This is a genomic window from Curtobacterium sp. VKM Ac-2922 (genome assembly GCF_022815645.1).
GTDB lineage: Bacteria > Actinomycetota > Actinomycetes > Actinomycetales > Microbacteriaceae > Curtobacterium.
In genome coordinates, this window is sequence record NZ_JALGRO010000007.1 from 56,587 (window position 1) to 112,271 (window position 55,685).

The window sequence follows — 55,685 nt, forward strand, 5'->3', positions numbered from 1 at the left end:
GGACAGCTGGTCGCTCTGCTTGTTGCCGAGCAGCGGCGACGACTTGGCGAGCGCGGCCTTGAGCGCGTCCTCGGCTCCGGGGATCCCGGCGCTCGAGTACCACGACGCCTGGGCTGCAGTGCGACCGGGGAAGGCGCGACCCTGCTCGGCGAGCGACGTCAGGACCTTCTCGCTGGTCATCGTCTCGACGGCCTTGTACGCCTGCTCCGGGTACTTGCACTGCTTCGACACCCCGAAGCCGGACCCGGCGGCGAACGTCGAGGGACCGGAGGTGCCCGCGGGGAGCGTCGTGACGCCGAGGTCGAACTTCACCTTGGCCTTCTGGCTGATGAGCGACCACGGACCGTCGGTGTACATCGCGACCTTGCCGGCGGCGAAGTCGTTGCCGGGCGTCGAGGTGTCCGACGACGCCTGCGTGGCGTAGCCCTTCTTGACCAGGCTGCCCATCCAGTCCAGGCCGTCCGCGAACTTGGTGTTCGTGGCGTCGATCTTGCCGCCGGAGGTGATCACCCGACCACCGTTGTAGCCGTAGATCATCGACTCGAGGTTCAGGTCGCCGACGGTCGAACCGAACTCGGTGATGCCCTTCGCCTTGAGCGCCGCACCGGCCTTCTCGAAGTCGTCGACGGTCCAGCCGGGCGCGGGGTCGGCGACGCCGGCCTGCTTGAACAGGTCCTTGTTGTAGAACATCATGATGGGGCCGGTGTCGTACGGCAGACCGTAGAGCTTGCCGTCGACCTTCATGCCGTCGATCGCCGTGCTGTCGAAGGCGGACAGTTCGGTGCCCTCCTTCTTCGCCAGGTCATCGAGCGGCAGCAGCGACTCCGTGTAGTTGGCGGCACGCAGCGACTGCATGCTGACGATGCACTGCGCGCTGCCGCCGCTGAGCTGCGCGCTGAGCTTGGTGAAGTAGTTCTCGAACGGTGCGCCCTGGATCGTCAGGCTGATGCCGTCCTCGCTCTTCACGGTGTCGGCGACCTTCTGCCAGGCGGCCTTGTCCTCTTTCCCGGCGATCCACATCGACCAGGTCAGGGCGTCCTTCGACTGGCTGCCGCCGGCACTGCTGCCGGAGGAACAGCCCGTGAGCACGAGTGCTGCGGCAGCGGCTGCCGCCAGCCCCGCCATGAAACGTCGTTGCATCGGTGTCTCCACTTCGTCGTGGTGCTGGGTGAGTCGGGTGTCGTGGTGCTGGGTGGTGTGGTGCTGTGTGCCTGGTGCTGCGTGCGTCCGGGCGCCGGTCAGGCGACGCGGATGGTGTCGCGGACCGGGTCGGTGGCCGAGGCCGCCGCCCAGACCGGTCCGTCGGGGTAGGTGTAGGTGTCGAGGGAGTCGGCGAGCATCTCGGTGCCCGCGCCGGGGGCGGTCGGGGCCCAGTAGCGGCCCCCGTGCACGTCGACCGGGGTCACGAAGTGCTCGTGCAGGTGGTCGACGAACTCGATGTAGCGACCCTCGAGCTCGCCGGTCAGCGCGACCGCGTCGAACATCGACAGGTGCTGCACCGCCTCGCACAGCCCGACACCACCCGCGTGCGGGCAGACCCGGACGCCGTGCTTGGCCGCCAGCAGCAGGATCGCGATGTTCTCGTTCACGCCCGCGACCCGGGTGGCATCGATCTGCAGCACCCGCATGGCCTCGGCCTGGATGAGCTGCTTCGCGATCACCCGGTTCGCCATGTGCTCGCCCGTCGCGACCGGGATCGGGGCGATCCGGCGGGCGATCTCCGCATGACCCAGGACGTCGTCCGGGCTGGTCGGCTCTTCCACCCACGCGATGTCGAACTCCCGCAACCGGTCGATCCACGCCACGGCGGCGTCGACGTCCCAGCGCTGGTTCGCGTCGATCGCGATCTTGACGTCCGGGCCGACGACCCGGCGGGCGATGCCCAGACGTCGGACGTCCTCGTCGACGTCGCCGCCGACCTTGAGCTTGATCTGGGTGAAGCCCTCGTCCACGGCCTCGCGGCACAGACGGGCGAGCTTGTCGTCGTCGTAGCCGAGCCAGCCGGGCGTGGTCGTGTACGCCGGGTACCCCTGCTGCTCGAGCCGGGCACGGCGTTCGGCCCGCAAGGGCTCGGCACGGCGGAACAGCTCGAGTGCGTCGTCGGGGGTGATCGCGTCGGTGAGGTACCGGAAGTCGACGAGTTCGACGAGCTCCTCGGGGCTCAGGTCCGCCAGCAGTGCCCACAGCGGCTGCCCGGCACGCTTGGCCCGCAGGTCCCACAGGGCGTTCACGACGGCGCCGATCGCCATGTGCATCACGCCCTTCTCCGGGCCCAACCACCGCAGCTGCGAGTCGTGCACCATGCTCCGCCACGTGCCACCCATGTCCGCCAGCAACGCCTCGGCATCCCGGCCGACGACGTGCCCGCGCAGGGCTGCGATCGCCGCTTCCTGCACCTCGTTGCCGCGGCCGATCGTGAAGACGAAGGCGGATCCGGAGTGGCCGTCGAGGGCGTCGGTGGTGACTTCGACGTACGCGGCGGAGTAGTCGGGATCGGGGTTCATCGCGTCGGACCCGTCGTGTTCCCGCGAGGTGGGGAACCGGATGTCGCGGACCCGCAGTCCGGTGATGCGGCTCATCGTCTACTCCTGCCCGTCCGGTCGCCGTCGACCGAACGAGGACATCAAAACATCGGATGTCTGGCGCGTCAAGCACTTCTTTCATGACGAAAGCGCGGATTCCCGGAGTCATCGGTCCGATGACTGGCACGTGGCAGGTCGAAACGCTCGCGATCGGCCAGTCCGCGCGCCGGAGGCCGGTCCGCGCGTGGTCGGTCACATCGCGCGACGAGGGTCGATTCGCGCTGGTCAGGCGGAAGTCCCGACCGACCATGCGCGAATCGACCCACCGGGCGCGAGGTGGCGGGTCGGAACGCGCGTGGTCGCCGGACGGGAGGCTCGGTGCCGGACCGGTGCCGAGCCTCCCGTCCGGTGCCGGTGCCGGTCCCGGTGCCGCCCGCGCAGGGTGCCGCCGCCGAGTCTCGGCCATGCGGACATCCTGCGGCGTCCGGACGGCGCAATCTGTCCGCAGGGCGGAGACTCGGCGCAGCGGCGCCGCCGGCCGCACCACGGCGCGGCCGGGCCGCCGCGCGGCCGCGCAGCGGCCCGGCTCAGGACGCGGCGAGCGCGCCCATCTCGCGGACGACCGCGCGCACCCGCGACGCGAACGCGTCGGGCGCGTCGACTGCGTCGGCGTCCGAGCGGTGCGCGGTCTCGATGACCGCGGCCATGACCAGCGTGACCGCCGTGCTGGCGGTGGCGGCGTCGGTACGCTCGCACGCCACCCGGTGCACCGCGACCCGGGCGTCCGCCATCCACTGCAGCATGGTCGGGACCATCTCGGGCCGCTCCCGCACCAGCGCCTTCATGCCGAGGCGGTCGGTGGGCAGTTCGAGCGTGCTGGCGACCAGGTCGCACAGGTCGGCGACGAGCGGGCCATCGGCGCCGGTGAAGGCGGCGCGGGCCCGGTCGGGGACGGCGGCGGACGGCAGCCCGAGTGCGGCGTTGCCCTTGGCCGGAAAGTAGTTGAAGAACGTGCGCGGCGAGACACCCGCGTCGTCGCAGATCTCCTCGACCGTGACGCCGGCGAGCCCACGCTCGGTGACCAGCCGCATGGCCGACTCGTGGATGGCCTGGCGGGTGCGCTGCTTCTTGCGCTCGCGCAGCCCGCAGGACTCGGCGTCGGGCTCGGTGACGGTGACAGGGACGGTGCTCACGGTGTGCTCCTGGTGCGGGTCGGGGCCTCCCGCGTGGTGCGGGAGGCCCCGAGGTGCCTAGTCCGCCCGGCCGGCGCGCTGGACGGGGATCGAACCGGTGGACGGCGCGGTGGGCGAGCCCATCGTGTTGGCCGCGGCGACCGCCTGGGCCTCGAGGTCGTCCGCCGTGCCGTCGGCGTCCGCCTGCTCCTGCAGGGCCGAGCTCTTGCGGAGCGGCGGCGCCTTGAAGAACCAGCTGAGGACGAAGGCCAGCAGGATCACGCCGAGACCGACCCAGTACACCGTGACGGCCGAGGTGTTGAACCCGGTCATGAACGGCCGGGTCAGTGCCGGTGCCGCGCCGTTCAGGAACGACGTGTCACTGGTGTCGGCGCTCGAGCCGGACGACGAGCCCGTGCCCTTGTCGAGCTGCTTGACGAGCGTCGGGACGACCTGGTCGACGTAGTACTGCCGGTCGGAGGCGTTCGACCAGTCGACCACGAGCGTGCCGTTCGACACCGTCGCGTGCGCCTTGTCCGCGGCTGCGGAGAGCGCGGTGGCCTCGGCGGCCGGCGTGGCGTCGGCGACCTGCTGGTCGATGACCGTCTGGGCTGCCGCGGCGGGGACGGTGCCCGCGGCGACCTGCGCCTGCACCGCTGCGGTGACCTGCTGCGTGACGGCCTGGTCGGCTGCCTGCTTGGCCGCTGCCGTGCCGGTTGCCAGACCCGATGCGACGTTCTGCTTGATCGGCGTGACGATCGGGTTCCAGATCTGGTCCATGACGCCCTGGTTCGCCTTCGCCGTGGCGACGGTCGGGTTGAGCGCCGCGTCGAGGCCGGCGGTCAGGTTCCCCTTGTCGGCGGTGGCGCTGACGATGTTCGCCGGCATCACCGAGAACAGGATCGACAGCAGCACGGCCGTGCCGAGCGTGCCACCGATCTGGCGGAAGAACGTGGCCGACGACGTGGCCACACCCATGTCACGCGGCTGGACCGAGTTCTGCGACGCGAGCGTGATGCTCTGCATGAGCTGGCCGAGGCCGAGCCCGATGAAGAACATGCCGATCATCAGGAACCAGAGCGGCTTGTCGATCGTCATGAACGTCAGGAACACGTACCCGACGGCCGTGAACGCGGTGCCGATGACCGGGAAGATCCGGTACCGGCCCGTACGGGCGACGATCTGCCCGGACGCGATCGAGGCGATCATGAGCCCACCGATCATCGGCAGGGTCGCGAAGCCCGACTGGGTCGGGGTCAGCCCGGTCACGATCTGCAGGTACAGCGGGATGGTCAGCATGGCGCCGAACATCGCGAAGCCGACCAGGAAGCCCAGCACCGTCGCCATCGAGAACACACCCGAGCGGAACAGCTTGAGCGGGATGATCGCGTCGTCCTTCATCAGGGTCTCGACGACCAGGAAGGTGACGAGTCCCAGGGCGCCGATGACGTAGCAGGCGATCGCGCCGGCGGAGCCCCAGCCCCACGTGCGGCCCTGCTCGGCGACGAGCAGCAGCGGCACCAGCGTGGCGATGACGGCGGTCGCGCCCCACCAGTCGATGCGCGGCTTGGCCTTGGCGTCGCCGAACTTGGGCAGGTGCAGGAACGCGATGACCATGAGCAGCGCGCCCACGCCGATCGGGACGTTCACCAGGAAGACCCAGCGCCAGCCGGTGATCCACAGGATCTGGTCCGCACCGGCGAACAGGCCACCGATGAGCGGACCGATGACGCTCGAGATGCCGAACACGGCCAGGAAGTAGCCCTGGTACTTCGCGCGCTCACGAGGAGCCAGGATGTCGCCCATGATGGCCAGCGGCAGCGACATCAGCGCGCCGGCACCGATGCCCTGGAAAGCACGGAAGGCCGCGAGCATGATCATCGAGGTCGACAGGGTCGACAGCAGCGAGCCGAGGATGAACACCGCGATGCCGAAGATGTACAGCGGGCGGCGGCCGAAGACGTCGGAGAGCTTGCCGTAGATCGGCGTCGTGATGGTGCTGGCGATGAGGTACGCGGTCGTCACCCAGGCCTGCTGGTCGAGGCCGTGCAGGTCGTCGCCGATGGTGCGGATGGCCGTACCGACGATCGTCTGGTCGAGGGACGACAGGAACATGCCGGCCATCAGGCCGTAGATGACGAGCAGGATCTGGCGGTGCGACATGATCGGCTTGCCCGGCGCGGCGGCCGGTGCCTGGGGTCGCCCGCCGGACACCTGGACCGGTGCAGTGGCTGTTGACATGGAGAGTCCTTCGGAGCGGTTCGTGTGGAGTGCGGTCCGCTTCGTTGCAGACGCTGCAACTTTACACCACGAGCAGTGTTGCGGGCAACGCAATCTTGCCGTCAGCGCACGTTCGTGAGTGCCCCTTCAGGAAGGTACGGTCGGAGCATGGGGCGGACGACGTGGGCCGAGGTACCGGAGCAGCTGCGCGCGCAGGTCGAGGGGGTGCTCGGAGGCCGGGTGGTCACCGCCGACTCGCAGGCCGGCGGGTACTCCCCCGGTGGCGCCGACCGGGTCGTGACCGACACCGGCACGCGGGCGTTCGTCAAGACGCTCTCACGGTCACGGAACGCGGACGGGTTCGCCCTGCACGGACAGGAGGCCCGGGTCATGTCCGCGCTGCCGTCCGGTGTGCAGGCACCCCGGCTCCGGGCCGCGCTCACCGCCGACGTCGGCGCTGACCGGTGGATCGCGGTGGTCCTCGAGGACGTCGAGGGCCGTCACCCGGGGCGCGCGCTCGACGGCGCCGAGGTCACCGCCGTGCTCGACGCGCTGCACACGCTCCCGCTCGCCACGGGCGCCCTCGCCGAGCTGCCGCGCGCCGCATCCGACCTGGCGTCGGACTTCGCGAGCTGGGACCGGATGCTCGCCGAGGGGCTGCCGGACGTGGTCCCCGCCGAGGTGGCAGCACACGCACCACGGATGGCGGTCGCGGCTCGTGCGGGGGCGGCGGCCGTCGACGGCGAGCACCTCGTCCACCTCGACTGCCGCGCCGACAACCTGATCATCGACCGGGACGGCGTGGTGTGGATCGTCGACTGGCCCTGGGCCGGGATCGGCGCGCACTGGCTCGACCCGCTGACCTACCTGCTCGACGCGCTGGTCCGCGGCGAGGACGTCGACGTCGAACACCACCTGGCGTCGCACCCGGTGTTCGCCGGGGTGTCGCCCGTGTCCGTCGACGCGGTGCTGGCCGGACTCGCGGGCACGTTCTTCGAGAAGGCGTCCCGCCCCGCTCCACCGAACATGCCGACGCTGCGGGCGTTCCAGCACTCCGAGGCACTCGCTGCCGCGGCGTGGCTGCTGCGCCGCTGGGACGACTGAGCAGCGGCAGCCCCGAGCCGCGGTCAGTCGCGGGGAGCGAGTTCGCGCCGGAGCGACCGGAGCACCCGCATCAGCACGTCCCGCTTCGTCTGGCTCGCCTCGGACGCCCGGGTCAGGGCTGCGCGCGGCCGGAGGACGAGGTGTCCGCGGTCCGTTTCGATCCAGATGCCGTACTCCTGCCGCTGGCCGCGCACCCACGTCGTGGCCATGTCGATGGTGCGCACCCGGTCCCACGGGACCTCGACGACCGGGGCGTCGCGCCCGCGCGCCCAACCATGCAGCCCCGCGTGGTCCACGGTCCAGATCGTCGGACGCGGCGCGGGGAGATCGTCCGGTCCCCGGACCGAGCGCGTCACGACGGGCAGGAAGAACGACGGTTCGGAACGGGACCGGATCCGTGCGAGCACCGTGCGGTCGTGGCGCCCCGCCAACCACGTCGCGATCGCAGCCCAGGGACCGGACACGACGAGCGCGAGCGGCACCAGGAGCACGATGAACCCCCGACGCGCCTGATCGATCTGCCGCACGGCATCGGGGTGCAGCGCCTCGGCGACCAGCAAGAGCACACCGGCGATCGTCGTCAGGACGATCGCGACGACGACGGGCCACGTCGCCGGTGGCACGCCGTCGCGCAGCCGCTGCACCCACGGGTCCGCCGAGTACTCCACGCCGCCCATCCTGCAGGCGCCGGTCCCCCATCTGTCCAGGAAGCGCGCCGGTGCCGCGCGTAGCGTCCCAGCGATGACCGACGAGCACGGAAGCACCCGTCCCGAAGAGGACGCCGCACGTCTCGGACTCGTCGTCGTCGGAGAGGCCGCAGCCCTGCAGTCCGGCGACGAGGCAGCCCTCGACGCGAGCGAGGAGAACATCCGCGAGACCGTCGACGGCATGGTCGACCAGCCCCTGACGCCCCGCCAAGAGGAAGTGGTCCAGCGGCTGGCCTCGGCCGGGGGGACCCTGACCGCGGGCCTCAGCGGAGCACTCGCCGCCCAGACCGGACGGTCGGTCGACGACGTGCTCGAGGGCGCCGCGCGCAGCATCGTCTGGCAGGAACGCATGGCTGCCGAGCACGACCGTCGCGCCGCCGAGCTGGACGACGGACTGCCGGAGCAGCACGACGACGATCAGCGGCGCACCTCGGGCGACCAGCGACAGCGCTCCGGCGAGGACACCCGCCGCGACACCGAGGAGTCGGCGGACGAGCGCCGCCGTCCCGGGTCAGACGAGCGCTGACTACTCGGTCGACTCGGAGACGGTCTCGCGAGCCACTGCGCGCGCTGCCGCCTGACCGGTCGTCGTGCTCTTGACGATGTCGCTGAGCGTGAATCCGGCCGTCGCCCCGAGCAGGGCATCGACCTCGCTGAACTGACTCACGACGCTCTTGGACAGCGACCCAGCACCGTCCGAGGACACCACGGTCAGCGAGTCGATCGCGGCCATCGGTGCCGCGAGTTCGCGGGCGATCGCCGGCAGCGTCTCGAGGGCCTTGACGCGCAGCACCGCGTCAGAGTGCTCGGCGAGCGCGTCGGCCTGGGCCTTGGTGGACTCCGCCTCGGCACGACCCTTCGCGCGGATCGCGTCGGCGATCGCCTCGCCCTCGGCGCGTGACGCGTCGGCGGCGAGCTTGCGGGCCTCGGACTCGGCGTGTGCTTCGGCAGCCACGGCCTCGGCAGCGATGCGTCGTGCCTCGGCCTGCGCGCGGGCGGTCTCGATCTGGGCGGCGGCGGCGGCCTCGGCTTCGACCCGGGTCTTGCGGGCATTCGCCTCGGCGACGGCGCTGACCTCGGAGTCCAGCTCGGCACGGCGCAGCTCGGCACGCTTCTGTGCCGTGATCTGCTCTTGCTCGACGACGCCCTGCGAGGCTCGGGCCTGGGCGAGCGGGCCCGCGGCGGCGGCTTCGGCACCCGCGCGGTCGGCGTCGAGCTGCAGCGCGGCCCGCCGGATGGCCAGGGTGTTCTCGGCCTCGGCGATGGCCTGGTCGGCGCGGGCACGGGCCTCGCGCGCTTCGCGGTCGGCCTGCGCCTCGGCGTTCTCGGCCTCGAGCCGGACGCGGGCACGCTCGGCGCGGCCCAGGTCGCTGATGTACTCGTTGCGGTCCGAGATGCCCTTGATCTCGAAGGAGTCGACGTCGAGCCCCTGGCTGTGCAGGGCGTCCTTGGCGACGTCGAGCACGGCGACCGTCAGCTGGTCGCGGTTGCGGATGATGGTCGAGACGTCGGTCGCACCGATCGACGCGCGGAGTGACCCGGACAGGACCTCGCGCGCGAAGTCGTCGATCTTCTTCTCCTGCCCGAGGAACCGCTGCGCGGCGGCCCGGATGGACGAGTCGGTCTCGCCGACCTTGACGAGCGCCACTGCCTCGACGTCGATCGTGACCCCGCGGGAGTCCTGCGCGTTGACGTTGATGTCGATGGCCCGCGAGCTCAGGGAGAGCTTGGCGACCTTCTCGAAGAAGGGACGGACCAGCACGCCGGCCCCCAGCACGACCTTGATGCCGGACTCGACGGTCTCGGTGCCGTCGGCGTTCTGGACCTTGCGCGAGCGCTTGCCGGTGATGATGAGCGCTTCGTCGGCACCGGCGTTCCGGTAGACCGCCTTGGCGTAGACGAGCGCGATGACCGCGACGACGACCACCGCGCCGATGATGACCGGGATCGCTCCGAGTGCGAACAGTGCCGACATGTGTTCCCCCTTCGTCCGGTCGGGTGTCGACCGGGATGCTGCATCTGGTGTTCCAGGACGATCCTACGGTCCACCGATGACACACGGAGTCACGGACACGCGACCCGTGGACCCGGCTCCGTAGCCTCGGAGCATGCCGAAGCGACTCCTGCTCAACGTCTTCGAGATGAACTGCGTCGGGCACATCACCCACGGACTGTGGCGTCTGCCCGGCAACGCGCGACACCGGTACACGGACATCCGGTACTGGACCGAACTCGCCCGCACCGCCGAGGCCGGCCAGTTCGACGCCGTCTTCATCGCCGACGTCCTGGGCGCGTACGACGTGTACGGGGGCTCCGCGGCACCGGCCCTGCGCGAGGGCCTGCAGATCCCGAACAACGACCCGATGCTCGTCGTGCCCGCGATGGCCGCCGTCACCGAGCACCTCGGCTTCGGCATCACCGCGTCGACCAGCTACGAGCCGCCGTTCGCGTTCGCCCGCCGCATGTCGACGCTCGACCACCTGACGAACGGCCGCGTCGGGTGGAACGTCGTGACGAGCTACCTGCCGAACGCCGCCCGGAACTTCGGTCTGGCCACCGAGATCCCGCACGACACCCGGTACGAGATCGCCGACGAGTACCTCGACGTGCTCTACCAGCTGTGGGAGGGCTCGTGGGAGGACGATGCCGTCGTCCGCGATGCCGAGCACGGCGTGTACACGGACCCGAGCAAGGTGCACCCGATCGACCACGTCGGCACGCACTTCAGCGTCGCCGGACCGCACCTGTCCGAGCCCTCACTGCAGCGCACCCCGGCACTGTTCCTGGCGACCGGGTCCCCGGCTGGCATCGCCCGCGCCGGCCGGCACGCCGAGGTCGTGTTCACCGGTGGACACGGGGTCCAGCGGACCGCCGACGCGGTGCGCGCCGCAGCCGAGGACGCCGGGCGCAGCCGGGACGACGTCCGGTTCGTGACGCAGGCCGCCGTCATCACGGCGCCGACCCAGCGCGAGGTCGAGGACAGGGTCGCCCAGTACCGGGCGTTCCGCAGCGAGGAGGGGCCGCTCGTCCACGGCAGCGTCCCCTTCGACGCGCTGGCACACCCGCGCAGCCGGACCGTCCGCGACGCCCTCGAGGCCGAGGGGGTTGATGGCGGGGACCGCCTGGTCGGCCGGGTCGCGCTCGACGCCACCGTCGGCGAGCTGCTCGACCGGGTCGACGAGGCCTGGCACGGTGCGTTCTGGGCGGCCGGGGTCCCCGAGGCCGTCACCGAGCAGATCGAGAGCTGGCTGGATGACGACGGCATCGACGGCATCAACCTGCGGCAGTACCACTCGTTCGACACCGTGCGCGACTTCGGCACGTACGTCACGCCCCTGCTGCGGGAGCGCGGCCGCCTGCCCGAGCGGTACACGCCCGGCGAGACCCTGCGCGAACGCCTGACCGGTGGCCCGGGCCGGCTGCCCGCGTCACACCCGGCCGCGGCACACCGTCGCACCACTGCCGCCGCCGTCTGATCGAGCGACGTCAGCCGACCAGCAACCGCCGAACCCCGTCGGTCACCACGCGCCGGGTGAGGGCACCGTCGCGCCGCGCCTTCGCCCGCAGTGCCGCACCCTCCCACAGGTCGACCAGTTGCGCGCCGACCAGGTCCGGGTCGCGGTCGCGGTCGACGTCCCCCTGCTCCTGTGCCAGCCGGACCGCTGCCGCCAGCTGCCCCACCCAGGCCGCGAACACCGTGTCGACGTGCGCCGCGACCGTGGGTTCGTCGGTCGCGGTGTCCACGGCCAGGTTGCCCAGCAGGCACCCGTACCGGAAGTCGATGCCGGCCAGCCGGTCGAGCATGACGTCGAAGTACCCCGTGATCCGGTCGATCGCACGCGGCACCGCTTGGTCCTGCAACAGGTCGACGGGTGACGCGGCGGCGAACCGGTCCGCGACGACCATCGCCAGGTCGGCCTTGGACCGGAAGTGGTTGTAGAACGAGCCCTTCGGCGCCCCGGCCGACCCCGTGATCGCGGCGACGCCGGTGCCCGCGTACCCGTGCTGGTGGAACTCGACGAGGGCAGCGTCGACGATCGCGTCACGCAGACTGGGTTTGGGCATGCACTGATTGTCCCACTCCGGGAATGAGACGACCGGTCGTATTGCTCTCCTGTGACAGCGGCACCGACCGGTGCTCCGACGGAAGGAACCCCACCATGACCGCACTCACCGGACAGATCGTGCTCGTCACCGGCGCGAACGGCGGACTCGGCACCGAGTTCGTACGCCAGGCCCTGGACCGCGGCGCGACGAAGGTCTACGCCGCAGCACGTCGACCCCGCGACTGGGACGACGCCCGCGTGGTGCCGCTCGTGCTCGACGTCAGCGACCAGGCGTCGGTGTCCCACGCTGCGACCGAGGCCGCGGACGTCACCGTCGTGGTCAACAACGCCGGGCAGCTGCGGCAGGGCGGCCTGGTCGACGGCCCGCTCGAGGACATCCGAACCCAGATCGAGACCAACCTGGTCGGCCCGCTGCTGGTCACCCGCGCGTTCGCCCCCGCACTCCGTCAGGCGCACGGCGCCGTGGTCAACGTCGCGTCGGTGTTGAGCTGGCTCCCCGGCAGCGGCGCGTACGGCGTCTCGAAGGCCGGACTCTGGTCGGCCACCGACTCCACCCGGCTCGAGCTCGCGGGCGACGGCGTGCAGGTCGTCGGCGCCTACCTCGGCTACACGGACACCGCGATGACCGACGGGGTGGACGCCCCGAAGAACACCCCGGAGCAGGTCGTCACCGCGGTCTTCGACGGGGTCGAGCAGGGTGCGGACGAGGTGCTGGCCGACGAGCTCACCAAGGCCGTGCGTGCGTCGCTCGGCGCCCCGAGCGCCGCGCGCACGGCCGCCCGGGCCGGCTGCCCCGGCCACGGGACGACCGGGTGGCCGGGTGCCAGCGGGCACCGGGCCTCCTGTCCGTCAGGCGGTGGCGTTCGCCACCGACACGTGCGTCAGGAACGCCACCAGGCGTCGAACGGGGTGGCCGGCACCTGGCGCTTGTGTTCGGTGGCGTGGTAGCGGGCCTCGATCGCCTCGGCGACCTCGACCGGCACGTCGTGCCCCTGCAGGTACGCGTCGATCTCGGCGTAGCGCATGCCGAGGTTGGCTTCGTCCGTCTGGCCCGGCAGGTCGTCGAGCAGGTCGGCGGTGGGGGCCTTCTGGTACAGCCGCGCGGGCGCACCGAGGTGCTCGAGCAGCTGACGCCCCTGGCTCTTGGTCAGCCCGGTGAGCGGCGTCAGGTCGACCCCGCCGTCGCCGTACTTGGTGAAGAAGCCCGTGACGGCCTCGGCCGCGTGGTCGGTGCCGACGACGAGCAGGCCCCGCTGCCCGGCCACCGCGTACTGGGCGACCATGCGCATCCGGGCCTTGACGTTGCCCTTGACGAAGTCGCTCAGCTCGACGCCGGAGTCCTGCGTGTCCTGCACGACCCCGTCGACGCCGTGCTGGATGTTCACGGTGATCCCCGGCTCGGCCGCGATGAACTGCAGCGCGAGCTGCGCGTCGTCCTCGTCGGCCTGGGTGCGGTACGGCATGCGGACGGTCGTGAACGACGCGTCGTGGCCGTCGGCGCGCAGGGACTCGATCGCGAGCTGGCAGAGCCGGCCGGCGAGCGAGGAGTCCTGTCCACCGCTGATGGCGAGGACCAGGCCCTTGGCACCGGTGGTCAGCAGGTAGTCACGGAGGAATCCGACGCGACGCTCGACTTCTGCAGCCGGGTCGATGTCGGGCTGGACGTTGAGGTCGGCTGCGATGGCCGCTTGGAGTTCACGCATACCCCAGTATCCCCCGCGATCCCTACTGTGCGCCGACTGCTTCGGACCGCTTCTGCCGCCACGGCTTGGCGGGCGTGTCCGGCCCGTCCCAGACCTGCACGGCACCCCACGCAGCGGCCAGCAGCGGCACGGCGATGACCGCACCGGTGATGCCCGCCAGCACGGTGCCCGCCGTCAGGCCGATCAGGATGACCAGGCCGTGCAGCTGCAGCGTCTTGCCCATCAGGACCGGCTGCAGGAAGTTGCCCTCGAGCTGGTTCACCAGGATCACGATGCCGACGACGATCAGCGCCTGCACCGGTCCGAGCGCGACCAGGGCGACGAGCGCTGCCAGGATGCCGGCGGCCGTCGCACCGACGATCGGGATGAACGCCGTGATGAACACGACGACGGCCAGGGGCAGCGCGAGCGGCACCCCGACGATCGCGATGCCCACGCCGATGCCGATGGCGTCGACGGCGGCCACCATCGCCGTGCCCCGGACGTACCCGCCCAGGGTCGACACGACGCGGTCGCCGACGCGGCGCGCACGGTCGTAGCGCGCACCGGTGAAGGGGCGGAGCAGGAACTCCCAGATCTTCGGGCCGTCCTTGAGGAAGAAGAACAGCACGACGATCATCAGCACGAGTCCGGTCAGGAAGTTCGCGGTGGCCGAGGCCCCGGCGAGCGCCCCCGACCCGAACTTGGCGCTCGTGACGAAGTCGGTGGCGGCCTTGGTCGCGCTGTCGATCTGCGAGTCCGTGATCGAGAACGGCAGCGACGTCACCCAGCCCTGCAGCTGCTGGAACCCGTCGACCGCGGACTGCTGCAGGTCGGACCACTGGTTCTCGACCGCGACGACGATGAGCCACGCGACCAGCCCGAGCACGACCAGCACACCCAGCAGCACGGCCAGCGTGGCGATGACCGACGGCACGTGGTGTCGGCGCAACCAGGACACGACGGGGTGCATCGCGCTGGCGATGATGAGCGCGAGCAGGATCGGGATCGTCACGACGCTGAGCGTGGCGACGGCGTAGACGATGCCGATCACGATGACCAGGACGATGATGACCTGCAGGCACCGGGTGGCGAGTCCGCCGAACGCGTCCGACCAGGCCTTCCGCGCTCCGGTCGCCGGCTGGTCGCCCGGGGCAGGGGCGGACGGGGTGAAGAACGGCATGCGGATCCTTGTCGTCGTGACGGCGGCGCGATCTGGATGCGAACGCTCCCCCGATGATGTCAGGCGTCCGGTGACTACGCTCAGGGTCGTGACGACGACGTTCCAGCGCAGCACCCCGTCCGCCCTCGGCATCGACGCGACCGGGGTCCAGGCCCTCGTCCGTGCCCTCGAGACGACCCCCGACGTGGAACCGCACGGCTTCGTGCTGCTGCGCCACGGGCAGGTCGCCGCCGAGGGGTGGTGGGGTCCCTACACCGCAGAGCGGCCGCACCTGTTGTACTCGCTCAGCAAGAGCTTCACCGCGGCGGCGGTCGGCATCGCCGCGCGCGCGGGGTTGCTCGACCTGGACAGCACCGTGATCAGCCACTTCCCCGAACTCGACGCCGAGGTCACCGACGCCCGCAGCCGGACGATGACGCTGCGGAACATCCTGGCGATGTCGAGCGGGCACCGTGAGGAGACGCTCGAACGGGCACGGGCCATCGACCCGGACGACGTCGTCCGCGGGTTCCTGCTGCTGCCGCCGGACCAGGACCCGGGCACGGTGTTCGCGTACAACCAGCCCTGCACCTACACGCTCGCCGAGATCGTGCGACGGGTCAGCGGCGGCACGCTCGTCGACTACCTACGCCCGCGGCTGTTCGACCCGCTCGGCATCGAGCAGGTGTCCTGGAAGCGCGACGGGCGCGGCGAGCTCGGCTTCTCGGGCTGCTACGCCACGACCGAGTCGATCGCGAAGCTCGGCCAGCTGTACCTGCAGCGCGGGGTCTGGGACGGCGAACGGATCCTCGACGAGGACTGGGTCGACGCGGCGACGCGCACGCAGGTCGCCAACCCGGACGAGCCGAACCCGGACTGGAGCCAGGGCTACGGCTACCAGTTCTGGATGGCTCGCCACGGGTTCCGCGGCGACGGCGCCTACGGACAGTTCTGCGTCGTGCTGCCCGAGCACGACGTGGTGCTGGCGATCACCGGCCAGAGCCTCGACATGCAGGCCGTGCTCGACGCGGTCTGGCAGCACCTGCTGCCGGCGATCGACGCCGACGGCAGCGCCGACGCAGACGCGGCGCTGGCGTCCGCCACGGGGTCGCTCGCGCTGGCACCGGTCGACGGCGCACCGCTCGACACCGCCGGCCTGGAGGCCCGGGTCGACTTCACGGTGTCCGACCGGACCGCAGTCCCCGGCCTGGACACCGTGGTGCTCGAGCAGGACGGCGACGGCTGGACCGCCACGCTGACCCAGGACGGGTCACCGCTGCGGGTCCCGCTCGGGTCCGGCGCATGGACCGTGTCGGACGCGACGGCGGCCAGTGCCGCGGTCCGTGCGGACGGACGGGTGCTGCTGGCCGTGCGGTTCGTCGACACCCCGCACCTGCTGTGGGTGCGGTGCGACCCCGCCGCCGGCACGTTCGGTGCGCGCTGGCAGACCGAGCCCCTGCACGACCGGATCGCGACGCTGCACCGCCCGACCGACTGACGCTCACCAGGGCACGGCACCGTCCTCGTCGAACGGGCCGCCGCGGGGACCGTCGTCGGGCAGGGTCGCCAGGCAGACGCCCGGGGCGGCTCCCTGCTCGGGGGTGCGGTCACCGGCGAACCCGTTGAAGTCGGTCGCGACCAGGCCCGGGCAGGCGGCGTTGACGATCACCGGGGTGTCGGCGAACGCGCGGGCGTACTGCACGGTTCGCTAGACCACATGCGCAGCGCTTGGGGGTCCTCGCTGATCATCCGACCGTGTTGCGGCCTTCGTCTGGCGTCTGCGGGTCCAGTGCGTCGGCAGAGTACTGGAGCGGTTGAGCTCCACCCTTCACGTCGGGTTCGTCTGTCAGTTCGACATCTTCGGAGTCATCTGCGTCGGCTGTTGGGTCGGACGACGCCACTGCCGATGCGTCGTCATCGCACGGCACGCGCGATCTCGTTCGCGTACACGTCCCGCCGCTCGCGCGCGATCTTCCGAATCGGCCCGTTGCTCGGTCGATGCTCAGGGTTCCGCGGTGCGGCGAGTGTGTCCCAGTTCGTGGGCCGTGGCCGGCTACGCGCCGGATACGCGGCGGCCGCGGTGATGCTCGCTGCCGGGGTGCCCGCTCCGGACATGCGCGTCGACGTGCACGGAACGATCATCGGTGGACTTCTCGGTCGCCGGCACTTCGCCGGCTTCGTGCCATCCGTGGCCCGGGCACCAGGTCTGCTCGCTGTCGCCGTCGAGAGCCGGATCGATGAGGGTGCGCACGAACTCCTCGGCCTCGTGAACGTCGGTGATCCCGCCAGCAGACGGCGTCGCGGCCGCGAGCGTCCGGTACTGCCGGTCCCACCCCTCCGGGACCGCGAAGGTCCTGATCGGGTCGAGGTTGGTTTGCCGGCGCTTGTGCTCGATCGCAGCGTGGAGCTCGTGCATGCTGATCTGCTGCGTCCGGGCGATGGTGACCAGGTCGACGAGGTCCTTCACGCGGCTGCTCGGCTTGCCGTCGTAGTCCTGCAGCGTGGCGCAGACCTTCTCCGCGACCTGGTCGGCGACGGGGAACAGCCGGTACTGCGGGGCCGGGAGATCCCGCGGCAGCGGCAGCCGGTTCGCCGGGGTGACGGTCTCAACCGTCCCGACAGGTGCTGGCCCCACGACGACATCGACCGGCACCTCCCCCACCTTCCGGCCGGTCTGTACGTCGAAGCATGAGAACAGCAGCCGGCGGGTCTGGACGCCGGGCTGGTTGTCGCCCCGGCCGGTCGCACGGGCGGTGGTGAGCTCGAACCGGAGATGGTCGTCGAGTTGCTGACCCGCAGCTCGCTCAAGCGCCAACTGCGCCTCGTCGAGATCCCCGCTCGATGAGGCCAGGTCGACGTCCTTCGTCGCGCGAGTGTGCAAGACCCGGGCGAGCATCGCCCCGCCGCCCTTGAGCAGCCACTCCGACCGCTCGCCGTCGGAGAAGACCCGTGACAGGAACCGGTCCAGCCTCGCCTGGGCGATCAGCGCCCCGACGTCCTGGTTCGTGGCGCTCTCCGCGCGAGCGCGTTGCGCGGAGGCCTTGATCGCTGACGCGATCGCTGTCCAGCTGCCGTACCCTTCCTCAGCCATTGGTCACCGGGTGTCGGATCCCGGCGATGGCCAGCAGATCGGCCGCGAAGTCGGTCCCGTCGCGGAAGCCCGCCGGCCCCGCGAGTGGTTCCAAGTACTCGACGAGCTGCCACGGCCGAACGAACTTGCCCTGCTCGTACGCGGAGAACAGCGCATCAGCCACCAGGGACCGATCGGTCCACAGCCCCACCAGGTCCGCGATCGTTCGCTCGACCGTCAGCGTCGGCACGCTCTCGGCGAAGGTCACCTCGGCCGGCGTCAGCGATCGAACCCGCAGTCGTGCCGGCAGCCGTGTGCCGCGGCGGGACGGGACGACGAAGTCCGCTTGCTCCGGGTAGAAGTCGCCGATGCCGTGCAGGATCGCGGCCGTGACCCCGGCCGCGACGACCGGTGCCACACCCTCGTCGGTGGCCGGCCGGGTCGCTCCACCGAGCGCGAGCCACGTGGCGTAGATCCCCTCGTTCTCGAGCTCGGGTGCGCCCGCCATCCGGTACACGCCCTGCGCTACCCGCACCAGCGCTCCCGACGCGGTGAGCCGTGTCAGCGCGTTCCGTGTGACGTCGACGGCTGCAGCCTGCTCGGTCGTCACCAGTCCCCAGCGCTGTTCCGCGACCGCCGCAAGACGCGCCATAGTTGCCCCTGCCATACAACGATTGTAACCAATAATTGATACAAACGTTATAGCTGGTGGAGGGTTCGCCGATCGGGTCGGACGCGCGGTGGGCCTCCCAACCAGCTTGGGGGATGCCGCGCTTCGCCTCGTCTTCACTGATTTGCTGGCTTGCGGGGTCCAAGAGGTCCCATCCGCGGGGATGGCACTCGCTGAGCGGATGAGCGTCAGCACGCAATGGCTACGGGCTGACGCTGACCAGTAGCGAACGGCGGATCCGTGCTGCCCACGCGATCGTTCCGGCGAGCAGACACGGGTCAAACGTGATCCCATCTCCCATGAGCGCGGGTACCACGTCAACCCGTTGACGCGGCACCGCACTCGTCGACGGAATACCCGAATCCTTGGCCGACAACGTCGCGACGTCTTCGGCTTCGATGTACTTGAGTCGTACGCGCACCCGACCGCAGAACCGACGGTCCCGGACCAACTGCCAGGGGTACGTCGGCATCGGTGCAGGGTGATCAGGCCCCAGCCTGCACCGGGACCGTGAACCTGTTTCGAGGACCCGTTCACGCGAAGAGTGCTGCTGCACCCGCCCGCGGTGGGTACAGCAGCACTCTGACGAACTCAGACTCCTCGTTTGGCCATGAAGCGGTAGACGAAGAACAGGATGATGCCGAAGACGATCAGCCCGATACCGCCTATCCGGAGCACCGGATCACTGTTCATGATGGCGAGGAGGGCCCCGACGACGATCGCTACCCACGGCATGACGAGTCGAAGCGGCCCGTACCGCCACTGGTAACGGCTCGGGCGCTGTGCTCCGTTGTCCTCTGGACCAGAATCTGTCGGTGCCATGGGATCAGCCTTCTTCTTCTCGGGCGTTCTCAACGAGTTTCGTAGCCACACAACACCCTCCGAGGGCCAGGAGCGCGCCTGCGACAGTGGGCGCAGCGATCGCTCCCGCGACGAGCCCACAGGCGATGGAGAAGTCAGTACTCAAGCCTTCTGTCCTCGTCGAGGGGCCAAGAACGGTGTAGACGTCCTTCCCGGTGACGACGGCAACGAGAAGCTTGGCGAACAGGCTGAACGAGATGGACCCGGTTGGGTCGGAGCAGTTGATCGGGCCGCCACCGGCGTACGCGTAGCGATCGCCGTTGCTGGGGTCGAGCGGTCGGTCCAGGGTGTCCTGCTGTGTCCAGGACCCGTTGTCGGGGTTGTACCAGCGGAGTCCGAACTTCACGAGCCCGGTGTGGTTGTCGTCGATCCCGGCCTTGAACCCGAAGGGGTCGGACGGGAGTCCGTCGTCGCCGCCGTTCTCGCTGACAGTGTCGGTGCCGTACAGGTCGTTGATCGGGTCGACCTGACGGCGGCCGCGGCCGCGAGACGAGCATTGGCGAAGTCGCCGATCGTGTGCGGCGTCACCGATCACGGCGATCATCTGCACGCCTTCCCGTTCCGCCCACCCGTAGCGCTTCTCCTTCACGCCGCTGAACGTCAGTGAGCGTTGGCAGACCGAGCCCCTGCACGACCGGATCGCGACGCCGCACCGCCCCACCGAAGGCTGACCCCGCGCAGAACTGATCGTGGCGGACTGATCGCGGGTCAGCCCTCGATGCCGGCGGCGCGCAGGTCGGCGAGCACGGCCGTCGCGAGCACCTGCTGCCCGGCGTCGGTCGGGTGCTCGCTGTCCGCCTGCAGCAGCCCGGCACCGGTGGCGATCGGTTGCCCGACGTCGATGTACGTCCCGCCGACGGCCTGCACCGCGTGCTGCAGGTCGGCGCTGCTGGCGGCGACCTCGTCCGGCACGGTGCCCGGCTGGTCCCAGAGCGTGCTGAGCCCCACGATGCGGGCGTGGGGCAGCGCGGCGTGCAGGGCGGCGATCGTCGACGTGGTGGCGGCGGCGAGCGCCGTGGGGTCCTGCCCCAGGTCGTTGTCGGACGACTCGACCAGGACCGTCCCCGGCGCGCTCGCGACCGCGGCGGCCAGCAGCCCGTCGTAGTCGGTGCCGCAGTCCCCGACGGCGATGAACCCCGCGCCGCTGCACGAGTCGTTCGTCACGGCCTGGCCGGTCTCGGTGCCCAGCAGCACGGGCCAGGCGTCGGAGGGGTCGTCGAGTCCGTGGCCGGCCATGATCGAGTCGCCGATCGTCACGACGGCGGTGTCGCTGGTGACGGGTGCTCCCTGTGCGGTGGTCTGCGGCAGCGAGGACGCGCTGCCGGTCCTGTTCGCGACGCCCGGCGCCGTCGACGTGCCCGCCGTTGCCGAGGTCGCCGTCGTGGTCGTCGCGGCGTCCCACCCGATCAGGCCGACCACGACGGTCAGCGTCATCGCGGTGGACACCACGAGCGTGCGCGAGAACTGCATGCTGGTGACGGTAGGGCCACGGCAGCGCGGGCGTCACCGACCTGGGAGCATCCTTCGGCAGCTCATGGCCGGTTCATGGGAACGGATCACCAGGGCACCACGCCGTCCTCGTCGAACAGGCCGCCGCGCGGGCCGTCGTCGGGCAGCGTCGCCAGGCGCACGACCGGGGCGGCGCCCTGCTCGGGGGTCCGGTCGCCGGCGAAGCCGTTGAAGTCCGTCGCGACCAGGCCCGGGCAGGCGGCGTTGACGATCACCGGGGTGTCGGCGAACGCGCGGGCGTACTGCACGGTGATGCCGTTGAGGAACGTCTTCGACGACGAGTACGCCGCCATCACCGGTCCCGGCTGCCGGGTGAGCGACCCCATGCTGCTCGAGGTGTTCACGATCCGCGGGGCGCTCGACCGGCGCAGCAGCGGGAGCACCGCGTTCGTGACCCGGACGACGCCGTACACGTTCGTGTCGACGATCCGCCGGAGTTCGTCCAGGTCCGTCGTCGTCGGGTCCTGTTCCCACGTGACGGGGTCGAACGACCCGGAGATGCCGGCGTTGTTGACGAGCACGTCGACCGTGCCGAACCGCTCGTCGAGCTCGCGGGCCGCGGCGGGGACGCTCGCGTCGTCGGTGACGTCGAGCTGCACCGAGGACGCGTCGATGCCCTGTGCGGCCAACCGGGCCACGGCGTCGGAGCCGGCCGCGGTGTCACGCGCGCCGACGACGACACGCATGCCGAGCCTCCCGAGTGACTGTGCGATCGCGAAGCCGATGCCCTTGTTCGCCCCGGTGACCAGGGCGGTCGTTGCTGATGTCATGCCTCGATCCTGGGTCCGACCGGGTGCCGGCGTCCAAGACCCGTCGGGTGGTCGGCGATACCGGACGGGTATCGGTGCGACGTAGGCTCGACGTCGTGGACGATCTCGAGACCCGCGAGCTCCGGTACTTCGTGACCGTGGCCGAAGAGGCGCACTTCGGACGGGCGGCGGCGCGGCTCGGCATGTCGCAACCGCCGCTCTCGCGCGCCGTGCAGCAGCTGGAGCAGCGGATCGGGGCGGCGCTGTTCGACCGCACGCCGCGCGGCGTGGTGCTCACCGCGGCGGGCACGGTGCTGCTGGAAGAGGCCAGACCGGCGCTCCAGGCGGTGGCCCGCGCCGGCCGGCGTGCCCGACGGGCCGGTCAGCCGACGCGGCGTCTGGTCCTGGCCGTCAAGGCCGGCGCCGACCACGACCTGTTGCAGGAGCTGCTCGACGTGCAGCGGGCCGATCCCCTGGGACTGCCGCTCGAGGTGCGCTTCGGCGAGGTGCACGAGCAGGGGGCGTTCCTGCGCGACGGGACCGCCGACGTGGCGATCATGCACCGGACGTACGACGACCTGACGGGCTTCGACACCGAGGACCTGCGCACCGAGCAGCAGGTCGCGATCCTGCCCCGGTCGCACCGGCTGGCGGCCCGCGCCTCGGTGTCCACGGCCGAGCTGCGGGACCTGCCGGACCTGCCGGCCGCCCGGTGGCCCCGCATCGACGGCACCTACCCGGACGGACCAGGACCCGAGGTGCACTCGCAGGCGCAGCTGGCGCAGCTCGTGGCGCTCGGACACACGGTCATCGTGATCCCGCGGTCCAGCCGCACGCTGCAGTGGCCGGAGCACGTCGCGGTGCCGGTGCTCGACGCGCCACCCGCGACGACGGTGGTGGCGTGGCCCGCGGCGTCCACGTCGCAGGACGTCGCCCGGGTGGTGCGGAACGCGGCGCACGCGGCGGCGACGCTGGCGGGCGCCGAGGCGCGGTCCGCCTGACCGGAGTCAGATCTCGACGTCGATGCCCATCGTGACGGTGCGCTGCGGCGGCAGGTTGAACCGCGAGGCCGGGTCGGCCGCGTTGTGCGCGAGCCCGACGAACAGGCGCTTCCGCCAGTTCACCATCCCGCCGTTGCCGCGCATCGGCCGCAGAGCACCACGCGAGATGAAGTAGGACGCGTCCGACATGGCGTCGGGTTCCAGGTCGAGCACCTCGGCCAGGCAGGCGGCGTGCAGGGCGTGCGGCAGGTCCTGGTCGTCGGAGAAGCCGAACTTGATCGTGACGTGCTCGATGCCGTCGTCCGAGTAGCCGAGGTCGTCGCGTGTGAACGCCTTGCTGTGCGGCACGTGCGGCACGTTCGCGGTGATGACCGACACGATGATGACCCGCTCGTGCACGACGTGGTTGTGCTCCACGTTCGCGCGGAGCGCCAGCGGCGTCGTCTCCTTGTTCGGGTGCGGGAACACTCCGATGCCACGGACCCGCGGGACCCGCTTCGTGTTGATCTTCGCGATGAACTCGTCGAGGGAGCCCTCGCGCGCACGGCGTTCGTCCTGCACGAGCTGCCGGCCGCGGCGCCAGGTCGTCATGACGGTGATGACCGCCAGCGCGATCAGCAGCGGTACCCATCCACCGTGCAGGACCTTCGACAGGTTGCCCGCCAGGAACGTCAGCTCGAGGCCACCGAAGACGACCGCGACGACGACGAGCTTCCACGTCGACCAGTGCCAGAGCGGCTTCACGACCAGCAGCAGCAGGATCGTGTCGGTCACGAGCGCGCCCGTGACGGACACCCCGTACGCCGTGGCCAGGCTGGCCGAGGACCGGAACGCGAGCATGATCGCCATCACGCCGATGAACAGCAGCAGGTTGACGGCGGGCAGGTAGATCTGGCCGCCTTCGCGCTTGGAGGTCTGGCGGATCGTCAGCGGCGGCAGCAGCCCGAGCTGCACGGCCTGCCGGGTCAGCGAGAACGCGCCGGAGATGACGGCCTGGCTGGCGATGACCGTCGCCATGGTCGCCAGCACCACCACGGGCAGCTGCGCCCAGTTCGGGAAGAGCAGGAAGAAGGGGTCCTTCGTGGCCTCCGGGTGCTCGAGCACCAGCGCCGCCTGGCCCAGGTAGTTCAGGACGAGCGCGGGGAACACGACGAAGAACCAGGCCCGACGGATCGGCACGCGGCCGAAGTGGCCCATGTCGGCGTACAGCGCCTCGGCACCGGTGATGACGAGCACCACGGCACCCATCGCCACGAACGAGATGACCGGGTGGGCGAACACGAACGCGATCGCCCACGTCGGCGACAGTCCCTGCAGGACACCGGGGTGCTGCACGATCAACGGCAGTCCCGCGACGGCGATGACCACGAACCACAGCAGCATGATCGGGCCGAACAGCGTGCCGACCTTGCCGGTACCGAAGCGCTGCACGGCGAACAGGATGACCAGGATGACGGCGGCGATCGGCACGATCAGGTGCCCGATCGCCGGGGTCGCCGTCTGCAGGCCCTCGACGGCCGACAGCACCGACACCGCGGGCGTGATCACCGAGTCGCCGTAGAACAGCGAGACGCCGATGATGCCGATCACCAGGAAGATGGTGGCGCCGCCACGACGCTGGGCGTACAGGCGCCGGGCCAGGGCCGCGAGCGCCATCACCCCGCCTTCACCGTTGTTGTCGGCGCGCATGAGCACGAGCACGTACTTGATCGACACGATGATCGTGATGCTCCAGAACATCATCGAGATCACGCCGTAGACGTCCTCGGGGATCGGTTTGACGATGCCGCCGTCGATGGTGAACACGGTGCGCAGCGCGTAGAGCGGGCTGGTCCCGATGTCGCCGAACACGACGCCGAGGGCGGCGAGCGCGAGCGCCGTCGTCCCCATCCGGCCGTCGTGCTCGGGGGCCGCGGTGTCCTCGGTGACGGGTGCCGCGGAGTGTGTCTCGGTCACGCTCGATCACTCCTGATCTGCGCCGCCAGGGAAGCGGCCAGCGCTCATCCTGCCACCACTTGCCCGGGGCGCTCGCAGCGCGCTGTCCGCTCCGCGCCGTGGCGCCGCGCGACGCTGCTTCGAAGTCGAACGACTTACGCTGGAGCCATGGACGACCACGCGCACCCCGGCCCCCTGCGCCCCGACGAACTCGGCGCCTACTTCGCCCTGATCGAGGTCAGCAGCCTGCTCCGCCACACGGTCGAGCAGCAGCTCCGCGACGCCGGTGACCTGAGCTACGTGCAGTTCCAGCTGCTGGCGACCCTGGGCGACGCGGCCGACGGCAGCCGGCGGATGACGGACCTGGCCGACGGGGTCGTCTACAGCCGGAGCGGCCTGACGTACCAGGTCGGGCTGCTCGAACAGGCGGGCCTGGTCACTCGCGGGCCATCCCCCGAGGACGACCGCGGCGTCACCGTCACGATCACCGACGCCGGACGGGACGTGCTGGCCGCCGTGTTCCCGGGGCACGTCGCGGTGCTCCGGCAGCTGTTCCTCGATCCGCTCGCCCCCGAGGACGTCGCAGGGCTCGCCCGGACGCTCGGCGTCGTGCGGGACCACATGCGCACGGTGCCGCCCCGATCGGCGAAGCCACGACGGAAGCGCTCGACCTGATCGGCGTGTGTCCGACGACACAGATCAGTCTTCCGGAGGATGTCTCAGCCCGCCGGCCACGGCAGACTCGGACCCGCGCGGGGAGTCCGATGGGTCGCGGTTGCCGCTGTGGGGGCCGCAACCGCGACCATCCTCCCCGCCCCTGATGCCCCTCCCCTGATCCCGCTCCCCTGATCCCCCCTCCGGCGTGGCACGCTGGCACCATGACGCAGCAGGACCAGGTGGAACTCGCCCGCCGACTCGCGACCACGGCCCACGACGGCCAGGTGGACAAGTCCGGCCGCCCGTACGTCGAGCACCCGGTCGCCGTCGCGGAGCGACTGTCGACCGACGACGAACGGGTCGTGGCGCTGCTGCACGACGTGGTCGAGGACACCGACGTCACCCTCGCCGACCTGCGCACCGCCGGGTTCACCGTCGAACAGGTGCTGGCCGTCGACGCGTTGACGAAGCGCCGGGGCGAGACGCTCGAGCAGTCCATGGCCCGGGTCCGTGCCGACGACTCGGGCATCGCGCTCCGGGTGAAGCGTGCCGACCTCAGCCACAACGCCGATCCCGCACGGCTGGCGCTGGTCGAGGAGGACGCGACCCGGGCCCGGCTGCAGGACAAGTACGAGCGCAGTGCCGTGCTGCTCGGCACGACGCTGCCCGCGGTCCTCGCCGAGTTCGGCGTCGCGTCCCCGCCCGCGCACGCGTGACCCTCGTGCAGCTCCGCGTCTTCGTCGCGGCAGCACGCCTGGGCTCGTTCACCGCGGCGGCGACCGCGCTGCTGATGTCGCAGTCGTCCGTCTCCGAGTTCATCCGCCGGCTCGAGGGCACCTACGACACCCGGTTGTTCGTCCGCGGTGGCCGACACCTCGGCCTGACGGACGCCGGGTCGGTCCTGCTGCCCATCGCCGAACGGATCGTCGCCGAGGCGGACGCCGCCGACCGGGCACTCCGGGCGGTGACCTCGCTGGTGGGCGGGACGGCGTCGTTCGGGCTGCTCCGGAACGCCAAGTACTACGCCCTCGACGAGTTGCTCACCCGGTTCCACACGGCCCACCCGGCAGTGCGGCTGCGGGTCATCGGGCTGAACTCCGTCGAGGTCGCGAACGAGGTCGCGTCCGGTGGGCTCGAGGCCGGGCTGGTCGTGCTGCCGATCGACGCAGACGGCCTCCGTGTCACCCCGCTCCGCCGGGACGAGGTCGTCTTCGTGAGCCGGGACCCCTCGGTCGCCGAGCAGCCGATCACGATCCAGGAGATGGCACGGCGGCGGCTCGTGCTCTACGACGCGCACTACGGCTGGCGTGACCCCACCCGGCGGCAGCTCGCCGAGCGTGCCCGGGCCGCGGGCGTCGAACTCCAGCCCCACGTCGAGGTCGAGCAGGTCGAGACCGCGCTGGCCCTGGTGGCCTCGGGCGTGGGCGACACGTTCGTCGCACGCGCCGTGGCCGAGGCAGCCCTCGCCCACGGACTGCACTGGACGCCGTTCGCCGAACCGCTCCACGACACCGTCGCGCTGGTCGAGCGCGAGGGTGCCGTGCTGTCGGCGGCCACGGCCGAGCTGGCCCGCCTGGCCCGGGAACTCCTCAGCGTCCGCGGTGACCGACCCGACCGGGACGACTGAGCGCCTGGTACAGGTCCGGGCGGCGGTCACCGAGCAGGTCCGCGCGCGGGGTCAACGTCTTGTCGCGGTTCGCCACGAGATCGAGGTCCGCGACGACCATCCCCGCGCCGGGCCCGGTGCTGGCCCGCACCCAGCCGTCGGCGTCGACGATCGTGGTGCCCTCGTTCCAGTCGACGCCGCGCTCGGTCCCGCAGCGGTCAGCGCAGACGATCGCCATCCGGTTGACCCGTGCCGCGGCCATCGCGATCTGCACCTCGGGGGCGCGCTCCCCCTCGGGCCGGTCGACCCACGGCCAGTTGGTGGGCACCGCGAGCATCTCGGCGCCGTCCAGCGCGGCCATCCGGGTCCACTCGGGGAACTCCATGTCGAAGCAGATCGCGACCCCGATCCGGCCGTGCGGGGTGTCGAGGACCAGGGGGCCCTGCGCGCCCGGCGTGAAGCACGCCTTCTCGCCGTCCCACAGGTGCACCTTGCGGTAGACGCCCACGACGCCGGTTCGGTCGACGACCGCGGCCGCGTTGTACACGGCACCGTCGTCGCCCAGTTCGGCGAAGCCGCCGATGACGATCCCACCCGTTCCACGGGCCAGCCTGGAGGCCGTGGTCGCCCACCCGGACACGGTCGCGTCCTGCGCGGTGACGGCACACGACCGCGCCTCGTCCGCATCGCGGAAGACGTAGCCACTGGTGGCGAGCTCGGGCAGGACGACCACGTCGACGTCGTCCGGTACCGCGTCGAGCGCCGCCTGGATGGTGGCCGCGTTGGCGGCGAGCGCACCGACCACCGGTGCCAGCTGGACGGCCGCGACCCGGGTCACCGGACCACGTCCTGGGCGTCGTCGCGCGTGTCACGGCCCTGTCGCGGTGCGGGGCCGGCGTCCGCGACCGCGGGAGGGGCCTCCTGGCCGGTGCTTGTGGACGCTGCCAGGGCGGACCCGACCCGCGCGACCAGGCCCCTGCGGAACGTGATCGCCAGGCCGATGAGCAGCCAGGCCGCGACGATGTAGGGGAACCAGCTGTAGGGCGCCTCGAGCCCGACGGCGTTCTTGTAGATCGTGTACAGCACCAGGGCCAGCGCCAGCAGCGGGATGACGATCTGCCACTTCGGCGTGGCGGCACGACCCGAGAAGAACAGGAAGCGGACCGCACCGATCGTGGCCAGGACGTACGCGACCAGCAGCGCGATCGTGCCGACCGTGAGCGCCCAGTAGGTCGCGTCGAGGACCGCAGCGCCGGAGAGCCGTTCGCCGATCACGATGAGCACGGCCACGACGGCGACGACGCTCAGGGCGTTCACCGGCGAACCCTGCGCGGACAGCTTCGCGACCGGCTTGGCGAGGCCCGTGTCGCGCGACAGGGCGAACAGGACGCGGGACGCACCCGAGAGCGTGCCGAGGAAGATGGCGAACAGGCTGACGACCGCGGCGAGCGTCAGCAGGTCGGCCAGCCAGGTGCCGACGTACGTGCGGGCGAGGTCGCCGTACGGGGCCGCGGACCCGGCGAACTGCTTCACGCCGGCGGCCGAGGTGCCGTAGCCCAGCGACTGCGCGATGATCGACAGCAGGTAGAACGCGCCCACGACGACGATCGCGATCTTCAGCGCCTTCGGGATGTCGCGCTTGGGGTTGCTGGTCTCCTCACCCAGGGTCGCGGCACCCTCGAACCCGGCGAAGGCCAGGAACCCGAACACCGCGGCGCCGGCGATCAGTCCGACGTCGGTGCCCGAGGGCAGCGCCAGGAAGTCCCAGCTCAGGTGCCGCCCGGCCGGTGCCGCGCCGATCCCGAGCCGGACGAGCACGACCACGTTCAGCACGGTCACGAGCACCGCGCCGATCAGCTCGGCGTACAGCAGCGACCGGGTGATGACGTGCACGGGGCGGCGGCCGAGCAGCACGACCACGGCGAGCGCGACGACGGTGATCCAGATCCAGTCCGGACTGACGTCGAGCCCCAGGTCGTTGAGCAGCTGCGTGACGAACAGCCCGATCTCGATGCCGGATCCCGCGCCGATCGTGACGTAGGCGAAGAACAGCGCCCACCCCGCGATGAACCCGGCCCGGGCGCCGAGCGTCAGACCGACCGTGGCGTACACGGACCCGGTGTGGGCGATGTGCCGCGACAGCTTGACGAAGCCGTAGGCCACCAGGGACACGGCGACGAGCGCGAACACGAACGCCCAGGTGGCGCCACGGCCGAGGATGCCTGCCGCGCCGGCGCCCAACAGGGCCATGACGCCGACGGGGCCGATCAGGCCGACCGAGAAGGCGGCCGCGTCGGCGACCTTGAGTTCACGCTTGAGGCCGGGGGCGGCCGGGGTGGGGTGGTGCTCGGTGGTCATCGCTGGCTCCGATGCGGTCGGGTGGTTCGTTGCGGAAAGAGGGGACAGGGCAGGTCAGTCGGTGGACGCGTGCAGGGGCGCGAACGTGTCGAGCCGCATCGTCGCGGTGGCCCGGTGCGCGCTCATGCCCTCGCTCGCCGAGATCACGTCCACGGCGTGGGCCACGGACGGGGTCGCCTGGCGTGCGATGCGCTGGTACGTGAGCGGCTTGAGGTAGCGGGACACGGAGAGCCCGGCGCTGTGCTTGGCACCCCCGGCGGTCGGCAGCGTGTGGTTGGTGCCGGCCATGCCCTTGTCCGAGTACGCGACCGTGCTCCAGTGGCCCAGGAACAGCGACCCGTAGTTCGTGAGGTGGTCGTGGTACCAGGCGTCCTCGGCGGTCTGCACCTCGAGGTGCTCGGGCGCGAACTCGTCCATCACGGCCACGGCGTCCTCGCGGGTGGACACGAGCACCACCGAGCCGTGGTCACGCCAGGCCGGGCCGCAGATCGGCTCGGTCGACAGGGTCGGCAGCTGTCGGTCCACCGCTCGGACGACCTCGGTCGCCAGGCGCTCGGACGTCGTGACGAGCGCTGCCGGGGAGTTCGGCCCGTGTTCGGCCTGTCCCAGCAGGTCGGCCGCCACGATCTCGGCGTCGGCGGTGTCGTCCGCGATGACGGCGACCTCGCTCGGCCCCGCCAGCAGGTCGATCGCCGTGGTGCCGAACAGCTGCCGCTTCGCCTCGGCGACGTAGGCGTTGCCCGCACCGACGAGCATGTCGACCGGGTCCAGGTCCGTGTCGAGCAGGCCGAACGCCATCGCGGCCAGGGCCTGCACGCCACCCAGCACGAACAGCCGGTCCACGCCGGACAGGTGCGCGGCGTACGTCACCGCGGCGTTCGCACCGCCGTCGGGCTGCGGCGGGGTGCACGCGACGACCGTCGGCACCCCCGCGACCTTGGCGACGCCGACCGTCATGAACGCGCTCGCCGTCAGCGGGAACCGGCCTGCCGGCAGGTAGGCCCCGACGCTGCCGACCGGGACGTACCGCTGGCCGACGACCAGCCCGTCGACCAGTTCGGACTCGAAGTCGACCAGGTGCTCGCGCTGCAGCGCGGCGAACTGCTTCGTCCGCGCCGAGCCGAGTTCGATCGCCTGGCGCAGGTCCGGAGCCAGGCGGTCGCCGCTCGCCGCGATCTGGGCCGCGGTGTACTCGACCGGGCCGTCCTGGTGGTCGAGTTCCCGCGCGTACCGCGCGATGGCGTCCATGCCGTCGCGCTCGATGTCGGACAGCATCCGGCTCACCGTGGCGACGACCGCGGGGTCGCGCTGCGCGGGCGGGGCGTCGATGCCGGGGGCCTTGACGAACCGGAAACGGTCGCTGTGCCGAGCGGTGAAGCGGGGTGAGAGCTGCATGCGATCAGCGTGGCCGGTCGCAGAGGGCGCAGGAAGACCGAAAACCGCGTGCCTGCCATCGGACAACACGATGGACAGGATCCGCTCGACAAATGACTACTCAGTCATTACCGTGGTCGACATGCCGATCCTGCGCCGCTCCTCCACCAGCCGTGTCTCGCCACTGACCACCCGTGCCGTCCTGACGTACGCGGTCGTCGTGGTCGGGACCCTCGTCGCACTGGGTGTGCTGTCCGCCGTCGACCCCGGGCGCCGCGACCTCAGAGGACTGGGTCCACCTGGTGATCGTGGCGTGCCTGGGGCTCCTGCTCGCCGCACGGCTGCGCTCCGCACTCCGGGGACAGCGCCGCGGATTCGTCGCAGTGGCCGTGATCGCCGTCGTCCTGGCGCTCGCGAACCTCGTCGAGGCCCTGCTGCCCGGTCTGTTCACGCCGTGGATGCGCGTGGAGATGGCGCTGATCGCCGTGCTCATGGTGGTGCTCGCCGTGGCAGCCCGGCGTGACCTGCGCAGCTGGACCCGCTGATGGTCGACGGCGCGGCCCCCGCGCGTCCCCCTCGTCGCCGACTGCCGGCCGAGGCGCGACGCACGCAGCTGGTCGAAGCGACCGTCCGACTGCTCGCTCGTGACGGCTTCGTCCGGACGACCTCGGACGCGATCACCGCCGAGGCCGGCGTCTCGAAGGGACTGCTCTGGCGGCACTTCGACGACCTCACTGACCTGCTGCGCGAGAGCGGCCTGCATGCGCTCCGGCAGCTCACCCGTGCCGTCGCCGACCAGGTCGACCTGACGGCCCCGGTGCCCCAGGTGATCCGGCAGGCGATCGTCGTTGCGTCACGGGTGCCCACGCGCCTGCCGGACGAGTACCGCGCGATCCAGCAGCTCGTGGGCAACCTGCGCGACGCGGACGGGGTGCTGATGGCGTCGCTGGCCGACCTCGACGAGCTGCACAGCGGGCAGGAGCGCCTGTTCCGGCGGGGCCAGCAGGAGGGCGACATCCGGTCCGACATCGACGCGCGCACGATGGCGGTCACCTACCAGGCGGCGGTCGACGCCATGATCGAGCGGCTGCAGGCGGATCCGGGGCTCGACCCGGATACCTGCGCTCGCGAACTGGGGAACCTGCTGCTGGGCGGCTTCACTGTCTGACCGCTGGTGTCCCTGGAGGACTCTCCCGACCCGATCGAGCGCGGCGGGAGGGCGGGTGAACGTCCTGCAGCTGATGGCTCAGGACGACTTGCGTCCGTCGCGGGGCAGTGCTTGCACATGTACCCGTTCAGCGATCGCCCACAGGTGGTCGTGGCCCCACGTGCCCATCACAGGGAGTGAGCGGGCCTGTTCGAGGGACGCGCGCCCGTCGAGCTGGCCGTTCGTGAACAGCTCGACCGTGCCGCCCATCCGGTGACTCACCTTCCGGAGAGGGGTGAGCGTTCCGACTCCGTTCCAGCGCCCCAGGACCTGCTCTCTGTGTCGTGTGATCGCACTCACGTGCATGCCGCCCCAGTCAACGAGGTCCACGCGCGCGCCAACCCGCGTTGCGAGCACGCTGATGAGCGTGCCACGGATGGGGTTGGCGCAGTACGGCTGACGGCTTCTGAGCAGACATCTGATGCCATCAACTACTACATGTTGTGGTTTATGGCGTGTCGAAGCACTACATGCGCCCTTTACGGAGACGATGGTGGTGCCGAAGAGGGTGGACCGCCCGCTCGCTCGCGGCAGGAAGGAGCGCGGAGTCATGGCCAAGTCCGGCAAGAGCAGCAGCGGTTCGTCGCGAAGCTCGATCACTGGCAAGTACGTGACGTCGAAGTACGCGAAGTCGCGCCCCAGCACCACGCAGACCTCGCAGAAGAAGAGCAAGTAACAAGCGCCGCGAAGCGGTGACTCACTGGCGGGAATCCGGGAACCGGGTTCCCGCCAGCGCTCTGTGCAGAGCACGCCTGAAGCTACTGCTTCGACGGCTTCGGCTTGGGCGGCTGAATCTGCGAGCCCGGAGGCCGCACGGCCGGCGGTCGCTGTACGTTCGCGGGCTGGATGCCGAACTGGCCGCCTGGCTCCCGTGCCTTGTCTGTCACGAGTCGGGCTGCGAGTTCGTCGGCGGTTGAATCAGCGAGCTGGACGGTCGCACTGAGGGACGGAACTGCACATGCGCGGCCTGCATGCCACGCGCAGTCACTTCGGACGTGGCGGGGTGAGACTTCGTGTACTTCGCCGTCACGTACTTGCCCGTGACCGAACTTCGCGACGAACCGCCGTTGCTCTTGCTGGTCTTCGCCATGCTGCGCCTCCTCATAGCATTATGACCGCGAGAGGGGTCCGATGCCTACAAGTGCGCTGGGGGTTGTCTTCTACGTCTTCGCCCTCTTTCCAGGGGTCGCGTTCATCTTCGCCCGCGAAGGACACCAGCCAGCAGTCAAGCGATCCGCGCTGCGCGAAACCGCGACGTTGGTCTTCATCAGTGCCATCTGTGACGCCCTCGTCGCGCTCGTCGTCGCGGCTGCATCCATCTGGTGGGTGCAGCTTCGCAACCGACTGCACGAGGTAGTCATGGGTAACCTCAGCTGGGCGCAGAACAACGTGGCGCCCTCGATCTTCATCGCGATCGGCGCAGCAGCTGTCGCGACGCTGCTTGGCTACTTCCTCGGCTCGCAGTGGGCGGACCAGCACGGCCTCAGCCTCGTCTGGAACTCCGCGATCCCCCGGAACACCTCCGCATGGGCACGGCTCTTCAACGACGCGCCGGAGGACGCAGCGGTCGACGTGGCTCTGGTGCTGAAGTCAGGCGGTTGGGTAAGCGGCACCCTCTATGAGTTCGACAACGACCCAGACCCTCACCCACACCGGGCGATCGTGCTCACCCAGCCGCGGTACCGACCCGAAGGCAGCGACGAAGCTGTCCCGATCGAAGGCGCGGACTACGTCGTCGTGGAAGCAGGCGAGATCGAGCAGCTCCATGCAGCCTTCGTGCAGGTTGAGATCCCAACCGAAGGCCCTGCCGAACCTGACCAGAACGTGTAGCAACCTCGCTCACTCGCTTGCGTCGCCTGGCAACGCCGTCGAAGGGTGTCTCAATAGCCGATCCGCTCTTGAGGGACTTCTGCAGGTTCGGTTGACTCGTTTGTTTAGGCCGCGAGTGCGACCTGTGGGTTGATGATCGTCTCGTACTCGATCGGGGTCAACTTCCCGAGTCCGCGTTGGCGCCGTTTCCGGTGGTAGGTCGCTTCGATCCAGGTGATGATCGCCATCCGCGGCTCTTCCCGAGTCGCCCAGCGTCGCCTGTTCAGGACGTTCTTCTGCAGCAGCGCGAAGAACGATTCCATCGCCGCGTTGTCCGCGCACGCACCGACCCGCCCCATCGACCCGAGCAGGCCGGCATCACCGAGCGCGCGGACGAACTTCTTTGATCGGAACTGACTGCCACGATCAGAGTGCACGACCGTGCCGGTCGGGTTGCGGCGATGCACCGCCATCCGCAGAGCCGCGACGGCGAGCGATGACCGCATGCGGTCATCGCTCGAGTAGCCGACGATGCGGCGGGAGCAGGCGTCTTTGACCGCGCAGAGGTAGAGCTTGCCCTCCCCGGTCGGGTGCTCGGTGATGTCGGTCAGCCAGAGCCGGTCCAGGTCCAGGTCCGGCGCAGTGAACGCACGCCGGACCCGGTCGTCGTGCACCGGCGGCCCGGCCTTGCGGTTCAGGCCGCGCTTCTTCGCGTGCAGCGACCACAGCCGCTGCTGCGAGCACAACCGCCATACCCGCCGTTCCGAAGCGCGGTGCCCGGCCGCTTGGAGGTCGTCGGCGATGAATCGGTAGCCGAACGTCGGATCGTCCCGGTGGGCATCGATCGCTGCGTTGGTCAGGTGCGCGTCCGCCCAGTCGCGCTTTGTCACCGGATCAGCACGCCATCGATAGAAGGCCTGCTTCGAAAAACCCAACACCCGGCAGGCCACCGCGACAGGAACACCGTCGTCGGCGAGTTCGAGGACCAGCGGGTAGATCATTTTGGGAGTTGCGACTGAGCGAAGTACGCAGCCGCCCGGCGGAGGATCTCGTTCTCCTGCTCGAGCAGCCGGATCCGTTTCTGCGCGTCCCGCAGCTCCGCCTGGTCCACCGCTTTCGCCGACGGCACCGCCGCGACACCGACGCCATCATCGCGGTCCGCGAGCCGCAACCATCGGGCAAGACAGGACTCGGACACACCGAAGTCCTTCGCGACCTGCCGCACCGACGTCTCGCCCTTCCGGGCGACCGCGATCACATCACGGCGGAACTCTTCCGGATACGCCTTCACCATGGCGCAAATCCTCCCAGCAGGAGCCAACGCCCCTACCTGTCAGGAGTCAACCGAACCTGGAGCAGTCCCTGAGACGGCCCTTGGGAAAGGATTCCCTCTAGGAGACTGTCACAGCAAAGCGTCCGTGGCGACAACGAACTGGGCGGTGATGTCGATCGCCTCGTTCGCGAGGTCGCGCACCGGGCTCATCTTGCGTGCTCGTCTGGTTGGGATCCCCGGGCCGGACGCCTGGAGATCGAGCTCATGGACGATCTCGTTCCGCGCGATGAAGAAGTCGGCAAAGGTTGCGAGATGCGCGTCTGTAAAAACACCTGAGGGCGCGATGCCGAGCGCGTTCCGGACCGCGCGCAGGTCCTTCTCCGTCTGCAGGCTGCCCTTCGTTATCGAGTCCACGTATTCGGCGCGAAGAGCAGTGTCCGCGCTCGGCGCCCCGAGGATCCGCTGTGCCTTCTTGGGCTCTCCTCGCACCATCTCAACGACGAACCGATTGAGCGATGTCTTTGTCGCAGGGTGCGACGCAAGGAGAGCGGTCAGGGCGTCCCGGACTAGCTGTTTCAGAACTGCATCGAGCCCCGCGCCCGCGAAAACGATGGCTGCCCGAAGCAGATCTACCTCTCCGTGTTCTAGTCGCCGCACCGAAACCCCCCGAAGAATCTTCTGCTGGCGCGCAGCCTGCAGCGTGGCGAACAACCCCTGGACACTATCGTGGGCACCCACAAGACGGCGCGCGGCTCCGGCGGTTTCCGGGTGAGTCGTCAACGCGAGCGGAAGCGGATCGAGTTCGAGGAGTCGATTGGCGGGCACGTGATCGATCCTCGCATGCTTAACGTGCGAGCTGACTCCGAGCGCTGCGTCGGAAGGGCTGAACCGAGAACAGTGGTTTCCGCAGGGAGGCTGTCCGATAGCCGGTCCCCCAGCGGAACCCCAGGTACTTGCAGACAGCCCCGGACTCCTACGGCACTACTCCAGCGCGAACCCGTCTCACATAGGTGGTCCGCTAACTGTCTCAGTCCACGTGCGCCATACGGACGTTTCGCGATGCGCGAAAACTTAGCTGGCTCCTAGCCGACGCGGCCCGTTCGTACTGCCAAACAACGTGTCCACATCCGTATTTCAGACACGTTGAGTGGCAGTCGGACAAGTTGGCTGACGGACGACACGACACCAGCGAAGCTGCTCACGACCGTCGAACAGCGAGAACATTCCGAGGAACGCCACCGGGTTGGTGTTCCTCCACACTGGCTCGTCACCGAGCAGCACCGACCCAGCCGACTGCACTCGCTCGGACGTCACAGAGTCGACCTCGTCCACTCAAGCCGCGAGAGCTGGCTGGCAACAGGCCTTGTCGCCCGACAGGAACCGGGCGGCACATCACTGGTGCCCCTGGAGGGACTCGAACCCCCAACCCTTTCCTTAGGACGGAACTGCTCTTCCATTGAGCTACAGAGGCCGGCCCACCCACTCTAGCGAACCACCGCCTGCCGGAACGGCTCGAGGAACGCCACGAGCTCGCCCGCGTACGACTCCGGCTGCTCGATCGGCGCGAAGTGCCCGCCCCGCGCCGGGTACGTCAACGACACCAAGTTCGTGGTCCGCTCCAGCCATTCCCGGGGCGCCGTCACCAGGTCGCCCGGGTACAGCGAGAAACCGGACGGCACCTCGACCCGGCGGGCGGACTGCTCCGGCGGCACGGCAGCGTTGGCGTGGTACATCCGCATCGCGGAGCCGATCGACCCCGTCGCCCAGTACTCGGTCACGAGCGCCAGCACCTGGTCGCGGGTGTACACCGACCACAGGTCGCCGTCGCAGTCGCTCCACGACCGGAGCTTCTCGACGATCCACGCCGCCAGTCCCGCGGGCGAGTCGGTCAGCCCGACGGCCACGGTCTGCGGCTTCGTGCGGTGCATCATCGCGTAGGCCCCCTCGGCGTTCCGCCACGCATCGGTCGCGGCGACGAAGTCCCGCTCGGCCGGCGACAGCTCCGACACGTCGATGCCCGGCCAGGCGAGACCGCCGTCGATCCGGTGCACGGCGACCACGCGCGCCGGATGGTCGAGCGCGAGGTACCGGGCGACGTGCGTCCCGATGTCGCCACCCGCCACGGCGAACCGCTCGTACCCAAGGGTCGTCATGAGCGTCGCCCACATGCCGGCGACCTGCCGGACGTCGAGCACCTGGGGCGGGGCGTCCGAGAACCCGTACCCGGGCATGTCCGGCACCACCACGTCGAAGCCGGCCTCGGTCAGCCGCGGCAGGACCGCGCGGTACCGCCAGGTCGAGTCAGGCCACCCGTGCGCGAGCAGCAGCGGCATCGGCGCCGGGCCGTCGGCGGGCGCGGTCGACGGGGCGACCAGGACGTTGATGCCGATGCCGTCGACCTGGACCGTGCGACTCGGCAGCGCCGCCAGTGCGGCACGGTGGGCCTCGAAGTCGAACCCGTCGGCCCAGTAGGCCACCAGGTCGCGCAGCTCGTCGACGTCGACCCCGAGGGACCATCCGGTGCCGGCGGGAGCGTCCGGCCACCGCGTCGCGCGCAGTCGGGTCCGCAGGTCGGAGATGGTGTCGTCGTCGATCCACATCGCGGTCATGCCGTGACGCTACGCTCCACCGAGCACTCGACAACACCGCCCGGAGGAACCCCCGATGACCACGAAGCCCGCCGTCCTGTTCGTCTGCGTGCACAACGCCGGCCGCTCGCAGATGGCCGCCGGGTTCCTGCGCCACCTGGCCGGGGACCGGATCGACGTGTACTCCGCCGGTTCCGAACCCGCCCACCACATCAACCCGGTCGCCGTGCAGGCCATGGCCGAGGAGGGCATCGACATCGCCGGCGAACAGCCGCAGATCCTGACGACCGAGTCCGTGCGCCAGGCCGACGTCGTCGTGACGATGGGCTGCGGCGACGCGTGCCCGGTGTTCCCCGGCAAGCGTTACGAGGACTGGGACCTCACCGACCCGGCGGGGCAGCCCCTCGAAGTGGTCCGGCAGGTCCGCGACGACGTCCGCCGTCGGGTCGCGACGCTCGTCGCGGAGCTCACCGCCTGACGCCACCCGGCCCGGAGCCGGACTGGAGGCCCGTGGCGGCCCCGCCACGAGCCTCCAGTCCGGCGCGTCCCGCGCATCCCCCGCGTCGTCAGACGGCGGTGTACCCGCCGTCCGCCACCAGGACGGACCCCGTGATGAAGGACGCCGCGTCGCTGGCCAGGAACACCACGCTCGGCGCGATCTCCTCGGGCAGGGCGAAGCGCTGCTGCGGGGTGTCCTCGACCCAGTACCGCTGGAACTCCGGGCGGTCGACGGGTGCCATCTCGGTCTTCACGTAGCCCGGCGCCAGGGCGTTCACCCGGATGCCGTACGGCGCCCACTCCACCGCGAGCGACTTCGTCAGGTGGTGCACCGCCGCCTTGGACGCGTTGTACGCGGGCTGCCACTGCGGGCGGTTCACGATGATGCCGGACATGCTGCCGATGTTGACGATCGACCCCGAGCCGGCGTCGCGCATGTGCGCACCGACCGCGATCGTCGCCTTCCAGAGCGCCCGGACGTTCAGCGCGAACACGTCGTCCCACGCCTGGTCGGTGACGGCGAAGGCCTCGTCGTGCACGCACGTGCCCGCGTTGTTGACCAGGACGTCGATGTGCCCGAACGCCGCCAGTGCCTCGTCCGTCATGCGGGTGACCTGCGCGTCGTCGGTGATGTCCGCCGTGATGGTCACGAACGCATGCCCGGCGGCAGCGGCTTCCGATGCGACCTGCGCGTTCCGTTCGGCGGAGCGACCGACGATCGCGACCCGGGCTCCGGCTTCGGCGAGGCCGAACGCGAACGCCTTGCCCAGGCCCTGGTTGCCGCCGGTGACCACGGCGGTGCGGCCGTCCAGGCTGAACGGGGATGTCATGTGGTGCCCTCCGTCGATGCGGACGACGTCGGCGTCGTCCTGTTCCCGACCCTACGCAGCGTCCGCCGTGCACGAGAGCGGACACTGGGCCGTGGACACGTTCGCAGTCCACCGGAAGGACACCCCATGTCGACGACCCACCGGATCACCGGAGTGGCGGCGGCCGTGCTGCTGGTCGCCAGCGTCACGGCCTGCACGGCCACCGCGGCACCGACCGGCGCCGCACCGACGAGCACCGGCAGCAGCGCCGCGGTCACCGGGAACCCCGCGAGCGGTCTGCGATCCGTCCGGCTCACCGTCGCGGACGGGGCGGATGCCGGTGCCGCCTCGGGCCGATCGCTCCGGATCCCGAAGGGCTGGCGGGCCGAGGTGTGGGCCGACGCCGACGGCGCGCGCATGGCCGCGTGGCTGCCCGACGGCAGCATGCTCCTGACCACGGGCGGACAGGGCGGACTGCTCCGGCTCACGCCCCGCAGCGGTGACCGCGCTCCCGCCGTGCAGCGCCTGGCGTCCGGCCTCGACGATCCCCAGGGTGTGGCCGTCACGCAGCAGGGCGGTCAGACCGTCGTCGTGCTCGGCGAGGACTCGCGCATCGTCACGTGGCGCTGGAAGGACGCCGCGCTCACCGACCGCCGGGTCCTGGTGGACGACCTGCCGACCGGCGGCCACGGCGGCAAGTTCGTCGCCGTGCGGAACGGCATCGTCACGTACGACATCGGCTCCGGCACGAACGACAGCGGCGCCGACCGGCAGGCGAACCCCGACCGCGCCGTCATCCGGCAGATCGGGCTGGACGGTACCGGCGACACACTGCTGGCCACCGGGGTCCGCAACGGCGAGGGGATCGCCCACGCCCCGGACGGCACGCTGTTCACCGCGGTGAACCAGGCCGACCAGCAGCCCTACCCCTTCCACGACGGCAGCGGGAAGTACGGCCAGCGGGACCAGGCGTACGTCAACGAGCACCCGAACGACCAGGTCACCCGGATCACCCGCGGCGCCGAGCTCGGGTGGCCGTACTGCGTGCCCGACTCCCGTGGCAAGCTCGACCTGCTCGACCTGGGGTCCGTGCGGCAGCCGGCGAACAACCCCGACGGCGACGCGCTCGACTGCAGCACGGTGACGCCGACCATGGTCGGGCTGCCCGCACACAGTGCCCCGATCGGCTTCGTCTTCACACGGGGCAGTGCGCTGCCGGACGCGTACGCCGACGGCGCACTCATCACCACGCACGGGTCGTGGAACCGGCAACCCCCGCGGCCGCCGTCGGTGTCCTACAGCGCCTGGGACGACGACACCAGGACGCTCGGCCAGCCGCACACGATCGTCGAGGGGTTCCAGACGGCGTCCGGGTCCCGCTGGGGACGGTCCGTCGACGCGGTACCCGGACCGGACGGCGCGCTGTACGTGACGGACGACGCTGCCGGTCTGGTCTACCGGCTCACGCCCGCGGGGTGACGCGGGGCGGACAATCAGTCGACCGGATTCCGTCGCAGGAGGCAGATGCCGAAGACCAACCCACCCCAGACGACGGCAGCGAGCACCGGCAGGAGCGCCGCCGACGAGCCGGTCGCGCTGAGGGCCATCGTGAACCAGGCCGAAGCGATTCCTCCGGTGACGGCCGAGACGAGACCGATGGCGACCGCTGCTTTGATCCTGGTGGTGTCCGTCGCGAGGACCACCGCGAGGACCGAGCAGATGAACGCCCCGACCACGCCCGGCACCAGCAGTGACCAGAAGGCGAAGGTCGATGAGCCCCACCCGTCGACGACGCCCGCACCGCGCCAGTGTGTCGGCACGCGCGCTGGAACGTCCGATGATGTGAGCCGGACCAGCACGAGGACGCCTGGAGGAAGCCATGACATCACTGCAGCCAGGAGCAGCGCCGGGCTCAGCAGCCGGGTCGGTTGACCTTGTGCTGCCGTTCGTGGCGAAGCGTGGTCGTGCGCACTCATGGATGGTGAACGGACACGCGAGAGGCGGCACGGTCGGCAGCGAGGACCATCCAGACGAGCTCGCCGACGAAGGCGATGACCGCCACGACCATCATTGCGGTAGCGGTCGCGGGGTCAGCGAGCGAGATGACTAGTGCGATCGCGATGACCGCGGTTCCCGTGACAGCAGCGGGAACAGCGGCGCGATGCCCCACGCGCCAGGCAGTTTCACTCCGCTGCGTCGCGGGGATGCGCAGCCCGACCCCGTGGTTCGGTCTCACCCAACCTCGCGCGCAGACAAGTGCCATTGCAAGGACGAGGGCTGAAACCGCAGTCCAGATGATCATGATGTGCTCCTTTCTCGAGCGACATTCGCGCCCGCGAGGTCGACGCTGTTCCTGTCGGCAGCCGGTCGCAGGTCGTACGAGGCGACCACGGCTGTGCCGATCATCACCAGGGCGAACGACCACAGGCCCATGATGATCGCGATGCTCGTGTGGAGGAGGATGACTCCGACCAGCCCGTAGCGCTTGAAGCGATGCGGGAGCAGGAATGCCACGGCGATGCAGCACTCAGCAACGATGGTCCCCCACGTGAAGAGAGCAGTACCGAGCGGATGCGCGGTGATCTCGGCGACAACCGAGCCGACAAGTCCGACACTCCCGAACATCGGGTCCCGGACGATGTAGTAGACAGCGGAGCCGTTCGCCCAGTCGGCAACCGCCAGCTTCGCGAGTCCGCTCTCGAAGTAGATCCCGGCCACCTGCAGGCAGAGCGCGAGTGACGCTGCGTAGCCGATCGCTCTCAGGACGGGACGTGACTCTGACTCGGTGCGGCGCCAGGCAAACGGTTTGCTGTTGGGCACGAGAACACCGATGAGGAGCACGCAGCTGAAGACTGCGACGGCTTCGCCGCCGTCGGGCAGCGAGAGGGACACCGCCATCGAGATGGCCACCCAGGCATGCAAGATGCTCGTCCACCGCGGGTAGATGCCACTGACGACCAGAACACACACAGCGATTGCGATCCACCGACCGGTCTCGTTAGGTGTGCTGGATCCGAGGCAGAACATCGAGATGCTCCTCGGGCCCGCACAGTACATCTCCGGCAAACGGCCGAGAACATCGGCGGTGAGGGCCGGCCAGCTGGTGAGTGCGAGAGTCAGCAGCTGGGCAAGCGCGATGATCGAGCGGCCCGCCTGCGGCCGGAGAGACTCCCCGTCGAAGTGGTCGAGATTGGCGGCGAGTGCGTTGAAGCCGGCCCGGAGATCCTGGATCGGATTCATCTCAGGCACACTCGACTGTCACGTCGACGTACCGAGCGACTCGGACCGGATCTGGCACTGCGCTTCGGTACGCCCACTTCACCGGCTCCTGCTGGACGATCCGGTATGAGCCGCAGAAGTGTTCCGTGTTCGTCTCGTTCTTGAGCGTGATGACGTTCTTGATCGGTTTTTCGAGGCAAGTGGTGAGGTAGTCCTCGCAGGGGGTGAACGTTGGCACTGCGGCGGCGACGATGGCCAGTTCGGTACTCTGTGCGCGTTGATTGCGGCTCAGGCCGAACAGGTTGGAGTCGTTGCTCTGCGGGAGAGAGTCGGCGCGCACCCAGGAGCCGGCCGCAGTGGTCTTGTACGGCACGAGGGTGATGCCCTCAGGACTCTTCGTGAAGAACGCCCAGCCCTGAGGGACGAGTACTTGCAGTGCCTGCCGCGGGCCGCCGTTGCCAACGCTTGCGAGAACATTCGTGGACCAGGACGCGACGACGGTGAGCGCCAAGAACGCGCACACCACCGCGATGGCGATGCCGAAGGCCAGCCGGGCGGGACGCTCCGTCTCCGTCTCCGTCGAGGCGAAGCGTCCCGTTGTGTCACCGTTGAACATGCCGATTACAGCGTTGCCCAGGAGTTGGCAAAGTCCTGGCGAGCGATGGCCGAGGAGTCACTGGGCTTTTGGTACGCGATCACGGCCAGCGCCGCGACGACGCCGATGACGCTGACAGCAAGCGACGCGGCGACCGCGACCTGGACACTCACGACGTAGTTGGCGAACGCATAGACCTGCCCTCTGGCGGTTGCCGAACTCGACGCTGCGCGGACGGTCTTCTGCGTGACCTGGTACTTCGCGGCGACCGCTTCGACGTCACCATTGAACGCCTTGATCGATGCTTCCGCCTTGTACGGGTCTCCAGCCTGCGCTTCCGCTGTCACGCGCTTGTTGAACGCCGGGTCGACGGACTTGAGGTCCATGAGAAGCTGGTCGGACACGGATGCCGGGGCTCCCGCGATCGTCGTGATGCCCATGTTCGTCAAGAGCTCCGGATGCTCGTTCGCGATGGCTCCGCGACCGAACACCAGGAAGTCGACGACGTCGCGGTCAGAGTACTGGAGGGCGCCCGCCGACGCCGAGACTGCGCTGCGCGGCACCGTTGGAGAGGCTGCCGCTGTGGCTGGTACCGCAGGGACCGTTGTCCCAGCAACCAAGGCCGCGGTGGTCGACAAGGTGATCATCGTGCGTGAGAACTTCATGGGACCCTCTCGAATCACGAGGCGCAGCGATGGATCGTCTTCCAGTCGCGACGTCGCAACCTCACTGAAACGCTACACTGTCGGGTGTTACATTTCACACCCTCGACGTCGTATCCATCCAGAGATCGAGCCACCGGAGATGAGGGTCTTGCACCTCACGCAACCCCCTCCGCCACAGACAGGAGGCCCCGGGGCCCCCGGGGGCCGGGGCCCCGGCGGCCCCGGGGCCTCCCGTCCGTACTCTGGTCGCTACGCGGCCACGAGGTACTCGTCCCACTCGGCCTGCGGACGCTCCACGCCACGCACCACCCAGCTCGAGCCGTGCGGTGCCCGCGGGCGGATCCGTAGCTGCCAGCCCATCTCGCGCGGCGTGCGGTCGCCCTTGGCGTTGTTGCACGCCAGGCAGCACGCGACGAGGTTCTCCCACGAGTCGGCGCCACCGCGCGACTTCGGCTGGACGTGGTCGATGGTCGTGGCGTGCCGGTCGCAGTAGGCGCAGCGGTTGGCGTCACGACGGAGCACGCCTCGGCGCGACACCGGGACCAGCCGGGAGTGCGGGATCCGCACGTACCGGGTCAGGATGATGACGGACGGACGGTCGTAGGTGGACGTCGACCCCGTGATCGGGTGCTCGACGTCAGCGGCGACGATGGCGGCCTTCTGGTTCATGACCAGCACGAGGGCCCGTCGGAACGAGATGACCGCGAGGGGCTCGTAACCGGCGTTGAGGACGAGAGTGCGCATGGGTTCCCTTCCGACGAGCCTGGACGGCTTCCAGGCGGTGCGGGCACCGGACCGGTCGGGACGAACGGGTGAGGACGGACTGCCCCCGGAACGAAGAAGAGCACCACCCTGGCGGGCAGTGCTCTCGGTCACACCGGGACGTGCGGGTGCACGCAGGTCGTCGTCGACCGTATGTCCACGTACGCGCGCCGACCCATGGTGCGGGTCGTGTGTGACGTGGACATCGGGTCTCCTGTTCGGGCCGTGACGGGCCGATGGGGTCAGATTAACCCACGAACCGGCCCAGCACGAGGGGTGCTGGGCCGGTTCGGAGAGTGTTCAGGTACTGGTCGGGCGTCAGATGCCCATCCGGACGATGTGGTAGTCGCTGGTCCAGATCGGACGGATCGAGACCGCGCCACCGGGCTTGGGGGCGTCCATGATCATGCCGTTGCCCATGTAGAAGCCGTCGTGAGCCTCGTTGTTGAAGATCACGACGTCACCGGGCTGAGCCTCGGACTCGGGGATCGTGGTGCCGGCCTGGTCCTGCAGCGGCACCGAGTGCGCCAGGTTGATGCCGTACTGGGCGTAGACGAACATCACGTAGCCCGAGCAGTCGAAGCCGGCCGGGGTGGCGCCGCCGAAGACGTACGGGGTGCCGATGTACTGCTTGGCGGTCGCGACGACGGCCGGCAGCGAGAACGGCGTGCCGGCGGCGGGCGCCACGGCGGTGTTCGTCGTGGTGGTCGTCTTCGCGGCGAGGTAGTCGTTCGCCGTCGGACCGGTGTACGACGCGTACTGCTTGGCGGCGGCTGCACGGGCGGCGGCGACGTCGGCAGCGTGCTTGGCCGAGTCGAGCGACGCCTGCGAGGTCGCGCCGTAGCCGTCGCGGCTGGTATCGGCGAGGGCAGCGGCGTCGGAGACGGACAGCTGCTGGCTCTCGGTGGTGCGGATGGCCTGCTGCGCAGTGGCGGCGTCGGAGGCACCGGTCGGCTGCGTCGCGGCGAAGGCGGCGGGGACGGCCATCGTGCCGAACATGCCGACGGCGACCGTCAGGACGATCGGGGCCATGAACTTGCGCTTGCGCGACACGGACGACGGGCCCGTGGTCGGGCGGGGAGCCGGAGCGGCCTTGCGCACGGCGTGGGTGCCGGTCGCACGCATCGCGGTGGTGGCAGGGGATCGACGGGGCGTGTGGCCTTCGGCCTCGCGCGCTGCCCGCCGGGTGAGCGGGGCGTCGGTGGCGTTCTCGGTGTTCGTCGGGTTCACGGGCGTCACGTCCGCGGCGGTACCGGTCTGCGTCAAGGGAATGGGTCTCCGGCGTCTCGTCATCACCCGCCGGTCATTGACCGACGTGCGCAACCCCATCCGTTCGTCATCGTCTCCGATCGAGGCAGGAGACGGGTTCGAGACGTCCTGCCACGGGTTCCCGGGTCGTTGTCAGCCCGGGGACTCGTCGAGCATACGGGCGCACCGTTACCTTGTCGAGACGAAAACGGCTCTTGGTAACAAAATGGTAAAGAAGCCCTGGTCAGCACGGATGTTCGATTTTCCGACACAGCCCGTGTCAAACGCTCGACGCCGTCCCCCGACGCTGTACCCCGCGGGCTGCGCTGAGGTCGTCCGGTGCGTCAGGCGGCGTCGATGTAGACGTGCTGCGCGACCTCGGCGGGGAGCTCGATGCCGGCGTCCTCGCCCTCGACGCGGACCGCCACGTACGCACCCGCGCGCTGGACACTGGCCAGCCGGCCGGGCATGACCCCGGCGGACCGCAGCTGGTGCAGCAGCTCGGGCTCGAACTGCACCGGCTCACCGAGACGCCGGATCACGCCGGTGGCGACCGCATCGGTGCCCTCGGTCGCGGAGACGATGTTGCGGACGCCGTCGAGGAAGCCGCCGGCGTCGGGACCACCGATCTCGGCCAGGCCGGGGATCGGGTTGCCGTACGGAGACTCGGTCGGGTTGCCGAGCATCTCGAGCAGGCGGATCTCGACCTGCTCGCTCATGACGTGCTCCCACCGGCAGGCCTCGTCGTGGACGAACGCCCAGTCGAGCCCGATCACGTCGGAGAGCAGTCGTTCGGCCAGGCGGTGCTTGCGCATGACGTGCGTCGCCCGCGAGCGGCCTTCGACGGTGAGCTCGAGGTGCCGGTCGCCGGACACGACCACCAGACCGTCGCGCTCCATGCGGGCGATCGTCTGCGAGACGGTCGGACCGGAGTGCCCCAGACGCTCGGAGATGCGCGCGCGCAGCGGCACGATCCCCTCTTCCTCGAGGTCGAGGATCGTCCGCAGGTACATCTCGGTGGTGTCGACGAGATCCGTCACGGTCCGCCTCTCATGTCTGGCTCCAGCGCGACCCACCCTACTTGTTCAGGCCGACAAACCCTCACCGTGCTGTGCGGCAGACGCGCGACCAGGTGGGATACCAGCGTCGGTAGGATCGGTCCATGGCCGACATCGTCATCCCCGCTGACCTCCTCCCGACCGACGGACGATTCGGCTGCGGCCCGTCCAAGATCCGCGGCGCACAGCTCGAGTCCCTGGTGACCCGCGGCGCGACGATCCTCGGCACCTCCCACCGCCAGAAGCCCGTCAAGGACCTGGTCGGCTCGGTGCGCTCCGGTCTCGCCGAGCTCTTCCAGCTGCCCGACGGCTACGAGGTCGTCCTGGGCAACGGCGGGTCGACCGCGTTCTGGGACGCCGCCGCCTTCGGACTGATCGAGCGCCGCGCCGAGAACCTGTCGTTCGGCGAGTTCGGGTCCAAGTTCGCCAAGGCATCTGCCGCCCCGTGGCTCGAGGCACCGCACGTCGTCCAGGCTCCCGGCGGCTCGCGCTCGGAGCTCGAGATCGTCGAGGGTGTCGACGTCTACGCCTACCCGCACAACGAGACCTCGACCGGGGTCATGGCACCGGTCGTCCGCGCCGAGGGCGACCCGGGCGCCCTGACCGTCGTCGACGCCACCAGTGCTGCCGGTGGTGCGGCGTTCGACGTCAGCGCCGCCGACGTCTACTACTTCGCGCCGCAGAAGAACTTCGCCTCGGACGGCGGGCTCTGGCTGGCCCTGTTCTCGCCCGCCGCGATCGAGCGGGTCGAGCGCATCGCCGCCTCGGGCCGGTACATCCCCGAGTTCCTGTCACTCAAGAACGCGGTCGACAACTCGCGGCTGAACCAGACCCTGAACACGCCGGCACTGACGACGCTGCTGCTGCTCGACGACCAGGTGTCGTGGATCAACGGCTCCGGGGGCCTGGCGTGGGCGGACACCCGCACCACGACGTCGTCGTCCACGCTGTACGACTGGGCCGAGTCGGTGGACTGGGCGACCCCGTTCGTCACGAACCCCGAGCACCGGTCGCAGGTCGTCGCGACGATCGACCTCGACGACGCCATCGACGCCGCGGCCGTGGCCGCGACGCTCCGGCAGAACGGGATCGTCGACACCGAGCCCTACCGGAAGCTCGGGCGGAACCAGCTGCGCGTGGCGACCTTCACGGCGATCGACCCCGACGACGTGCAGCAGCTCGTCCGCGCGATCACCTACGTCGTGGAGCAGCTCGGCGCCTGAGTCTGCCCGGCCCCGGACAGCCCCGCCCCGCCCCCGCCCCCGCCCCCGCCCCGAGTGGGCACGACACCCCGCTCACGTCCGCCGAGCGGTCACGAATCGTCGCTCGGCCGCCTCGCCGACGACGATCTGTGACCGCTCGACGTGAGGCCGGCGGGGTGTCGTGACCACTCGCAGGGCAGAAGCGTCGGCCAGACAGACAGACGCGGCACCGCGGATGCCCGCGATGCCGTGTCTGGAGCGTGGTGGTGCGCGCTACCGCTCGTCGTGGTCGGGCTCGCGGACGTCGGCGAGCTGGTCGACGTCGACGCCCTCGATCTCGTCGTCGTCCGACTCGGCGAGGTCGCCCTCGTCCGCATCCTCGAAGTCGTCGTCGTCGAACTCGTCGTCGTCATCCGACTCGTCGTCGTCGTCATCGTCATCGTCGTCGTCCGAGTCGTCGTCATCCGACTCGTCGTCATCGTCGTCATCATCCGACTCGTCGTCGTCCGGCTCGTCGTCGTCATCCGACTCGTCGTCGTCCGACTCGCCGTCGTGCCCCTCGCCGTCCTGCGCCGCGCGGTACTCGGCCAGCCGCTCGGACCACGGGACCCACTCGGGCGCGACGAGCGACCCGTCGCCGGGCATCAGCTCGACCTCGAGCACGGTGGGGTCGTCGCCCTCGACCTGCGCGATGCTGACGGTCCAGCGCCACCCCGGGTACCCGGGCATGCGGTTCGCGAACAGGACCGAGACCACCCCGTCGCCCTCGTCCGTGGTGCCGGCGGGCGCGCCGATGGTCGACTCCGGAGTGACCTCGAGCAGCGCAGTGCGTGCCAGGGCGGTCAGGTCGGTGTGGTCGGTCGTCATGGTCATGCGTCCAATTGGTCTGCGACGTGCCGCAGGATGGCGGCGATGCGGGGGCCGTTCTTCGGGTAGCGGCCGTGGTGGAGGTCACCGCTGATCCGGTCGAGCTCCTTCACCAGGTCCTCGACGATCACGGCCATGTCGTCTGCGGAGCGTCGCGACATCTTCGCCAGCGACGGCTTCGGGTCGAGCAGGTGGACGGAGAGCGCCTGTGAGCCCTTGTTGCCCTGCACGACGCCGTACTCGAGCCGCGCGCCGGCCTTGACCGTGGTCAGGCCTTCGGGCAGCGAGGACGCGTGCAGGAAGACCTGGTCGCCGTCGTCGCCGGTGATGAACCCGAACCCCTTCTGGTCGTCGTAGAACTTGACCTTGCCGGTGGGCATGCGTGGACTCCTCGATGGTTGTGCGGCCGTGGTGCGGATATCCTGGGCAGATGGCCAAGCCGACCCGATCACCCGGGGACACGCGGAACTCCGCAGAACCCCCGGCGACGTTCAATCGTACCGAACGCACGCTCGCGTTCATGGTCGGTGGGATCATCCTGTTCACGATCCTGTGCTTCGCCGCCATGATCATCGGCTGGCTGACCCTCGGCACCATCCCCGGGGACGGCATCTGGCCGACCGTGCTGGGCATCCTGTACTTCGGGCCGCCCATCGCGCTGGTCCTGATCTTCGTGCTGCTGGGCGTGACGTGGACCCGCAAGGCCCGCGAACACCGGAAGGAAACCCGCTGACGTCCGCACCGGACGCTGGCGAAGGACGATGACGACCACCGCCGACCTGGCCGCCCGACTGCGGGCGATGCCGGATGACGACCTCGAACGGCTCATCGTCGCGCGGGGTCTGCCCACCGCTGTCCTGGGCGAGACCGGACCGCAGAGCATCACCGACTTCTTCGACCTGGCCGAGGCGTTCCGCGCCGACGCCGCGGTCGACGCCGCGGTCGAGCGACTCCCCCGCCGCACGCTGCTGGCGCTCCGTGACGGCACCGCCGGCACGGACCTCGCCCCAGCGGTGGCCCTCGGGCTGGCGGACCACGACGGCCAGGTCGACGACGCGGTCGCCGCACGCGTGGCCGCCCACCCCGACCTGACCGACCTGCCTGGAGGCCCCGCTGCAGCCCGACACGCCGGTCCCGTCCCCGACGTGGCCGATCCGGACGCCGCGCGCGCCACGGGCGCCGAGCACGCGTTCGCGACGATGACGGTGCTCGCGGAACTCCTGCGTGCGGTCGACGACGGCGGCGTGCGGGAACTCGTCAAGGGCGGCATCGGCTCCCCGCTCGCCCGGGTGCTCGCCGAGCGCTCCGGCAGCGATGCCGAGGTCGTGCCCGACCGCCTGGGACTGCTCGCGCACATCCGCTTCACCGCACCGGACGAGGGCACCTGGACCCTCACGGACGCCGGTCGTGGCTGGCTGACGACGGCGTGGCCCGAGCGCTGGCGGGACCTCGTCGCCCGCTGGCACGACGGACTCGACCCGGCCGTGCACGAGGTCTTGACGACCGCCGGCGCCGACTGGACCGACCTGGTCACGCTCGGGCGCTGGGCCTTCCCGGCGGGTGCGCGCTGGCTCGACGCGACGCTGCTCGACGTCGGCGGCACGGCGAACGCCCTCGGGGTGACCGTCGACGGCGTCGTCACCGACACCGGTGCCGCCCTGCTCGGTGACGACCCCGACGTCGCGGCTCGGGCCGCACAGGCGGACCTGCCGCAGACCGTCGACGGTGTCTACCTGCAGCACGACCTGACCGTGATCGCCCCGGGACCGCTGGCCCCCGCCACGGACGCCGAACTCCGGAGCGTCGCGGACCTCGAAGCACCCGGACTCGCCGCGCGGTACCGGGTGTCGGACGACTCCCTGCGCCGGGCACTGCGCGCCGGCCGCTCCCGCGACGACGTGCTCGGGTTGTTCGAGCGCCTCGGACTGACCGGCGTGCCGCAGCCCCTGGCGTACCTGGTCGACGAGGTCGCGGCGCGCGACGGCAGCATCGTGGTCGACCGTGCCCAGGACGGTCTCGGTGCGGTGGTGCGCGGCACCCCCGACCAGCTGGACCTGATCGGGGTGGACGCCGAGCTGCGCCAGATGGCGTGGGAACGGCCCGACCTGACGACCCTGGTGACCCGCTACCCGGCGCACGTCGTGCACGCCGCGCTCGAGGACCAGCGCTACCCGGCCGTGCTGCAACCCGGCGCCCGCCCGGAGACGCACCACGGGCCTCCAGGCCGTCGCCGTGTCGCCAGCCGCTCGCCGGAAGCGGCGGCCCGCGCCGTCGTCGGACGGCTCCGGCTGACGACCGAACGCGGCGCTGCCGAACCGGAGCAGGAGTGGCTCGGGCGCCAGATCGACCTGGCCGTGCGGGGCCGCACACCGATCCGCGTGGTCGTGAAGATGCCGGACGGCACCGAGCGGCCGTTCTCGATCGTGCCCACGTCCGTCGCCGCCGGACGTGTCCGCGGCAAGGACACCACGGCCGACGTGGAGCGCACGCTGCCCCTGTCGCTCGTCGTGTCCGTCGACAGCGAAGCCTGACCCAGGCGCGCACCGCTAGGCTGGCAGGTCATGAACGGACCGCTGATCGTCCAGAGCGACCGCACCGTGTTGCTCGAGGTGGCGCACCCCGACGCCGACGACGCACGCCACGAGCTCGCGGTGTTCGCCGAGCTCGAACGCGCGCCCGAACACGTGCACACCTACCGGGTCACGCGCCTGGGCCTGTGGAACGCGCGTGCCGCTGGCCACGACGCCGAGAGCATGATCGACACGCTCGAGCGCTACGCGAAGTTCCCGGTGCCGCAGAGCGTGACCGTGGACATCCGCGACACGGTCGCCCGCTACGGACGGCTCGTGATCCGTCGCGAGGACCCGGCCGACGCTCCCGTGATCGCGAACTCCCCGTCCGAGGAACTCGAGCGCCAGCCCACGCTGCTGCTGACCGCGACCGACCCGTCGGTCCTGGCCGAGGTCACCCGCTCCAAGCGGATCAAGCCGCTGCTCGGCGACAAGCGTTCGGACACCGCGATCGAACTGCAGCAGTGGGCGCGCGGACAGGTCAAGCAAGAGCTCGTGAAGCTCGGCTGGCCCGCCGAGGACCTGGCCGGGTACACACCGGGGCAACCGCACGCGATCGACCTCGACACCACCGAGTGGGACCTGCGCCAGTACCAGCAGGACGCGGTGCAGAGCTTCTTCGCGCAGGGGTCCGGCGTGGTCGTGCTGCCCTGTGGTGCGGGCAAGACGCTCGTCGGCGCCGGCGCGATGGCCACGGTCAAGGCGACCACGCTCATCCTGGTCACCAACACCGTCTCCGCCCGGCAGTGGCGTTCCGAGCTGCTGAAGCGGACCAGCCTGACCGAGGACGAGATCGGCGAGTACTCCGGCAGCGTCAAGGAGATCCGCCCGGTCACGATCGCGACGTACCAGATCCTGACCGCCCGCCGGAAGGGCGAGTACACGCACCTGTCGCTGCTCGACGCCCTCGACTGGGGCCTGGTGGTCTACGACGAGGTGCACCTGCTGCCGGCACCCGTCTTCAAGCTGACGGCCGACCTGCAGGCCCGTCGACGTCTGGGCCTGACCGCGACACTGGTCCGCGAGGACGGGCGCGAGGGCGACGTGTTCTCGCTCATCGGACCGAAGCGGTACGACGCGCCGTGGAAGGAGATCGAGGCCCAGGGCTACATCTCCCCCGCCGAGTGCTACGAGGTGCGCATCGACCTGCCGCACGAGGACCGGCTCGAGTACGCGGCGTCCGGCGACGACGAGCGCTACCGGCTCGCGGCGACGACCCCGGCGAAGACCCCGGTGGTGCGTGCGCTCATCGACAAGCACCGGGGCGAGCAGATCCTGGTGATCGGCCAGTACATCGACCAGCTCGACGCGCTGGCGTCGTCGCTCGACGCGGCCGAGATCACGGGCTCCACGCCCGTCGACGAACGTGAGCGGCTGTACCAGGAGTTCCGCGACGGTTCGATCGACGTGCTCGTGGTGTCCAAGGTCGCGAACTTCTCGGTCGACCTGCCGGACGCCACGGTGGCCATCCAGGTGTCGGGGTCGTTCGGGTCCCGGCAGGAAGAGGCCCAGCGTCTGGGCAGACTGCTGCGTCCGAACAAGGACGGCCTGCCGGCGTCGTTCTACACGCTCGTGACGCGGGACACCGTCGACCAGGACTTCGCGCAGAACCGGCAGCGGTTCCTGGCGGAGCAGGGCTACTCGTACACGATCCTCGATGCCGACCAGATCCAGGGCGTACCCCAGGCGCTCTCAGGAAACGCCTAGGGAACAGTCAGAGGATAGGGCCATGACCGATGGACCCAAGATCCTCATCGTCGATGACGAGCCGAACATCCGCGACCTCCTGACGACCTCGCTGCGTTTCGCCGGGTTCGCCGTCCGTGCCGTCGGCAACGGCGCACAGGCCATCTCCGCCGTGCTCGAGGAAGAGCCGGACCTCATCATCCTCGACGTCATGCTCCCCGACATGAACGGCTTCGGCGTCACGAAGCGGCTGCGGTCGTCCGGGTACACCTCGCCGATCCTGTTCCTGACGGCGAAGGACGACACCGAGGACAAGATCACCGGGCTCACGGTCGGCGGCGACGACTACGTCACCAAGCCGTTCTCGCTCGACGAGATCGTCGCCCGCATCAAGGCGATCCTGCGACGCACGATGAACGACGAAGAAGACGCGATCATCCGCGCTGGCGAGCTCACGATGGACCAGGACACCCACGAGGTCACGATCGGCGACGCGCAGATCGAGCTCTCGCCCACCGAGTTCAAGCTGCTGCGCTACCTGATGCTCAACCCGAACCGGGTGCTGTCCAAGGCGCAGATCCTCGACCACGTGTGGGAGTACGACTTCAACGGCGACGCCGGCATCGTCGAGTCCTACATCTCGTACCTCCGTCGCAAGCTCGACCAGTACTCGACCGAGCCGATCATCCAGACCAAGCGCGGCTTCGGCTACATGCTCAAGGCGTCCAAGGCCTCGTAGTCGACGTCCTGGTTCTCACGGCGCTCGTCCGGTTTCGCCGGGCGGGCGCCGTCTACCGTTGAGGCACGATGCACTCGAGAATGAACCGCTGGTGGGACGGCATCTCCCTGCGCACCAAGATCACCGGCATCACGGTGCTCCTGGTGGCGCTCGGGCTGCTCGTCGCGGGGCTCGGCACCATGACGGTGCTCTCCACCTACCTGGTCCAGCGCCTGAACGACCAGGTGACGACGACGACGTCGCAGCTCGAGGGGCAGAACGTCTCCGACGGCGAGCAGTACTGCAAGCTCTCCGTCGTGGTCCAGGAGAGCTCGTACGTGGCCGCCTACGACAGCGACGGCAAGCAGATCTGCGACACGCAGTCCACCACCCGGCCGGACATCTCGGCGCTCGACTTCGCCACGGCCACCAAGATGACCACGCCGTTCACGCTGTACGACAAGCAGCACAACCACGAGTGGCGCGCACAGGTCATCCCGGCCAACCTGCAGAACCTGTCGACCGGCGCCACCGAGACCGGCTACGTGCTCGTCGCGGTCTCCAGCGCCGACACCGACCAGACGATCGCCCGGTTCACCTTCATCTTCCTGGGCTTCGGCGCCTCGGTGATCCTGCTCGGGGCGATGCTCACCCGGCTGCTCGTGACGGCGACGTTCGACCCGCTGCGCGACGTCGAGGACACGGCCGCCCGGTTCGCCGCCGGTGACTTCAACCAGCGCCTCGACGCCGACACCCCCAACACCGAGGTCGGCCGCCTGAACCGGTCCCTCAACGCCATGCTCGAGCGGATCGACAGCGCGTTCGAGGACCGCGAGCGCACCATCGCCCAGATGCGTCGCTTCGTGGGTGACGCCTCGCACGAGCTCCGCACGCCACTGGTGTCACTCCGCGGGTACGCCGAGCTGTACCGGATGGGGGCGCTCCGCAAGGACGAGGACGTCGCCCAGGCGATGGAGCGCATCGAGAAGGAAGCCCAGCGCATGGGCCTGCTCGTGCAGGACCTGCTGCAGCTCGCCCGCATCGACGAGTCGAAGCCGCTCGAACTCGGGCCCGTCGACCTCGTGGTCATCGCACGCGACTCCGCGCTCGACACCATGGCGTCGAACCCCGACCGCGAGATCCAGGTCCTGGTCGAGGACTCGGTCACCGGCGAGAACGTCCCGCAGGCCGTCCGGGCACCCTCGGCGTTCGGACCCGGTGCCGTCTCGCCGACCTCGCCCGACTCCGCGCCGATGTCCCCCTCCGCCAACACCACGGGCCCGATCGCGTTCTCGCGCCAGACGCTCGCCCGCCTGCGCACGCGCCGCAACCGCGCGATGGAGCTCGAGGGTGCCATCGACCCCGAGACCACCCCGCTGCCCACCGTCGTGCTGCCGAAGCGCCCGCCGATCGTCCTGGCCGAAGAGAACAAGATCCGCCAGGTCGTGACGAACCTGATGGGCAACGCGATGCGGTTCACCGCGCACGACGACCCCATCGAGATCGGCATCGGGGTCGACGACGACCGCGACATGGCGCACATCGACGTCATCGACCACGGCGAGGGCATCCCGCCGCAGCTGCGCGAGAAGATCTTCCAGCGCTTCTGGCGTGCCGACACCTCGCGCGCCCGCGACACCGGCGGATCGGGCCTGGGGCTCGCCATCGTGTCGGGCATCGTCGCGGCACACGGCGGCTCCGTCGAGGTCATCGACACCCCGGGCGGCGGGGCCACCTTCCGCATCTGGCTGCCCCTGCTCCCCCGCGACTGGGCCCCGACCCCCGCTCCCGAGTCCCCCACGCCCTGACGCCCGCCCGACCCGCGCCGCGCCCCTCGCCTGACGCGCACGTGTCCCTGCCCCTCGCCACCACCGGTCACAACACCCCGCTCGTGTTCGCCGAGTGGTCGAAGAACGTCGCTCGCGCGGTGCCCGATCGACGTTCTTCGACCGGTCGGTGCTCGGCGAGCGGGATGTCGTGACCACTCAGGATCACGCGCGGAGCCGGTTCGGAGCCCTTCGGCCCTGATCACGCTGCGAGTCGACGGGTGCTGCCCAGTCGCTGCTCGAAGGCCTGACGCAGACGCTCGAAGACGGCCGCGGGGCGATGTGCGTCCGACGCGGTGGCGTGCACGGCGATCCAGTCGTTGACGACGAATCCGTTGTCGCGGCGCTGATCGTGCTGGAACACGTCTCGCTCACGATGGTGGTCGCCGTCGTACTCGAACGCGATCTTGAGCTCGGGCCACGCCATGTCGACCCGTCCGAGCAGTCGGCCGTCCGGATCGCGGACGTCGACGTTGAGCTCGGGTTCGGGGAACCCCGCGTCGACCAACGCCAGCCGGAACCACGACTCCATCGCGGACTCGGAGCCCACCCGGACCAGATCGGCCGCCGTCCGCGCAACCACCGAGGACCGGGAGCCCGGGACGATCGCCGCGCCGAGGGCATCGATCGTCGTCGCGAACTCGCTCCGCCCCACGAAG

The 55,685-nt window shown here is 70.2% G+C and carries 58 protein-coding genes and 1 tRNA gene (2 of these 59 only partly in view); 20 read left to right on the top strand and 39 right to left on the bottom strand.

The features are described from left to right. From MT346_RS09675 to MT346_RS09690, 4 genes are all read right to left on the bottom strand, one after another. Window positions 1–1,140: the 5' portion of a sugar ABC transporter substrate-binding protein gene (locus MT346_RS09675; RefSeq protein WP_243562856.1), read on the bottom strand. The gene continues 96 nt to the left of window position 1, outside the view; only the first 1,140 of its 1,236 coding nucleotides appear in the window; it begins with the start codon at window positions 1,138–1,140; its stop codon lies beyond the left edge, outside the window. A gap of 98 nt (window positions 1,141–1,238) precedes the next feature. Further along, window positions 1,239–2,579, bottom strand: coding sequence for an enolase C-terminal domain-like protein (locus MT346_RS09680; RefSeq protein ID WP_243562857.1), 1,341 nt, complete (start codon window positions 2,577–2,579; stop codon window positions 1,239–1,241). A 530-nt stretch (window positions 2,580–3,109) separates the two neighbouring features. Continuing rightward, the gene (locus MT346_RS09685) at window positions 3,110–3,715 is read right to left on the bottom strand and encodes a TetR/AcrR family transcriptional regulator (RefSeq protein ID WP_243562858.1); all 606 of its coding nucleotides are present in this window, start codon (window positions 3,713–3,715) and stop codon (window positions 3,110–3,112) included. Window positions 3,716–3,772: 57 nt separating this feature from the next. After that, window positions 3,773–5,935, bottom strand: a complete 2,163-nt coding sequence (locus tag MT346_RS09690) for an MDR family MFS transporter (protein WP_243562859.1) — start codon at window positions 5,933–5,935, stop codon at window positions 3,773–3,775. Between the two features lie 147 nt (window positions 5,936–6,082). Here MT346_RS09690 and MT346_RS09695 point away from each other — a divergent pair, with 147 nt between their 5' ends. Continuing rightward, entirely contained in the window at window positions 6,083–7,018 is a 936-nt protein-coding gene (locus MT346_RS09695) for a phosphotransferase (protein WP_243562860.1), read from the top strand. A 23-nt stretch (window positions 7,019–7,041) separates the two neighbouring features. Here the strand turns inward: MT346_RS09695 and MT346_RS09700 are convergent, their stop codons facing one another. Then, a complete protein-coding gene (locus MT346_RS09700; protein ID WP_243562861.1) occupies window positions 7,042–7,686 on the bottom strand; it encodes a hypothetical protein in 645 nt (214 codons plus the stop codon). Between the two features lie 73 nt (window positions 7,687–7,759). On the opposite strand from MT346_RS09700, the gene MT346_RS09705 reads away from it, so the two are divergent. Next, window positions 7,760–8,251, top strand: coding sequence for a hypothetical protein (locus tag MT346_RS09705; protein WP_243562862.1), 492 nt, complete (start codon window positions 7,760–7,762; stop codon window positions 8,249–8,251). On the opposite strand, the gene MT346_RS09710 is transcribed toward MT346_RS09705, so the two are convergent. Next, a complete protein-coding gene (locus MT346_RS09710) occupies window positions 8,252–9,700 on the bottom strand; it encodes a flotillin family protein (protein ID WP_243562863.1) in 1,449 nt (482 codons plus the stop codon). It abuts the gene before it with no gap. 133 nt (window positions 9,701–9,833) lie between these two features. Here MT346_RS09710 and MT346_RS09715 point away from each other — a divergent pair, with 133 nt between their 5' ends. Further along, entirely contained in the window at window positions 9,834–11,201 is a 1,368-nt protein-coding gene (locus MT346_RS09715; protein WP_243562864.1) for an NtaA/DmoA family FMN-dependent monooxygenase, read from the top strand. Between the two features lie 10 nt (window positions 11,202–11,211). On the opposite strand, the gene MT346_RS09720 is transcribed toward MT346_RS09715, so the two are convergent. Then, on the bottom strand, window positions 11,212–11,790 hold the full coding sequence (locus tag MT346_RS09720; RefSeq protein WP_243562865.1) for a TetR/AcrR family transcriptional regulator: 579 nt from the start codon (window positions 11,788–11,790) through the stop codon (window positions 11,212–11,214). A gap of 95 nt (window positions 11,791–11,885) precedes the next feature. On the opposite strand from MT346_RS09720, the gene MT346_RS09725 reads away from it, so the two are divergent. Continuing rightward, window positions 11,886–12,740, top strand: coding sequence for an SDR family oxidoreductase (locus tag MT346_RS09725; RefSeq protein ID WP_308221886.1), 855 nt, complete (start codon window positions 11,886–11,888; stop codon window positions 12,738–12,740). Here MT346_RS09725 and nadE read toward each other — a convergent pair. Both nadE and MT346_RS09735 read right to left on the bottom strand, forming a co-directional pair. Further along, complete coding sequence (gene nadE / locus MT346_RS09730) at window positions 12,674–13,495, bottom strand: ammonia-dependent NAD(+) synthetase (RefSeq protein ID WP_243562866.1); 822 nt, start codon at window positions 13,493–13,495, stop codon at window positions 12,674–12,676. The two genes, MT346_RS09725 and nadE, sit on opposite strands and share 67 nt — an antisense overlap. Window positions 13,496–13,517: 22 nt before the next feature. Then, window positions 13,518–14,657, bottom strand: coding sequence for an AI-2E family transporter (locus tag MT346_RS09735; RefSeq protein ID WP_243562867.1), 1,140 nt, complete (start codon window positions 14,655–14,657; stop codon window positions 13,518–13,520). A gap of 88 nt (window positions 14,658–14,745) precedes the next feature. Between MT346_RS09735 and MT346_RS09740 the strand changes: the two genes are divergently transcribed. Further along, the gene (locus MT346_RS09740; protein WP_243562868.1) at window positions 14,746–16,134 is read left to right on the top strand and encodes a serine hydrolase; all 1,389 of its coding nucleotides are present in this window, start codon (window positions 14,746–14,748) and stop codon (window positions 16,132–16,134) included. A 3-nt stretch (window positions 16,135–16,137) separates the two neighbouring features. Here the strand turns inward: MT346_RS09740 and MT346_RS09745 are convergent, their stop codons facing one another. The 8 genes from MT346_RS09745 to MT346_RS09780 all read right to left on the bottom strand — a co-directional run bounded on the left by MT346_RS09745 (window position 16,138) and on the right by MT346_RS09780 (window position 21,516). Then, window positions 16,138–16,338 (bottom strand): hypothetical protein, encoded by a 201-nt coding sequence (locus tag MT346_RS09745; RefSeq protein ID WP_243562869.1) that lies wholly within the window; start codon window positions 16,336–16,338, stop codon window positions 16,138–16,140. Window positions 16,339–16,689: 351 nt separating this feature from the next. Then, window positions 16,690–17,727, bottom strand: coding sequence for a nucleotidyl transferase AbiEii/AbiGii toxin family protein (locus tag MT346_RS09750; RefSeq protein WP_243562870.1), 1,038 nt, complete (start codon window positions 17,725–17,727; stop codon window positions 16,690–16,692). Further along, a complete protein-coding gene (locus MT346_RS09755; protein WP_243562871.1) occupies window positions 17,720–18,373 on the bottom strand; it encodes a type IV toxin-antitoxin system AbiEi family antitoxin domain-containing protein in 654 nt (217 codons plus the stop codon). The genes MT346_RS09750 and MT346_RS09755 overlap by 8 nt, the downstream gene beginning before the upstream one ends. Before the next feature lie 205 nt (window positions 18,374–18,578). Next, window positions 18,579–18,848 carry a hypothetical protein gene (locus tag MT346_RS09760; RefSeq protein ID WP_243562872.1) on the bottom strand — a complete coding sequence of 90 codons (270 nt, stop codon included), beginning with the start codon at window positions 18,846–18,848 and terminating at the stop codon, window positions 18,579–18,581. Window positions 18,849–18,967: 119 nt separating this feature from the next. Continuing rightward, a complete protein-coding gene (locus MT346_RS09765; protein WP_243562873.1) occupies window positions 18,968–19,198 on the bottom strand; it encodes a hypothetical protein in 231 nt (76 codons plus the stop codon). Between the two features lie 4 nt (window positions 19,199–19,202). After that, the gene (locus MT346_RS09770) at window positions 19,203–19,772 is read right to left on the bottom strand and encodes an RHS repeat-associated core domain-containing protein (RefSeq protein WP_243562874.1); all 570 of its coding nucleotides are present in this window, start codon (window positions 19,770–19,772) and stop codon (window positions 19,203–19,205) included. Between the two features lie 173 nt (window positions 19,773–19,945). Beyond that, entirely contained in the window at window positions 19,946–20,707 is a 762-nt protein-coding gene (locus MT346_RS09775) for an SGNH/GDSL hydrolase family protein (protein WP_243562875.1), read from the bottom strand. Between the two features lie 86 nt (window positions 20,708–20,793). Next, a complete protein-coding gene (locus tag MT346_RS09780) occupies window positions 20,794–21,516 on the bottom strand; it encodes an SDR family oxidoreductase (RefSeq protein ID WP_243562876.1) in 723 nt (240 codons plus the stop codon). A 95-nt stretch (window positions 21,517–21,611) separates the two neighbouring features. On the opposite strand from MT346_RS09780, the gene MT346_RS09785 reads away from it, so the two are divergent. Next, on the top strand, window positions 21,612–22,496 hold the full coding sequence (locus tag MT346_RS09785; protein ID WP_243562877.1) for a LysR family transcriptional regulator: 885 nt from the start codon (window positions 21,612–21,614) through the stop codon (window positions 22,494–22,496). Window positions 22,497–22,502: 6 nt separating this feature from the next. On the opposite strand, the gene MT346_RS09790 is transcribed toward MT346_RS09785, so the two are convergent. Continuing rightward, window positions 22,503–24,452 (bottom strand): potassium transporter Kup, encoded by a 1,950-nt coding sequence (locus tag MT346_RS09790; protein ID WP_243562878.1) that lies wholly within the window; start codon window positions 24,450–24,452, stop codon window positions 22,503–22,505. Window positions 24,453–24,599: 147 nt separating this feature from the next. Between MT346_RS09790 and MT346_RS09795 the strand changes: the two genes are divergently transcribed. The 3 genes from MT346_RS09795 (at window position 24,600) to MT346_RS09805 (ending at window position 26,715) form a co-directional block, all read left to right on the top strand. Next, entirely contained in the window at window positions 24,600–25,106 is a 507-nt protein-coding gene (locus MT346_RS09795; RefSeq protein WP_243562879.1) for a MarR family winged helix-turn-helix transcriptional regulator, read from the top strand. A 203-nt stretch (window positions 25,107–25,309) separates the two neighbouring features. After that, window positions 25,310–25,804, top strand: a complete 495-nt coding sequence (locus MT346_RS09800; protein ID WP_243562880.1) for an HD domain-containing protein — start codon at window positions 25,310–25,312, stop codon at window positions 25,802–25,804. Next, complete coding sequence (locus MT346_RS09805; RefSeq protein ID WP_243562881.1) at window positions 25,801–26,715, top strand: LysR family transcriptional regulator; 915 nt, start codon at window positions 25,801–25,803, stop codon at window positions 26,713–26,715. The genes MT346_RS09800 and MT346_RS09805 overlap by 4 nt, the downstream gene beginning before the upstream one ends. On the opposite strand, the gene MT346_RS09810 is transcribed toward MT346_RS09805, so the two are convergent. The 3 genes from MT346_RS09810 to hisD are packed head-to-tail and all read right to left on the bottom strand — an operon-like array spanning window position 26,678 to window position 30,447. Further along, window positions 26,678–27,532, bottom strand: a complete 855-nt coding sequence (locus tag MT346_RS09810; RefSeq protein WP_243562882.1) for a nitrilase-related carbon-nitrogen hydrolase — start codon at window positions 27,530–27,532, stop codon at window positions 26,678–26,680. The genes MT346_RS09805 and MT346_RS09810 overlap by 38 nt on opposite strands. Then, entirely contained in the window at window positions 27,529–29,052 is a 1,524-nt protein-coding gene (locus MT346_RS09815) for an APC family permease (protein ID WP_243562883.1), read from the bottom strand. The genes MT346_RS09810 and MT346_RS09815 overlap by 4 nt, the downstream gene beginning before the upstream one ends. Window positions 29,053–29,106: 54 nt before the next feature. Further along, entirely contained in the window at window positions 29,107–30,447 is a 1,341-nt protein-coding gene (gene hisD, locus MT346_RS09820) for a histidinol dehydrogenase (RefSeq protein ID WP_243562884.1), read from the bottom strand. Window positions 30,448–30,728: 281 nt separating this feature from the next. Between hisD and MT346_RS09825 the strand changes: the two genes are divergently transcribed. Together MT346_RS09825 and MT346_RS09830 are read left to right on the top strand one after the other, a co-directional pair. Then, entirely contained in the window at window positions 30,729–30,971 is a 243-nt protein-coding gene (locus tag MT346_RS09825) for a hypothetical protein (RefSeq protein ID WP_243562885.1), read from the top strand. Next, window positions 30,971–31,594, top strand: a complete 624-nt coding sequence (locus tag MT346_RS09830; protein ID WP_243562886.1) for a TetR/AcrR family transcriptional regulator — start codon at window positions 30,971–30,973, stop codon at window positions 31,592–31,594. The genes MT346_RS09825 and MT346_RS09830 overlap by 1 nt, the downstream gene beginning before the upstream one ends. A gap of 78 nt (window positions 31,595–31,672) precedes the next feature. Here MT346_RS09830 and MT346_RS09835 read toward each other — a convergent pair whose 3' ends face one another. Further along, window positions 31,673–32,281: a hypothetical protein gene (locus MT346_RS09835; protein ID WP_243562887.1), complete on the bottom strand. Its 609-nt coding sequence runs from the start codon at window positions 32,279–32,281 to the stop codon at window positions 31,673–31,675. Window positions 32,282–32,516: 235 nt separating this feature from the next. Then, window positions 32,517–32,723 (bottom strand): hypothetical protein, encoded by a 207-nt coding sequence (locus MT346_RS09840; RefSeq protein WP_243562888.1) that lies wholly within the window; start codon window positions 32,721–32,723, stop codon window positions 32,517–32,519. A 41-nt stretch (window positions 32,724–32,764) separates the two neighbouring features. On the opposite strand from MT346_RS09840, the gene MT346_RS09845 reads away from it, so the two are divergent. Next, the gene (locus MT346_RS09845; RefSeq protein ID WP_243562889.1) at window positions 32,765–33,463 is read left to right on the top strand and encodes a DUF6338 family protein; all 699 of its coding nucleotides are present in this window, start codon (window positions 32,765–32,767) and stop codon (window positions 33,461–33,463) included. Window positions 33,464–33,567: 104 nt separating this feature from the next. On the opposite strand, the gene MT346_RS09850 is transcribed toward MT346_RS09845, so the two are convergent. From MT346_RS09850 to MT346_RS09865, 4 genes are all read right to left on the bottom strand, one after another. Continuing rightward, window positions 33,568–34,736, bottom strand: a protein-coding gene (locus MT346_RS09850; RefSeq protein ID WP_243562890.1) for an IS3 family transposase whose coding sequence is annotated in 2 segments (ribosomal slippage) — window positions 33,568–34,457 and window positions 34,457–34,736 — 1,170 coding nt in all. Because the reading frame shifts where the segments join, the coding sequence is not laid out codon by codon here. 108 nt (window positions 34,737–34,844) lie between these two features. Further along, window positions 34,845–35,540: a hypothetical protein gene (locus MT346_RS09855; protein ID WP_243562891.1), complete on the bottom strand. Its 696-nt coding sequence runs from the start codon at window positions 35,538–35,540 to the stop codon at window positions 34,845–34,847. A gap of 571 nt (window positions 35,541–36,111) precedes the next feature. Then, window positions 36,112–36,186: transfer RNA gene (locus MT346_RS09860), tRNA-Arg, on the bottom strand. A 13-nt stretch (window positions 36,187–36,199) separates the two neighbouring features. Continuing rightward, window positions 36,200–37,324: an epoxide hydrolase family protein gene (locus tag MT346_RS09865; RefSeq protein WP_243562892.1), complete on the bottom strand. Its 1,125-nt coding sequence runs from the start codon at window positions 37,322–37,324 to the stop codon at window positions 36,200–36,202. 55 nt (window positions 37,325–37,379) lie between these two features. Here MT346_RS09865 and MT346_RS09870 point away from each other — a divergent pair, with 55 nt between their 5' ends. Further along, window positions 37,380–37,781 (top strand): arsenate reductase ArsC, encoded by a 402-nt coding sequence (locus MT346_RS09870; RefSeq protein WP_243562893.1) that lies wholly within the window; start codon window positions 37,380–37,382, stop codon window positions 37,779–37,781. Between the two features lie 88 nt (window positions 37,782–37,869). Here the strand turns inward: MT346_RS09870 and MT346_RS09875 are convergent, their stop codons facing one another. Continuing rightward, window positions 37,870–38,631, bottom strand: coding sequence for an SDR family NAD(P)-dependent oxidoreductase (locus MT346_RS09875; RefSeq protein WP_243562894.1), 762 nt, complete (start codon window positions 38,629–38,631; stop codon window positions 37,870–37,872). 126 nt (window positions 38,632–38,757) lie between these two features. Here MT346_RS09875 and MT346_RS09880 point away from each other — a divergent pair, with 126 nt between their 5' ends. After that, window positions 38,758–40,089, top strand: a complete 1,332-nt coding sequence (locus tag MT346_RS09880) for a sorbosone dehydrogenase family protein (protein WP_243562895.1) — start codon at window positions 38,758–38,760, stop codon at window positions 40,087–40,089. A gap of 14 nt (window positions 40,090–40,103) precedes the next feature. On the opposite strand, the gene MT346_RS09885 is transcribed toward MT346_RS09880, so the two are convergent. From MT346_RS09885 to MT346_RS09920, 8 genes are all read right to left on the bottom strand, one after another. Continuing rightward, on the bottom strand, window positions 40,104–40,586 hold the full coding sequence (locus tag MT346_RS09885) for a DUF1648 domain-containing protein (protein ID WP_308221887.1): 483 nt from the start codon (window positions 40,584–40,586) through the stop codon (window positions 40,104–40,106). Further along, complete coding sequence (locus MT346_RS09890; protein ID WP_243562897.1) at window positions 40,583–40,912, bottom strand: SdpI family protein; 330 nt, start codon at window positions 40,910–40,912, stop codon at window positions 40,583–40,585. Before MT346_RS09890 ends, MT346_RS09885 begins: the two co-directional genes overlap by 4 nt. Further along, a complete protein-coding gene (locus tag MT346_RS09895) occupies window positions 40,909–41,850 on the bottom strand; it encodes a sporulation-delaying protein SdpB family protein (RefSeq protein ID WP_243562898.1) in 942 nt (313 codons plus the stop codon). Before MT346_RS09895 ends, MT346_RS09890 begins: the two co-directional genes overlap by 4 nt. A gap of 1 nt (window position 41,851) precedes the next feature. Beyond that, complete coding sequence (locus MT346_RS09900; RefSeq protein ID WP_243562899.1) at window positions 41,852–42,445, bottom strand: SdpA family antimicrobial peptide system protein; 594 nt, start codon at window positions 42,443–42,445, stop codon at window positions 41,852–41,854. A 5-nt stretch (window positions 42,446–42,450) separates the two neighbouring features. Further along, on the bottom strand, window positions 42,451–43,089 hold the full coding sequence (locus MT346_RS09905) for a hypothetical protein (RefSeq protein WP_243562900.1): 639 nt from the start codon (window positions 43,087–43,089) through the stop codon (window positions 42,451–42,453). A gap of 249 nt (window positions 43,090–43,338) precedes the next feature. After that, window positions 43,339–43,833, bottom strand: a complete 495-nt coding sequence (locus MT346_RS09910) for an HNH endonuclease (protein WP_243562901.1) — start codon at window positions 43,831–43,833, stop codon at window positions 43,339–43,341. Window positions 43,834–44,169: 336 nt separating this feature from the next. Then, window positions 44,170–45,090, bottom strand: a complete 921-nt coding sequence (locus MT346_RS18070; protein WP_308221888.1) for a C40 family peptidase — start codon at window positions 45,088–45,090, stop codon at window positions 44,170–44,172. 353 nt (window positions 45,091–45,443) lie between these two features. Beyond that, window positions 45,444–46,139 (bottom strand): metal-dependent transcriptional regulator, encoded by a 696-nt coding sequence (locus MT346_RS09920; RefSeq protein WP_243562902.1) that lies wholly within the window; start codon window positions 46,137–46,139, stop codon window positions 45,444–45,446. A gap of 122 nt (window positions 46,140–46,261) precedes the next feature. Between MT346_RS09920 and serC the strand changes: the two genes are divergently transcribed. Beyond that, window positions 46,262–47,380, top strand: a complete 1,119-nt coding sequence (gene serC, locus MT346_RS09925) for a phosphoserine transaminase (protein ID WP_243562903.1) — start codon at window positions 46,262–46,264, stop codon at window positions 47,378–47,380. A 252-nt stretch (window positions 47,381–47,632) separates the two neighbouring features. On the opposite strand, the gene MT346_RS09930 is transcribed toward serC, so the two are convergent. Both MT346_RS09930 and MT346_RS09935 read right to left on the bottom strand, forming a co-directional pair. Next, entirely contained in the window at window positions 47,633–48,232 is a 600-nt protein-coding gene (locus MT346_RS09930; protein ID WP_243562904.1) for a DUF3027 domain-containing protein, read from the bottom strand. Further along, window positions 48,229–48,606, bottom strand: coding sequence for a cold-shock protein (locus MT346_RS09935; RefSeq protein WP_243562905.1), 378 nt, complete (start codon window positions 48,604–48,606; stop codon window positions 48,229–48,231). The genes MT346_RS09930 and MT346_RS09935 overlap by 4 nt, the downstream gene beginning before the upstream one ends. A 50-nt stretch (window positions 48,607–48,656) precedes the next feature. On the opposite strand from MT346_RS09935, the gene MT346_RS09940 reads away from it, so the two are divergent. The 5 genes from MT346_RS09940 (at window position 48,657) to MT346_RS09960 (ending at window position 55,008) form a co-directional block, all read left to right on the top strand. Further along, window positions 48,657–48,959, top strand: coding sequence for a multidrug ABC transporter ATPase (locus MT346_RS09940; RefSeq protein WP_243562906.1), 303 nt, complete (start codon window positions 48,657–48,659; stop codon window positions 48,957–48,959). A gap of 28 nt (window positions 48,960–48,987) precedes the next feature. Next, on the top strand, window positions 48,988–50,757 hold the full coding sequence (locus MT346_RS09945) for a helicase-associated domain-containing protein (RefSeq protein WP_243562907.1): 1,770 nt from the start codon (window positions 48,988–48,990) through the stop codon (window positions 50,755–50,757). Window positions 50,758–50,787: 30 nt separating this feature from the next. Then, the gene (locus tag MT346_RS09950; RefSeq protein WP_243562908.1) at window positions 50,788–52,503 is read left to right on the top strand and encodes a DNA repair helicase XPB; all 1,716 of its coding nucleotides are present in this window, start codon (window positions 50,788–50,790) and stop codon (window positions 52,501–52,503) included. 22 nt (window positions 52,504–52,525) lie between these two features. Then, window positions 52,526–53,221 carry a response regulator transcription factor gene (locus tag MT346_RS09955; protein WP_056120555.1) on the top strand — a complete coding sequence of 232 codons (696 nt, stop codon included), beginning with the start codon at window positions 52,526–52,528 and terminating at the stop codon, window positions 53,219–53,221. Window positions 53,222–53,289: 68 nt separating this feature from the next. After that, window positions 53,290–55,008 carry a cell wall metabolism sensor histidine kinase WalK gene (locus MT346_RS09960; protein ID WP_243562909.1) on the top strand — a complete coding sequence of 573 codons (1,719 nt, stop codon included), beginning with the start codon at window positions 53,290–53,292 and terminating at the stop codon, window positions 55,006–55,008. A gap of 220 nt (window positions 55,009–55,228) precedes the next feature. Here the strand turns inward: MT346_RS09960 and MT346_RS09965 are convergent, their stop codons facing one another. Then, window positions 55,229–55,685, bottom strand: partial view of an endonuclease domain-containing protein gene (locus MT346_RS09965; protein ID WP_243562910.1) — the 3' portion only. Its footprint extends 452 nt past the window's final position; 457 of the gene's 909 nt are visible here — the last part of the coding sequence; its start codon lies off the right edge, out of view; the stop codon is at window positions 55,229–55,231.

What these genes read in the sequence shown, in the direction of transcription:
- MT346_RS09725 (WP_308221886.1), top strand. Translation starts at nt 11,886, where the DNA reads ATGACCGCACTCACCGGACAGATCGTGCTCGTCACCGGCGCGAACGGC.
- MT346_RS09680 (WP_243562857.1), bottom strand. Translation starts at nt 2,579, where the DNA reads ATGAGCCGCATCACCGGACTGCGGGTCCGCGACATCCGGTTCCCCACC.
- MT346_RS09930 (WP_243562904.1), bottom strand. Translation starts at nt 48,232, where the DNA reads ATGACCATGACGACCGACCACACCGACCTGACCGCCCTGGCACGCACT.
- MT346_RS09775 (WP_243562875.1), bottom strand. Translation starts at nt 20,707, where the DNA reads ATGCAGTTCTCGCGCACGCTCGTGGTGTCCACCGCGATGACGCTGACC.
- MT346_RS09875 (WP_243562894.1), bottom strand. Translation starts at nt 38,631, where the DNA reads ATGACATCCCCGTTCAGCCTGGACGGCCGCACCGCCGTGGTCACCGGC.
- MT346_RS09780 (WP_243562876.1), bottom strand. Translation starts at nt 21,516, where the DNA reads ATGACATCAGCAACGACCGCCCTGGTCACCGGGGCGAACAAGGGCATC.
- serC (WP_243562903.1), top strand. Translation starts at nt 46,262, where the DNA reads ATGGCCGACATCGTCATCCCCGCTGACCTCCTCCCGACCGACGGACGA.
- MT346_RS09815 (WP_243562883.1), bottom strand. Translation starts at nt 29,052, where the DNA reads ATGACCACCGAGCACCACCCCACCCCGGCCGCCCCCGGCCTCAAGCGT.
- MT346_RS09755 (WP_243562871.1), bottom strand. Translation starts at nt 18,373, where the DNA reads ATGGCAGGGGCAACTATGGCGCGTCTTGCGGCGGTCGCGGAACAGCGC.
- MT346_RS09890 (WP_243562897.1), bottom strand. Translation starts at nt 40,912, where the DNA reads ATGATCATCTGGACTGCGGTTTCAGCCCTCGTCCTTGCAATGGCACTT.
- MT346_RS09750 (WP_243562870.1), bottom strand. Translation starts at nt 17,727, where the DNA reads ATGGCTGAGGAAGGGTACGGCAGCTGGACAGCGATCGCGTCAGCGATC.
- hisD (WP_243562884.1), bottom strand. Translation starts at nt 30,447, where the DNA reads ATGCAGCTCTCACCCCGCTTCACCGCTCGGCACAGCGACCGTTTCCGG.
- MT346_RS09910 (WP_243562901.1), bottom strand. Translation starts at nt 43,833, where the DNA reads ATGCGCACTCTCGTCCTCAACGCCGGTTACGAGCCCCTCGCGGTCATC.
- MT346_RS09895 (WP_243562898.1), bottom strand. Translation starts at nt 41,850, where the DNA reads ATGAATCCGATCCAGGATCTCCGGGCCGGCTTCAACGCACTCGCCGCC.
- MT346_RS09760 (WP_243562872.1), bottom strand. Translation starts at nt 18,848, where the DNA reads ATGCCGACGTACCCCTGGCAGTTGGTCCGGGACCGTCGGTTCTGCGGT.
- MT346_RS09705 (WP_243562862.1), top strand. Translation starts at nt 7,760, where the DNA reads ATGACCGACGAGCACGGAAGCACCCGTCCCGAAGAGGACGCCGCACGT.
- MT346_RS09840 (WP_243562888.1), bottom strand. Translation starts at nt 32,723, where the DNA reads ATGGCGAAGACCAGCAAGAGCAACGGCGGTTCGTCGCGAAGTTCGGTC.
- MT346_RS09880 (WP_243562895.1), top strand. Translation starts at nt 38,758, where the DNA reads ATGTCGACGACCCACCGGATCACCGGAGTGGCGGCGGCCGTGCTGCTG.
- MT346_RS09955 (WP_056120555.1), top strand. Translation starts at nt 52,526, where the DNA reads ATGACCGATGGACCCAAGATCCTCATCGTCGATGACGAGCCGAACATC.
- MT346_RS09710 (WP_243562863.1), bottom strand. Translation starts at nt 9,700, where the DNA reads ATGTCGGCACTGTTCGCACTCGGAGCGATCCCGGTCATCATCGGCGCG.
- MT346_RS09870 (WP_243562893.1), top strand. Translation starts at nt 37,380, where the DNA reads ATGACCACGAAGCCCGCCGTCCTGTTCGTCTGCGTGCACAACGCCGGC.
- MT346_RS09885 (WP_308221887.1), bottom strand. Translation starts at nt 40,586, where the DNA reads ATGAGTGCGCACGACCACGCTTCGCCACGAACGGCAGCACAAGGTCAA.
- MT346_RS09845 (WP_243562889.1), top strand. Translation starts at nt 32,765, where the DNA reads ATGCCTACAAGTGCGCTGGGGGTTGTCTTCTACGTCTTCGCCCTCTTT.
- MT346_RS09720 (WP_243562865.1), bottom strand. Translation starts at nt 11,790, where the DNA reads ATGCCCAAACCCAGTCTGCGTGACGCGATCGTCGACGCTGCCCTCGTC.
- MT346_RS09695 (WP_243562860.1), top strand. Translation starts at nt 6,083, where the DNA reads ATGGGGCGGACGACGTGGGCCGAGGTACCGGAGCAGCTGCGCGCGCAG.
- MT346_RS09735 (WP_243562867.1), bottom strand. Translation starts at nt 14,657, where the DNA reads ATGCCGTTCTTCACCCCGTCCGCCCCTGCCCCGGGCGACCAGCCGGCG.
- MT346_RS09795 (WP_243562879.1), top strand. Translation starts at nt 24,600, where the DNA reads ATGGACGACCACGCGCACCCCGGCCCCCTGCGCCCCGACGAACTCGGC.
- MT346_RS09960 (WP_243562909.1), top strand. Translation starts at nt 53,290, where the DNA reads ATGCACTCGAGAATGAACCGCTGGTGGGACGGCATCTCCCTGCGCACC.
- MT346_RS09905 (WP_243562900.1), bottom strand. Translation starts at nt 43,089, where the DNA reads ATGAAGTTCTCACGCACGATGATCACCTTGTCGACCACCGCGGCCTTG.
- MT346_RS09935 (WP_243562905.1), bottom strand. Translation starts at nt 48,606, where the DNA reads ATGCCCACCGGCAAGGTCAAGTTCTACGACGACCAGAAGGGGTTCGGG.
- MT346_RS09945 (WP_243562907.1), top strand. Translation starts at nt 48,988, where the DNA reads ATGACGACCACCGCCGACCTGGCCGCCCGACTGCGGGCGATGCCGGAT.
- MT346_RS09900 (WP_243562899.1), bottom strand. Translation starts at nt 42,445, where the DNA reads ATGTTCAACGGTGACACAACGGGACGCTTCGCCTCGACGGAGACGGAG.
- MT346_RS09800 (WP_243562880.1), top strand. Translation starts at nt 25,310, where the DNA reads ATGACGCAGCAGGACCAGGTGGAACTCGCCCGCCGACTCGCGACCACG.
- MT346_RS09865 (WP_243562892.1), bottom strand. Translation starts at nt 37,324, where the DNA reads ATGACCGCGATGTGGATCGACGACGACACCATCTCCGACCTGCGGACC.
- MT346_RS09940 (WP_243562906.1), top strand. Translation starts at nt 48,657, where the DNA reads ATGGCCAAGCCGACCCGATCACCCGGGGACACGCGGAACTCCGCAGAA.
- MT346_RS09950 (WP_243562908.1), top strand. Translation starts at nt 50,788, where the DNA reads ATGAACGGACCGCTGATCGTCCAGAGCGACCGCACCGTGTTGCTCGAG.
- MT346_RS09715 (WP_243562864.1), top strand. Translation starts at nt 9,834, where the DNA reads ATGCCGAAGCGACTCCTGCTCAACGTCTTCGAGATGAACTGCGTCGGG.
- MT346_RS09830 (WP_243562886.1), top strand. Translation starts at nt 30,971, where the DNA reads ATGGTCGACGGCGCGGCCCCCGCGCGTCCCCCTCGTCGCCGACTGCCG.
- MT346_RS09690 (WP_243562859.1), bottom strand. Translation starts at nt 5,935, where the DNA reads ATGTCAACAGCCACTGCACCGGTCCAGGTGTCCGGCGGGCGACCCCAG.
- nadE (WP_243562866.1), bottom strand. Translation starts at nt 13,495, where the DNA reads ATGCGTGAACTCCAAGCGGCCATCGCAGCCGACCTCAACGTCCAGCCC.
- MT346_RS09765 (WP_243562873.1), bottom strand. Translation starts at nt 19,198, where the DNA reads ATGGCACCGACAGATTCTGGTCCAGAGGACAACGGAGCACAGCGCCCG.